Raw genomic sequence first — 56,756 nt, 5'->3', positions numbered from 1 at the left:
TCACGATGTACAGGACGGGGGCGACGAGCACGGCCAGCACGGCGACCGCGTTGACGCCGCCGCACAGCGCCACGGCCAGCGCCGACCTGATGGCCCCGCGGGCGCGCTGGCCGGTCTCCGAGGCGGTGAGCAGCGGGATGAGGATCCACGGCAGCATCGCGGCGGGCAGCCACTCGATCGAGATCTCGCCGAGGATCGACAGCGTGCGCGGAGCCAGCGCGTACGCCAGCGCGCCGGCGATCCTGGTGCCCGGCGTGCCGATGCCGAGCTGCCGGCTCAGCCGCTCCACGCCGAGGAAGGCCACGCACATCAGCAGCGTCAGCCAGAGCCGCTGCGTCACCCACGGCGCGACGCCGGCCAGGTCGCCGAGCGCGAAGAACGGGCCCATCGGGAAGACGTAGCCCGCGACCTGGTTCTGGAGCTGGCCGAAGTGTTGCAGGTCCCACAGGTGGGCGGCGCGTTCCAGCCAGCCGATCGGGTTGAGCGCCAGGTCCATCTTGGTGTCGGAGATGAGCTGGCCCGGCTTGGTGGTGAACGCGAGCAGGGCGAAGCCGAGGCAGCACAGCAGCAGCCACAGGCGGCGCCTGGCGGGCTCCCCCACCGGCCGGCCCGCGCCCGTGCGCCGCCCGGCCACCAGTTTGTCCGTCGGGAGGAGGGTCACCGCTCCTCCCAGCCGGGGCCGGGGTCGCGGCCGTGCAGGAGCGCGGTGAGGCGTTCGGCACTGCGGTCCCAGGAGAACCGCCCGGCCCATTCCCGACATTTCACGGTATAAGTGTGGTCCAGCTCGTCGAGTGCCGCGGCAAGGCCCTTGGCCAGCTCCGTGCCCTCGGGCAGCAGCCAGCCCGTCTCCCCATGGCGTACGGCGTCGCGCAGCCCGTCCACGTCGAAGGCCACCGTCGGCACGCCGAGGGCGGCGGCCTCCAGCACGCTCAGCCCCCACCCCTCGCCCTGCGAGGCGCTCACGTGCAGCCACGCCCGCGCGACGAGGCGCGCCTTGTCCTCCTCCGGCAGGTACCCGTGCAGGGTCACACCCTCGGGCAGCCGGGCCCGCAACGCCGCCTCCTCCGGCCCCCGGCCGACGATGTCCACGACCAGGCCGGGCCAGCGCCGGCGCAGCTCGGGAACGGCGTCGAGAAGCAGGTGCACCCGCTTGTGCGCGACGAGCCGCCCGAGACAGACGAGCCGCGGAACGGGACTCTTCGCGAAATCTCCGTCCTGAGCGACACCGACCCCGTTCGGCACGATGTGCACCGGGCCGCGCCAGGCGAGCCGCTCCCGCATGGCCCGCACCGTGGACGGCGAGACCGCCACGCTCGCGTGCCGCCGGTAGCTCCACCGCGACACGGGGCCCTCCAGGAACCGGCCGAACGCCGCCAGCCAGCCCGGCAGGTGCACGCCGAACTGCCGGTCGTGCACGTGGTGCACCACGCACAACACGCGGGTGCGCCGCCGCACCACCCAGGGGGTGAAGAACGGGATGCCGTTCTGGCAGTCGAGCACCGCCTCGAAGCGGCCCCCGTACAGCAGCAGCCAGCCCAGGACCAGCGGATAGACGGTGAAGACCCCGCCCATCCGCACGAAGCGGACCCCGTCCACGCTGTCGCGCCTGCTCTGCCCCGGCGCCCGTGCCGTGACGTAGCACACCTGGTGACCGGCCCGCGCGAAGCGGCGGGCCACCTCCCAGGCGAACGTCTCGGCACCGCCTGCCTGGGGGTGCCAGGGGTCACGCCAGTTGACGACAGCGATTCTCACGGATATCCGACGGGGTCGAGCGGCGGCTCCCAGGCCGGATGCGCGGCGGCGGGCCGCGGCCGGGCGTGCAGCCGCATCCAGATCCGGCCCAGCTCCAGCACGATGCCGAACGTGTGCCTGGCCGGGGAGAACCGCGAGCCGGGCATGTCGCGCCAGCGCACGGGGATCTCCCGCACCGTCGAGCCGCGCTCGACGCAGCGCGCGAGCAATTCGACGTCGAAGGCGAAGCCTGGGGTGCGCAGCCGCGCGGCGGTCTCGCGGGCCAGCACGCCGTCGAAGAACTTGAAGCCGCACTGGGTGTCGCTGACGCCGTGGACGAGCGCGCCCGCCAGCGCGCGGAAGCCGAACGCGCCCAGCTCGCGCACCTTGCTGTGCCGGTTCTCGACGTGCGAGCCGCCGTGCGCCCTGGAGCCGATCACCACGCGCTCACCGGACAGCAGCAGGCCGAGCGCCACGTCGATGGCGTCGAGGTCGGTGGCCATGTCGGCGTCGCAGAAGCCGACGAAGGGCGCGCTGGTGCCGAGCAGCCCGGCACGGACGGCGGCCCCCTTGCCGGGGATCGCGCACTGGACGAGGCGGACGGGCACGGGGCCGCGCGGCCAGTTCATCACGATCTCGGCCGTGCGGTCGGTGCTGTTGTTGTCCACGACGATGACTGAGGTGGGGAACGGCATTCGGGCAAGCTTCGCGCACAGCTGCAGGAGCCCCCCGGGAAGTCGGCGTTCCTCGTTGTGGGCCGGAACGACGATCTCAAGCAGTGGTGGCCGGCTCGCCCTCTCGTCCCCTTGCGGAGAGGGTGGCATGTTCGGCTCGGTCTTACCGGTCGCCGTAGTTGTAGAGCGGCTGGTTGACCGGCGTGGCGGTGGCGCCGGTGAAGGTGACGGTGGTGACCGTCATCACGAGTGCCGCAACGGCGACGCCGATCATCGCTGCTAAGAGGATCTTGATCACGGGGTTCCTCCCTGAGCGGACAGTGGTGCGGGCGTCCCTAAACCTAGAACCAATTCTTGCTACTCGGAAGTAGCTAGACGAAATCTTAACAAAGACGCTGATCAGCGTACCTATTCGGACGGAACCCGCGCGACCGGCCCGTCAAATCGATACAACCGCAGGTCACCGGTATCGACCAGGACCCTCGCACTCTGTAGCCACCTACCGAACCGCTGCCGCTCTTCACCTGTCCCCGCGTCGACTATCACGTAGCGAAATCCCGCTCCAGGCAGGTCAGGCGAGGGCCCTTCTAGTACCTGTTCTAGCGTCTGGACGCGCGGGTCCTCGCTCTCCACGACCAGGCCGCCCACCCGCACGGCGTCATTCGACACCACCCGCCGCCCCGGCGTCGCGAAGAAGCGCTGCGCCGGGTCCAGCACCGCCCGACCGCCGTTCCACGGGAACTGCCGGTACGCCTCGAACGGCAGCACCAGCACGTCGCCCGCCTCCCGATCGCGCCCGATGACCTCCCGCGCCGCCGTCCAGCTCGCCGGATAGGACACGGCCCCGAGCCGCCCCAGCGACCCCCACGCCATGGTCGGCAGCACCGCCACCGGGACCAGCACCAGCGCCGCCACCCAGGCCCGCTCGCGGGCGACCCGCTCGGCCAGCAGCCCCAGCCCCAGCGCCGCCACGAGCGCCAGCGGCGCCACGAACTGCTGGGCGTCCCTGAACACCGCGAACCCGCCCCACACCTCCACCACGACCCACCTGAACGCCGCCCGGCCCGGCTCGCTCACCCCCACGCAGGCCACGGCCAGCCCGATGCCCGCCGCCACGGCCAGCCGCCGCTTGTACGGCACCTCCGAGCGCAGGAAGACGACCACCCCGACGAGCACCAGCGCCAGCCTGGCCGCCGCCCCGGCGACGCTCTCGTACCCGGGCGGAACCGCGTACCTGTTCCAGATCCCGCCCAGCGACAGCAGGCTCCCGATCGCCCCGAAGGGCGTGTCGGCCCTGGCCGCGAACGCGTCCACCCCGGCCGGATCGCCGTCGATCCCCTCGGGCCGCAGCGCCGTCGGGATCAGCCACGGCAGGCTGAACACCGCCAGCACCGCCACCACCCGCACCACGACGGCCCGCACCACGACGGCTCGCCGCGCCACGGGAAGCGCCGTGGGAACGGCTCCCCGCGCCAGGGGGAGCGCCGTGAGAGCCGTAACTGTCATCGCCGCGAACCCGCCGACGGCCGCCGGCAACACGGCCAGCGCGATCCTGCGTCCCGACCACACCGCCCTGACCACCCACGGCAGCCCCGCGTAGCCCAGCAGCAGCGCCCACTGCCCGATCAGCAGCCGCTCCGCCACGTACGGGTTCCACACGTAGCACGCCCCCGCCACCAGCCTCGGCCCCAGCGACTCCGACGGCAGCAGCAGCGCCGCCCCCGAGCAGCCCAGGACGAAGATCCCCAGCAGGATCGCCTTCTGCACCAGCTCGGCGGGCAGCACCTGCGCCAGCGCGGTCACCACGGCGTCGCTCGGCACCACCCGCGCCGCCCCGCCCGCCAGCCCGAACGTGAACCGCGAGAACGCCGGATCGGGCACGAACACCATGTCCTGCAGCAGCGTGAAGCCCCATCCGAGGGCCGGCCCGAGCGCCAGGCAGCCGAGCGCCAGCCCGAGGAGGGCGGCGCAGAGCCCGGCTCGGGCGGTGTACGGCATCCCGCAATGACATCACAACCCTGACACGGCCATTCCACTGATCACCTTCCCGTGGTTACCCTTCGCCCGGGAGGCAGGGGGCATGTTCTCCACACAGGGGATGCGTTTCAGGGGCGGCGACGCGGTGCTCGCCGCCGGGCTCGTCATGATCACGGTACAGCTCGTCTGGAAGTACGGCCTGGTCAGCAGGACGTACTTCCGCCAGGACGACTTCATGTTCATCGCCAGGGGGCTGGAGAACCCGCTCTCCTGGGACTACCTCATGCGCATCGACTTCGGCCACCTGATGCCGGGGGCGTTCGCGATCCAGTGGGCGATGGGGCGGCTCGGCGTCTACAACGACGTGCTGGCGCACGCCGTCACGATCAGCCTCCAGGCGGCGGCCGGGCTGGCGCTGCTGCGGCTGCTGCGGGTGCTGTTCGGGACGCGCCCGGCCATCCTCATCCCGCTCGGCTTCGCGCTGCTGACGCCGATGACGGTGCCGGGGCTGTCGTGGTGGGCGGTGGTGGCCGAGACGCTGCCGTTCCAGATCGCGCTGCCGATGGCGCTGGCCTCGCACGTGCACTACGTCCGCACCGGGCGCTTCAGGCACGCGCTCGCGGCGGCGGCGTGGACCGTGCTCGGGATGGTGTTCTTCGTCAAGGCGCCGTTCATCCCGGTGCTGGCGCTCGTGCTGACGATCGGCTGGCTCGGCGGCGTGGGCGCGCTGCGGCGGCTGTGGCGGGGCTGGGTGCTGTACCTGGCCGTGCTGGTGCCGTACGCGGTGGTGTTCTTCCGCCAGCTCTTCACCTCCGTGCAGCTCACGAACGAGACCTTCAGCCCCGAGCTGCCCAGCGCCGGGGTGGCGCTGAAGTCGGCGTGGACGCTGCTGACCGGCTCGCTCATCCCCACGTCGCTGGGCGGCCCCTGGCGGTGGCAGCCGATCGGCGAGGACTACGCGCTGGCCGCCACCCCGCCCGCGCTCATGTGGGTGAGCGGGCTGGTCGCGGTGGCCGCCGTGGCCGTGTCCGTGTGGTGGCGGCGGCGGGCCTGGCTGGCGTGGGCGATGCTGCTGGGCTACTTCCTGCTGGCGGACGTGGTGCCGGTCATGCTGGGGCGCGTTGAGGTGCTCGGTCCGGATCTGAGCGGGTTCGAGCTGCGGTACGTATCGTCCACCGCCGTGCTCGTGGCCGTGGTGATCGGGCTGGCCTTCGTCCCGGTCGAGGGCGAGGAGCGTCCCTGGCTGCGGCCCGCGCCGCGGCTCACCTGGTTGTGGGTGCCGGTGGCGCTGGCGTTCGCGGCCAGTTCGGTGTGGTCGGTCGCCGCCTACGCCGACCGGCCGCTCGGGCGCAACGTCAAGAGCTACGTCACGACCGGCGCGCAGGCGCTCGCGCGCGTCCCGGCGGGCACGGTCGTGCTCGACACGCACGTGCCGGAGAAGGTGGCCTTCGCGGCGTTCTTCTACGGCTACGCCCGCCACTCCAAGGTGCTCGGCAACACCGCCCCGCACCTGATCACCTGGACCGAGCGGCTGGCAGGGCCGGTGCCCGATCCGCTGATCTTCGACCCGCAGGGACGGCTGCGGCCGGTGAGCATCGACGGCGTCACCATCCCGGCGAAGGCCTCCTGCACGCCGGTCGGCCGGCAGGAGGTGATCTTCCGGCTGCCCGCGCCGATCGCGCCCGGCGAGCACGTCGTCCAGGTCTCCTACCTGAACGGCGCCCCGACCGTGCTGAACGTGCGGCTCGGGCTCGCGCAGAGCACGGTGCCCGCGGGCAAGGACCTGGGCAGGACGTTCGCGCCGATCACCGGGGGCGGCACGGAGCTGGCCATCCGGGCGATCGGCGCGGGTTCCTGCGTCGGCGAGATCAGGATCGGGACCCCGGTCCCCGCCGACACCGGCGCCCCCGTCCCACCGCAACCACTGGCCGGTTAGGGACGGGGACGTACGGTCCTACTTGCCGGGCTCCGGGTCCCTGGGCAGCCCCAGCATGCGCTCGCCGATGATGTTGAGCTGCACCTCGGTCGTGCCGCCGTAAATGGTCATCGCCCGGGTGGCGAGCACCGCCCGGTTCCAGTAGCCGGCGTCGCCGAGCTTCATGTCGGCCGCCGTCACGGCAGCCGCGCCGAGCAGCTCCACCGCCATCTCGGACACGTGCTGGGCGTGCGAGGTGGACAGCAGCTTCCGCACGGACGCGTCCGCCCCCGGCTCGGAGCCGGCGAGCTGCTTGAGCGTCACCCGCAGCGACAGCGCGTTGATCGAGTGTCCCTCGCAGACCACCTCGGCCACCCGCTGCGCCTCGACCGGCGTCAGCTCCCGCCCCAGCCGCCCGACCAGCCCGAGCAGGTCCGGCACCGACGCGCCGGTGCCGCCCGAGCCGGACGACAGCGAGACGCGCTCGTTGGACAGCGTGTTGCGGGCCACCTTCCAGCCCTCGCCGACCTCGCCCACGACCAGGTCGTCCGGCACGAAGACGTCGTCCAGGAAGACCTCGTTGAACAGGTTCTCGCCGGTCATCTCGGTCAGCGGCCTGACGGTGACGCCGGGGGCCTTCATGTCGACCAGGAAGTACGTGATGCCCTCGTGCTTGGAGCCCTCGCTGGAGTTGCGGGCGATGCAGATGCCCCACTCGGCCACGTGGGCGACGGACGTCCAGATCTTCTGGCCGTTGAGCTTCCAGCCGCCCTCGACCTGCTCCGCCTTCATCTGCAGCGAGGCCAGGTCGGAGCCTGCGCCCGGCTCGGAGAAGAGCTGGCACCAGATCATCTCGCCGCTGAGCGTCTTGGGCAGGAAGCGCTGCTGCTGCTCCGGCGTCCCGTACGCGGCGATCGACGGCACCACCCAGGCGCCGATGATCATGGCGGGCAGGCGCACCCTGGCGGCCTTGAGCTCCTGCGCGATCAGCACCTGCTCCAGCGGCTTGGCGTCGCGGCCCCACGGCTTGGGCAGGTGCGACATCACGAACCCCTGGTTGGCCAGGGCCCGCTTCTGCTCCTTGCCCTCCAGCTTCGCGATCTCCGCGATCTCGCCGCGGATCGACTCGCGCAGCTCCTCCGCGCCCTCGGGCAGGTCGATCTCCATCTCGCGGGCGACGCCCTGCAGCGACAGCTCGGTCACCGTCGCGGCCCACTCGGCCGACGAGCCGAGCAGGGCGCGCAGGGTGAGCGCGCGGCGGTAGTACAGGTGCACGTCGTGCTCGAAGGTGTAGCCGATGCCGCCGAAGGTCTGGATGGCGTCCTTGGCGCACTGCACGGCGGCGTCCGGCGCCATCACCCCGGCGACGGCGGCGGCGAAGCGCAGCTCCTGGCCCTCGGCGCGGGTGGCGTCCCACACGGTGGCGCGGGCCTGCTCCAGCGCGACGAGCATCCGCGACAGCTTGTGCTTGATGCCCTGGAACTGGCCGATCGGGCGGCCGAACTGGACGCGTACCTTGGCGTACTCGGCGGCGGCCGTCACGCACCACGAGGCCAGGCCCGCCGCCTCGGCGCCGAGCAGGATCGCGGCCAGGTCGCGCACGTCGGAGGTCTCGACGCCCTCCAGGACGCCTTCGGCGGGGACGACCACCTCCGACAGCTCGACCTTGGCGGCCGGCCTGGTCAGGTCGAGCGACTTGATCTCGGTGACGGTGGCGGAGGAGGCGTCGACGAGCACCCACTCCTCACCCTCGGGGGTGGTGACCGGCAGCACCAGCGAGTCGGCCAGCGAGCCGCCGAGCACGGGCTCTGCCGTGCCGGAGACGACCAGCGAGCCGTCGTCGCGGCGGGTGGCGGTCAGCGAGCCGGTCAGCGCGACGGCGGCGGTCAGCGTGCCGTCCACGAACGACTCCAGGTGCTCGGGGCGCTTGGAGGCGTTGATCACCGCGCTGGCCAGCACCGTCGGCACGAACGGCCCCGGCGCCATGCGCTCGGCCAGCGCCTCGACGGCCACGGCCGCCTCCAGGAGGCCGTAGCCGGAGCCGCCGTACTCCTCGGGCACGTGCAGGCCGAGCAGCCCCTGCTCGGCGAGGCCGGGCCAGAACGCTGGACGGCCTTCCGTCCCGGCGCGCAGCAGCTCCGAGGGGATGTTCCGCTCGGCCCAGCCACTCACCGACTCGCGGAGCGCCTCGTGCTCCTCGCTCAACCCGATAGCCATTGCTCATCCTCCAGCCAGGTCCGAGTCATGCCCAGAATCATATTCTAGAGCATGCTTCTGGCATATCGCCCGCGAGCGCCGGTTTTCTGGCTTTCCTACAACGGACGAACCTGCTGCACCAGGGTGTTCAGGTCGCGCCACCGCGTCTTGTTCGTCTCGGGGATCGAGGCCATCAGCATCGCGGGCTTCGTCTTGCCCACTTCGATCACCGTCACCATGGCCTGAGCCTCCTGCTCCTTGCCGCCGAAGGTGTAGGAGACCTTGTAGCCGAGCGTCCATCCCTTGCCGACCGGGATCTTCTGCGAGGCGGTCCACTCGTCGAGCTTCGCGCCCGCCGGGTACTGCGTGCGGATCGTCCAGCGCGCCGCCTGCGTCGCGATCTCCCGGTAGTCGGCGTTCGAGGTGGGCTTCGTCTCCGGCGAATCGCCCGGGTACATCGCGGAGGCGATCACCGTGTGCGGCACCGCGACCTTGCCGATGCGCTGCGCGATCGAGAACGGCGGGAACGACTTCGCCTTCCACGGCGAGGCCAGCCTCGGATAGGTGATGCCGCTCGCCTTGTCGGTGATCGTGCCGGTGACCAGGGACGCCGTGCCGGACAGCGTCGCGTACTTCTTCGAGTCGGGCACCGGCGGCAGCACGATCGGGGTCTCGGTGGGGGTCGGGCTGGTGGACACCGTGGGGGTCACCGACACCGACGGCACCGGCGCGACCGGGACCACCTGCTCGGACGACTGCTGGTTCGTGGGGACGTCGCCGCGGAACACCACGAACACCAGCAGGACGGCCAGGACCGTGCCGAGGATGGCGCCCACCAGGTAGACGGCCTTGATCGGGATGTCGCCGAAACGGCGGGCCCTGGGGGGTGGGGGGAGGGCTGGGACGGAGGGGAGGGGCTGCATGGGCTGCTGCTGAGGCGGCTGCCCCAACCGCAACCCCGGCCCCTGCATCGGTCCCGGCCCAAACACGGGACCCGGCCCCTGCCCAGGCCCTTGCCCGACACCCGGGCCCGCCCCTTGCCCGACACCCGGGCCCGGCCCTTGCCCAACGCCCACGCCCGGCCCATGCGCAGAACCCACGCCCGGCCCTTGCCCCGAGTTCGCGCCCGGCCCATGTCCGGGGCGGCCCGTGCTGGGCCCTTGCCCAGGCCCCTGACCGGCCCCTTGACGCTGGCCTGGCGCACCCGTCGGGCCGGGGCTCGGCGGCGGCGCGGAGGGCCCGGTCGGCGGCTGCCGGGTCGGAGCCTGACTCGGCACCGGAGCGACCTTCTTGCCCGGCGACTTGTCGGGCACCTTGCCAGGCGACTTCTCCGGCGCCTTGCCGGACGACTTGCCGGGTGCCTTCTCCGGCGCCTTGCCGGACGACCCATCGGGTGTCTTCTCAGGCGCCTCGCCAGGCGACGCAGCGGGCGCCGCGGCGGACGACGGCGCGGGCGGCTTACCGGGCGGCGCAGTAGGCGACGGCGCTGGCCCCTTGCCAGACGTCTTGCCGGGCGACGGCGCGGGCGTCTTGCCGGGCGACGCAGCGGGGGACGGCGCGGGCGACTTGCCAGGCGACGCGGCGGGGGACGGCGCGGGCGACGAGGTGGGTGTCTGCCCCTCGGCCTCCCCAGGCGCCTTCACCGGCCCGGACGCCCCAGGAACCGCCGACCGCGAGATCCTGACCGTCTCTTCCGCGGGCAGGACGACCTTGCGGAACGGGGTGGTGGGTGAATCGTAGGTGCGCCTGCGCTCGCCGTCGTCCGCCATGGCCTTGAGGTTACGTCACGACGGAGCGGGATAATTCCTCTATTCCCCCAGCAGAATCTAATTCTGTAAGGTCTGCCAATATGAGGGGTTTCTACGAGATCGCCGCCAACGACCCTGAACGCCCCGCCCTCCTCGGCGACGAGGGCATCTCCTACGGACACTTGCTGGACCGCGTCAACCGCGCCTCCCACGGCCTGACCTCGCGCGGAGTCGCACCGGGCGACTGCGTGGTGACCGTGCTGAAGAACGGCGCCGACGCTCTGACCATGATGCTGGCCACGTACCAGATCGGCGCTTATCTCGTCCCTGTCAACTGGCACTTCACCGCGGAGGAGATCGACTACATCATCGCCGACTGCGGCGCCAAGGTGGTGGTCGCGCCCGACGCGCTCACGGTGGACGAGCTCGCGTCCGGCCGGCCCGGCACCCCGCCCGAGCACCGGCGGGCCGGCTCGATGATGCTCTACACCTCGGGCACCACCGGGCGGCCGAAGGGGGTGCGCCGGCGGCTGCTGGACCTGACGCCGGAGGAGCTGTACCCGATCCTGATGCGCAAGAGCTGGAAGCACTTCGGGCTGCCGATGGGCGGGGTGCATCTGGTGTGCTCGCAGCTCTACCACTCGGCGCCGTACGGGCAGGCGATGATGGCGCTGCAGTTCGGGCACTCGATCGTGGCGCCGGAGCGGTTCGAGGCCGCGGCGGCGCTGGAGCTGATCGAGCGGTATCGGGTGACGAACGCGTTCATGGTGCCCACGATGTTCCATCGGCTGCTGGCGGTGCCGGACCGGGAGTCGTACGACCTGTCGTCCCTCACGCACCTCTACCACGGGGCGGCGCCGTGCCCGCCGGCCACCAAGCAGGCCATGATCGACTGGCTCGGGCCGGTGATCTGGGAGTACTACGGCTCCACGGAGGCGGCCGTGGCCACCATGGTGTCCTCGCAGGAGTGGCTGGCCAGGCCGGGCACGGTGGGCAAGGCGCTGGAGGGCATGACGTTCACGATCGTGGACGAGGACGGCCGCGAGGTCCCGCCCGGCTCGCCGGGGCTGGTCTACATCGGCGGGATCAACCGCTTCGAGTACCACGGCGACCCGGACAAGACGGCCTCCGCGATGCGCGGGCGCGACTACACGCCGGGCGACATCGGCTACCTGGACGACGACGGCTACCTGTTCCTGCTGGACCGCCGGACCGACCTGATCATCTCCGGCGGGGTCAACATCTACCCGGCCGAGATCGAGGCGGCGCTGCTCGAACACCCCTCCGTGTCCGACGTGGCGGTGATCGGCGTGCCCGATGACGAGTGGGGACAGAAGGTGGTGGCGCTCGTCCAGCCGGCGGCGGGCGTGTCCGGCGGGGAGGAACTCACGGCGGAGCTGCTGCGGCACTGCGCGCCCCGGCTGGCCAGGCTCAAGCACCCCCGGCTGATCGAGTACAGGGAGTCGCTGCCGCGCACGCCGACGGGCAAGCTGAGCCGGAGGAATGTCCGGGAAACGTATCTTTCGAGCTGAGATGGGCAGGATCTCCCTATGAGGGAGATCGTCGCGGGACTGGCCGCCGCAGCCGTACTGGTCGCCGGCTGCGGGCCACCTCCCACGTCCACAGGCACCGTCAGCCCGTCCGCACCCTCCCCCACCACTTCGGCTCCGCATTCGCCCACGGCCTCGCCCACGATGACGCCGGAGTCGCTGGAAGCCGCGTACGAGAAGGTCATCTCGGATGTCCTGCCATCCATCGTGCAGATCACCACGAAGGCCGGGCTCGGGTCCGGCATCGTCCTCGACACCCAGGGCCACATCGTCACCAACGCGCACGTGGTGGGACAGGCCACGCAGATGACCGTCACCATCGCCACCGGCGGCGCGGCCCGATCGGCCAAACTGGTCAAGTCGTTCCCGGCCGGGGACCTGGCCGTGATCAAGGTGGACCGTCCCGACGGGCTCAACCCGGCCCGCTTCGGCGACTCCTCGAAGCTCCGGGTCGGGCAGATCGTGCTGGCCATGGGCAACCCGCTGGGGCTGTCCGGCAGCGTCACGAACGGCATCGTCTCCGCGCTCGGCCGTACGGTCACCGAACCGCAGAACCCCGACTCGCCCGGCGCCACCATCGCCGGCGCCATCCAGACCTCCGCCGCCATCAACCCGGGCAACAGCGGCGGCGCCCTCGTGGACCTGTCGGGCCAGGTGATCGGCATCCCGACGCTCGCGGCCACCGACCCCACCCTGGGCGGCGGCGCCGCGCCCGGCATCGGCTTCGCGATCCCGAGCAACACGGCCACGGACATCGCCCGCCAGATCGTCAAGTACGGCAAGGTCACCAACAGCCACCGGGCCGCCCTCGGCATCCGCGGCAGCACGGTCATCGGCTCCGACGGGCAGCCGAGCGGGGTGGGCGTGGCCGGCGTCGAGCAGGGCGGGGGCGCCGAGAAGGCCGGCATCCGCGCGGGCGACGTGATCGTGTCGATCAACGGCAAGGACACGCCGACGATGGCCAGCCTCGCCGAGGCCATCACCACCCTCAAGCCGGGCGACCGCGCCCGGGTGGAGATGATCCGCTCCACCGGCCGCACCGAGACCGTCACCGTGACGCTGGGACAGCTGGCAGGCGAGTAACCGGCGCACCAGCCGCGGGGGTCAGCCCTTCGCGGTGAAGACGATCTCGACGCGCCGGTTCTTCGCCCGGTTCTCCGCCACGGGCTTGCCGTCGATCACGTTGGGCACCTTGGGCCGGCTCTCCCCGTACCCATGGGCCTCCAGCGTCACCCCCGCCGGCAGCAGCCGCCGCACCTCCACCTCGACGGCCCGCGCCCGCCGCTGCGACAGCGTCACGTTGTACGCGTCCGTCCCCTGGTCGTCGGTGTGCCCCTCGACCTTGACCACCCCACCGGCCCCCTCGGCCGCCACCTTCGCGGCCACCTTGGCCAGCCGCTGCCGGGCCTTGGCGGTGAGCTGCCACTTGTCCACCGCGAACAGCACGTCGCTGGTCACCGCCACCGTCACCTGCTGCCCGACCTTGCTCTCGCTCTCGGCGCCGTCCATGGACTCGACCTCGCCGACGATGTCCTCGACGGGCAGCACGAGGTCCTCGACGGCGCCGGTGGCGTCCGCGGGCGGGCTGGGCACCGGGGTCGGCGACAGGCTCGGGACCAGGCCCGGGACCAGACTCGGGACCAGGCCCGGCGACAGGACGAGCGCCAGAGCGACGCTAAGAGATCGGAACATCGGTGAACACGCCGAACATCGGCATCTCAACGTTGATCTTCGTGACGTCCGCCGGCGGTGCCGCGAACACCGCGTACAGCGTGGACGCCTCCTCCGGCTCCATGAACAGCCCCTGAGTGTCGGAGCAGACACACTCCGCGTCCTGGCCTGTGCCGTTGCGCGCCACCCGGTACCGCTTGGCGTTGACTGGGTCGATCAGCGAGACGGTCGAGACCGTGAAGTCCAGCGGGCCAGCGCCCATGCCGTTGTGCACATTGACCTTGCCCTCCGTGGCGGTGACCGTCCAGTTGAGGCTCAGGACGCGGCCCTGGCGCTTGAGCGCGGTGATGTCCACCCGCGCCTTGCCGTACATGTCGCCCGCGCCGACCTTCACCTCGCGGCTGGCGATCACCCCGGCATCCTGCGGCGGCGCACTGCGCGCCGGCGTCTGCCCCTGTTCTTCCGAAGCCGATTGTGGAGCCGCGGAGGCGCTCTGGCCTTCCACCGCGGCCTGCGACTGGCGCTCCTCGCCGCCTCCGCCCTGCTGCCCCGGCATCATGCCGCAGCCCGCCAGCGCGAACGCCGCCACAGCCAGCGCGAACGTCTTCCGCATCACCTGGTCACCTTCGTACTCGGGGAACGTGGCCCTCACCCTAGGGAGGCGACCTTCAGGATCCGCATAGTGCGCTATATGCGCTGACCACGCCGCCTGCCGGCCTCCCGCGCGAGCCTGTCGGCCTCGGCCTTCACATCTTCCTCACCAAGGCCGTCAAACTCTTCCATACCACGCATAAGGGTCTCAACCGCCTCGTCGAGATCGCCCAGCTCCAGGCGCGCCCTCACCAGCGCCAACCGGGCCCGCGCCGCGCTCCTGCGGTCGCCGTACGCCGTGAACGTCTCCAGCGCCGCCCGCGCCGCCTCCGCCGCCCGCCCCGGCGCTCCCGCCGCCTCCTCGATCCCAGCCAGGACGAGCAAGGCCACCGCCTCCGGCAGCCGGTCACCAAGCCGGCGGTTGACACCCAGCCGCCGCCGCACGCAGTCCCGGGCCTGAGCGTGGCGTCCGGCGGCCAGGTGCAGCCGCGCCAGGTCGAGCAGCGCCTCCGCCTCACCGCGCAGGTCACCCAGCTCCTGGTACGCGGCCAGGCCCGCGTTCAGTGCGGCCTCGTCCTCGCGCAGGGATCCGAGCGCCCGCAACGCGTCGGCCCTGCCCCGGCGATCACCCGCCTCCTCGAACACCCGCAACGCCCGCACGAACGCCCGCTCCGCCTCCCTCACCCGCGCCACCCTCCTCGCCCCCACCACCCTCTCCGGCCCCTGAGACGCCCGGCTCGCCTCATCCGCCGCCGCCCGCGCCTGGACCAGGCCCAGGCGGAGGGTGATCCTGGCCAGCTCCAGCCCTTCCACCAGCGGCTGGGCCGCCCGCAGCGCCGCAGCCGCCGCGTCCGTGCGGCCCTCCGCCCGGTGCAGGTCGGCCAAACCGCGCAACAGGAGCGCCTCGCCGTGCCGGTGCCCCGCCGCCCTGGCCGCGTCCAGGCCGGTCGCCGTGGTCGCGTGCCAGTCGTCGTGGTGGGCGCCCAGCTCGAACAGCGGGGTGAGGTAGAAGGCCAGCCGCCACGCGGGCTCGTACAGACCGGCCCGGTAGAAATCCTCGACCACCGCCACCAGGAACCGCCGCTCGGCGCTCAGCCACCGCGCCTCCCGCCGCAACCACCCCGTCTCCAGACCGCTACCGGCACCCAGGGGAAGAAAAGCCTGGTTGCGGCTCGGGCCGGGCTCCCCAGGGAGGAGGGCCTGGGTGCGGCCGGTGCCGGGCTCCGCGGGCAGGAGGGCTTCGCGAGCGTGGCGGGTCCGTTCCAGGATCTCGCCCGCCACGGCCCCCAGCACACCCCGAGCCCCACCATCCTCCTCGGCCAGCCGTTCCGCGGCGTACAACCGGGTCAGGTCGTGCCACCCGTACCGTTCTTGCCCCGCCTCGTCCAGCCCGCGCGACTGCAGCAGCCCGGCCTCCACCAGCGGCTCCAGGTCCGCCCCGAGCACCCACGGCGCGAAGTCGGGCGCGGACAGCGCGCCGAGCCCGCGCAGCAGCCGCCGCTCGGGTTCCGGCAGCCCCCGGTACCCGAGGGCGAGGCTGCCCCGGACGGCGAGGTCGCCCGCGCTGAGCTCGTCGAGCCGCCGCCGCTCGTCGCCGAGCCGCCCCGCCAGGTGGCCGAGCGTCCAGCCCGGTTTTCTGGCCAGCCGGGACCCGGCGATCCGCAGGGCCAGGGGCAGGTGACCGCAGAGCCGGACGATGTTCAGGGCGGCCTCGGGCTCCGCGCGTACCCGGTCGGCTCCGGCGACGCCGCCGAGGAGCGCCACGGCCTCGTCCTCGCCGAGCAGACCCAGCTCGTACGCCCGCGCCGCCTCCAGCCCCGCCAGCGGCGACCTGCTGGTCACCAGGGTGAGGCTGCCGGGCCCGGTAGGGAGCAGGGGGCGCACCTGGGACTCGTCGGCGGCGTCGTCCAGCAGCACGAGCAGGCGCCTGCGGGCCGTCATGCTGCGGTACAGCCGCACCCGGTCGTCGAGCGCGGGCGGCACCGCGCCGTCGGGGCAGCCGAGGGAACGCAGCAGGTCCTCCAGCACGGCGCCGGGCGGACGGGTGCCGAGCGCGGCGTAGAGGCGGCCGTCGGGCAGGTCCAGCGCGGTGGCGGCGTGCACGGCGACGGCCGACTTTCCGCAGCCGGGCGGGCCGTGCAGCACCAGGTGGACGGGGGCTTGGGCCCGTTCGGCGGCGGTGCGGGCGATCCAGTCGAGCACCGACCGCCGCCCCGCGAAGTCCGAGATGTCGGGCGGCAGCTCGTTGACCGGCTCCACCACCGCACCGACACCAGAGTCGTTCAGCGTGTGCCGATGCGCGGCCCCAGACTGATCGTCGAGCACGTGCCGGTGGGCGGCCACCAGCTCGGCCCCCGGTTCCAGCCCCAGCTCCTCGACCAGCGTCCGCCGCACGTCCTGGTACGCGCCCAACGCCTCCGACCTGCGCCCCGCCTGGTGCAGCGCCTCGATGAGCCGCACCCACGCACGTTCACGCAGCGGATGCGCCCCGACGAGCGCCCGCAGCTCCCCCACCACCTCGGCGCCCCGCCCCAGCCGCAGGTCGAGCTCGATCCGCTCCTCCAGCGCGGTCAGCCGCAACTCCTCCAACGGCACCCCGTACGCCCGCCGCAGCACCGACGACTCGACGTCGGCCAGCGCGCCCGGCCCCCGCCACAGCCCCAGCGCCGCCCTGAACCCGTCGGCCGCCTCCGCCACCCGCCCGGCCTCCCTCACCCGCCTGGCCTGCGCGACCAGCCGTTCGAAGCGGTGGCAGTCCACGTCGTCGCGCTCCACGTCCAGCAGGTAACCGCCGGGCACGGTGCGGATGCCGCCGACGGCCTTGCGCAGGGCGCTGATGTACACGCGCAGCACCGACTCGGCGGAGGCGGGCGGGCGGTCGTCCCACACGGCGGACATCAGCCGCTCCACCGGCACCTGCTCACGGGCCGACAGGAGCAGCGCGGCCAGCAACGTCCGGTGCTTGGCCGGTCCCGGAGGCGGGCCGCCGTCGACGCGCAGCGGGCCGAGCACGCCGAACCGCACGCTCACCGGCTCCCCGATCTCACGTGCGGGCCGCCGGTCAGGCTGCGGCTCGTCGATCTCACGCGCAGGCCGCCGCTCGGACCGTAACTCCTCGGCTTCACGTGTAAGCCGCCGGTCGGGCCGTGGCTCGTCGATCCCACGTGCCTGCCGTGGCTTCTCGAGCCGTCGGTCGAGCGGCGAAGGACTCGAAGTGGACGCGGGCCTGCCGGGTGGCGCTCGACGCCGCGTGCACGCCCGCCTCGCCAGGTCCGTACGGGGCGTCGGCGTCGGACACCTCGGCGACCAGGCTCTCGTCCAGCCACATCCGCAGGGTCACCTTGCTCCCGCTCTGACCGCATTCCGCGACGACGCGCCGGGTGCCCTTGCCCGGTGCGTCCGCCGGGCCGTACAGGGTCCTGCCCCCGGTGCCGCGCTTGGTGATCGTGACCTTGCCCGCGCCGCTCACCGCGAACTCGTAGCGGTCTCCCGAGCTCGCCGAGCCGTGGCACCACACACCGTACTCTCCCTCGCCCTCCTCCAAGGTGGCCTTCGCGCTGACCACCACGCCGTTCCCCGGCTCCCGGACGGGCGCCGACTTCCACAGCCGCCAGCCGGGCTCGACGGTCAGCTCGTAGCCGGCGCCGTCCAGGCGGGCGCTTCCGGCGTTGGACGTGCCCACGGCCCACCCGTCCGCGAACCCGGCCTCGTACGGCCAGGTCTGGGACGTCAACCCGGGCAGGGTCGCGGCGGCGACGGCGAGAACCAGCGCGACGCTCCCGGCCGCCGCCACCCACGGCCACCACCTCCTCCCCCGACCCAACGCGGCGGGTGCGGGGGGCGCGGCGGGTGCTGGGGACGCTACGGGCGCAGCATGCGCGCCAGGCGCTGAGGACGCGGCGGCCGTGGGCATGGCAGGCGCGGCAAAGTCGGCGGGCGCGACGGGCGTGGGCGGGGCCAACCGGGCGGACCCGACAGGCGGGGCGGGCGCGGGCGACCCAGCGGGCCAGGCGGTACCACGCACGTCGGCCGTGACACTCTCCGTCCAAGCCCGCTCCACCACCTCAGTAGCCGCAGCCAGCCGAGTACCCCCAACCATCTCGGCCAGCAACCCCTCAGCCGTCGGCCGCAGCCGAGCATCCTTGGCCAATGCCCGCTCCACAACCCCCCGAATGCCCGGATCCAGCCCATCCAGCCGCGGCTCCTCGTGAAGAATCCGCCCCAACACGTCCCCACCCCCGAACGGCAACCGCCCCGTCCCCGCGAAGGCGATCACCCCGCCCCAGGCGAACACGTCGGCGGCAGGCGTCAGGGGCTCGCCGCGCGCCTGTTCGGGCGCCATGAAGGCGGGCGTCCCGAGGATCACCTGGCTGGACAGGGCGTCGTGGTCGACGAGCCGCGCGATCCCGAAGTCGATCACCCGCGGCCCCAGCGGCGACAGCAGCACGTTGGCGGGTTTGAGGTCGCGGTGGATCACCCCGGCCCCGTGGATGGCGCTCAGCGCGGTCGCGACGCCCACCGCGAGCGCCTCCAGGTTCCCGCCCGTCAGCGGCCCCTGCTCGTGGACGGCCCGCGCCAGGTCGGGGCCTTTGACGTACTCGGTGACGAGGTAGGCGACGCCGTCGTCGATCCCGGCGTCCAGGACGGGCGCGGTGCAGAATCTGGCGACCCGGCGGGCCGCCGCGACCTCCCGCTCGAAGCGGCGCAGGAACGCGGGGTCGCCGGCGAGGGCGGGGTGGATGAGCTTGACCGCGGCCAGGCCGCCCGTGGGCGTGGCGGCGAGGTGCACCTCGCCCATGCCGCCGCGCCCGAGCAGGCGCCGCAGCGTGTAGCCGCCTATGACCCGGTCACCGTTCATCGCAGACACATTAGCCAGAGCCGGGATCAACCCACCGCTTGCGCCAGCCGGTAGCGGGAGGGCGGGATGCCGTACCGGTCGATGAAGGCCTGCCGCAGCGTCTCGGCCGTGCCGAACCCGCAGCGGACGGCGACGGCCGCCATGGGGAGTGAGGTGGAGGCGAGCAGGTGGGCGGCGGCCTCGGTGCGGGCCTGCCTGACGTAGCGGCCGGGCGTCTGTCCGAGGTGCTTGAGGAAGAGCCTGGTGAGGTGCCGTTCGCTGACGCCCGCCTCGACGGCGAGCGTGGCGGTGCTCAGGTCGTCGCGCAGGTGGGCGGAGATGTGTTCGAGGGTCCGCTTGACCAGGCTGTTGGCGGGTGAGGGGGCGCTGACGAACATGCTCATCTGCGCCTGGTCGCCGGGGCGTTGCAGGTAGGTGACGAGATTCCTGGCGACGGTTCTGGCCAGCTCGGTGCCGTTGTCCTCCTCGACGAAGGCCAGCATGAGGTCCAGGGCGGCGGTGATGCCGGCGGAGGTGGCGACGTTGCCGTCCCTGATGAAGATGGGGTCGGGGTCCACGACGACGTCGGGGTAGAGGTCCGCCATGCGCTGCGCCTGGTGCCAGTGGGTGGTGGCGCGCCGCCCGTCGAGCAGGCCGGCGGCGGCCAGGATGAAGGCGCCGGTGCAGACGGAGGAGACGCGGCGGCTCTCCTTGGCGAGCCGGCGGACGTGGCTGACGATCAGCGGGTTCGCGGCGGCGTCCTCGTGGCCGATGCCGCCCGCGACCACCAGCGTGTCGAGCGGCCCGGTGACCCTTTCCAGGACGAGCTGGGCGTGCAGGGTCAGCGCGGTGGCCGTGGAGATGGGGTGGCCGCCGGGGGTGGCGACGCGGTACTCGTAGTACGGCAGCGCGCCGTGCCAGTTGGCGCTCTCCAGCGTCGAGGTGATGCTCGCGATCTCGAGCAGCTCCGAAGCCTCGTAGGCCACGATCACGACCCGTCGTCGGTCCATGGCCCCGACTGTAGGTGCGAAGGACGCAGAACCCAAGTTTCCGGACCTTCCCGGCCGTCTTCCTTGGCCGCCGCCACCCGTACCGGACACAGTCGGGGCATGACAACGACGACGCCCCCCAAGACCGGACGCCGCTGGGGCAGGTTCGCCCTCCACTACCTCGAAATGATCATCGCGATGTTCGTCGGGATGTTCGCGCTCGGCATGCTGCAGTCGGCCGTTGGCCTCGGCGTCTCCCACGCCGGGCAGCCGGAGCTCTGGTACCTGTCGATGGCGCTGAACATGTCGATCGGCATGGCCGCGTGGATGCGGTTCCGCGGCCACGGCTGGGCGCCGACGCTGGAGATGTGCGCGATCATGTTCGCGCCCGCCGTCCTGCTCTTCCCGCTGCTGTGGACGGGCGTCATGGACGCCGACGGGCTGATGCTGGTCTCGCACGTGGTGATGTTCCCGCTCATGCTGGTGGCGATGCTGCGCCGCCTCGACGAGTACGCCGGGTGCGCTCATTGAGCGCCTTGCGGTAGCCGTCGAGTACGTCCTGCCGCAGCAAGGAGCCGAACCCCGCCCGCTCCAGCCGCGCCGCGAGCTGGGGCACGTCGAGCCGGAGGGTGGCCGCGGTGGCGGCCATGCTCCAGCCGTGCGCGGCCAGCTCGCTCAGCAGGTGGCCGCGCCGGCACTGCGACTCCGACAGTCTGAACGTCTTCAGGTACGCCAGCCGCCCGTCCGCGCCGGTGATCGTCTCGCCGATGTGGTTCTCGCTCTTGCGCTCGAACGAGGGCAGGAACCGGCTCAGTGTGTACGGGCCCATCCGGTAGACCTGCTCCACCCGCTTGGGCGCGCCGAGCAGCCCGGCCGCCATGACCGAGTCGTGGAAGCCCGCCCACTCCCGCTCCTGCCGCTCGGCCTCGGCGCGCAGGTCGGCGAACGAGGTGACCGCGCTGTCGTCGATCACCGCGGGGAAGTCCCTGGCCGGGTAGAACAGGGCGTACTCGTGGATCAGCTCGCCGTACAGGTCGCGGACGAGGGTCGGGTGCAGCGCCCGGTAGTCCGCGGGGTGCGGCACCACGAAAGCACTGGCCAGCGTGTCCCCCGTGTACAACAGCAGCCCGCACTGCCCCGGGTGGATCTCGAAGACCTTGAGCGCGTCGTCCAGCCCGCGCACCTCGGCGCCCGTGTAGGCGTCCTCGGCGCGCGGGGACAGGCCGCGTGAGATCGCCGCGCGCGACCACTCCTCCCAGGCGATCTCGGGGCCGCCGAAGTGCAGCGCGAGATAGCCCTCCAGGGCCAGGTGCAGCGGCAGGAACCTGAGCCGGTTCGCCTCCACCCGGCGGGCCATCCTGCGCCGCGTCCTGACCGGGACGTGCCGCAGCGGCTGCCCGAGCTGCGTGCCGTACGCCGCCGCCGGGGTGCCGTCGGCGGTCCAGGACGCGACGAAGGCGTGCGGCACGTACGCCGTGTAGAACGTGTGGTCCGGCAGGGACACCACGCTGGCCTCGTCGCCGTACACCTTGGCGTGCAGCCGCAGGTCCACGATGGGCTCGCGGCGCACGAGCGGCACCAGCCGCATCGCACCCCAGGTCTGCGCGGGCCGCGTCTCCAGCCCCGTCAGGTCGATCACGACCGCACCACCCGATCCCGCAGAGCCGCCGCCCGATCCTCCAGTGCCGCCCGATCCAGCAGAGCCGCCCGATCCTCCAGGTACGCCCGCAGCTCCGCGAGCCCCGTCCGCCCCTCCGCGAACCTGGCCAGCTCCACCAGCGCCGGAAGATCCTCGGCGTCCCGGATGCCGGCGGTCGGCACCACCCTGGACAGCCGCCGCACCTCGAACTGCCCGGCGTCGTAGACCGGGTTCAGGTGCACGATCCCGACCTCGCCCGCCGGGTCGAGCTTGCGCCGCCAGACGCGCAGCACCTCGCCCGCCAGCCCGGGAGGCGCGTTGTCCCAGCCGTCGGAGACGATGACGAGCAGGTCGGGCCGCCCTTCGAGGCCGTCGAGGATCCGCCGGCCCAGCGGGGTGGGGCCGGTCGGGCGGGCCTGGAGCGGGTCGGAGCGGCCGGACAGCCACAGCGCGCGGTAGCCGCCCGCCAGCGCCTCCAGCAGGTAGTGGCAGGCCAGCGCGACGGCCAGCGGCCGGTGGCGCTTCGCCGGCGAGCCGAAGGCGGAGAAGCTGTCGTCCAGGACCGCCGTCACCAGCCCCCACGTGCCGGCCCGCGCGCCCGCCGCCCGCGCCGCCGACGCGCGCAGGGCGCCAACCAGCTCATCGCGCCGCCGCGCCCGCGCGTCGGCGCCCAGCGACAGCACGTACGAGGCCAGCCTGACCAGCGGCATCGCGGCCAGGTCCGCCTCGGTGCGTACGCCGTCACGCCCGGCCGACTCGCTCAGCCGCAGCCGCTCCAGCCGGGTCAGCCGGGGCGCGACCCGCTCCAGGAAGACGGCCCGGCTGATGCCGTGGCGGGCGGCGAAGCCCTCGGCGACCGTGTACGGCAGGTCGTACAGGGCGTTCTTGTCGTAGTGCGCCCGCCGCCACGCCTCCAGGACGGGCGTGTCGTACCGGGCGCGGCTGAACGGCGCGAACAGGAAGGCGCCCAGCTCGCCCTCGGGCCGCAGGTGCGCGTGCCGCACCGCCGACTTCACCGCCGTGCGGTACTTGACCGCGTCGAAGGCCAGGTCGGGCCGGGCGGCGAGCCAGTCGCGGATGAGCGCGCGGGTGCGCCGGTTGTTCACGCCCGCGCTGCGCAGCTCCTTGAACAGGCGGTAGACGCGGGGCGGGCTCATCCGGCTCAGCCGCCGGGCGATGAGCCGCGCGTCGCCCTGGTGGCCGCCCTTGCGCCTGAGCAGGTTGGCGATGATCAGGGCGGCGTTGTGGTCGTTGATGTCCAGCGCGAGCGTGGCGGCGTACAGGTCGGGATAGTTGCCGTGGATGTAGCTGTGCAGGAAGGCGAGGGAGAGCCGCTGCTCGCCGGCCGCGCTGTGGAACTCGCGCTGGCCGGTCGAGGTGATCGCCGCGTTCGCGAAGAGCAGCACGTCCTCGCACTCGATCAGGTCGGCGTAGGTCTCCATCGGCTCCCCCGGGGTGGTGGGGACTGGCCGGGGAATGGGGGCACGATCTGCGAAAGGTTCGCTGTACAGGCGGATTCCGGAAGTCGTACCGAAGTCCCGCGGCCAGTCTGATTCCGGACCTTACCGGCGGTTCCCGGCGAGCGCGATGGAATTTGCACCGCCTCACCGGGTCTGTGTCTTGATCTTCCCGAGCGTGGCCTGCCGATCGCGGATGTCCGAGATCAGCACGTGCGCGACCAGCAGCAGCCCGAGGCAGAGGACGTCGGCGGCCCACCACGGGATCTCGGCCAGCAGCAGGTACCCCTGGCCGTCGCTCAGCGACCTGATCACCACCGTGACGACCGCCACCACGAGCGTGACCAGCCCCCAGCTCCACAACGGCGGCAGGTTGCCCTTGTTCCACAGCCGCACCCGCCAGTTCATGAACACGGCCAGCACGCCGAGCAGCGCGCAGAAGCCGATCAGCCACCAGGGCAGGGCGAAGGCGGTCTGCTCGGAGATCTGCTCGCGCGTGGTGCGCAGCTCGGCCTCGGCCGCGCGCCTGGCCTGCTCGGCGGCGGCGAGCTGCCGTTCGAGCTGGGCCACGCTGCGCTGCTGACGGGCGGGCGGCGTGGCGTCGTCGGTCGGCAGCATGCGGGTCACGACGGTCAGCATGATCGCCACGAACGACAGCGCCAGCACGATGGCCATGAACAGGTCGATGAAGCGCAGGTCGAGCGGGGGCGCGAACGACCGGGGAGCCCGCCTCCTCACTGCTCCCTCACCAGCGAGTACCGCTGCGGCTTGGTCTCCGCCGCGGTCAGCCGCTCCACGGCGGTACGCAGCGCGTCCAGCCCCTTCACCAGCTCCTCGGTCCTGCCCCGCGTGTGGGCCAGCTCCTGCGTCAGGCCCTGCACCTGGGACAGCTCCTTGGTCAGCCCCTGGGCCAGCTCGCGGCTGAGCCCCGCCTGGGCGGGCGCCGCCTCCTTGCCGGGCAGCCGCGCCAGGTAGATCAGGAACACCTCGTCCGCCGCTCCGACGTTGGCCCGCTCACCCCGTTCGACCAGGGCCATCGCGCCGAACGCGAGCACGCTCAGGAACAGCGCGACCATCGTGACGCCGAACGCGGAGGCCAGCTCGGGCAGCACGTACTGCTTGAGCGCGGCGATCAGCACGCTGGGGTCGCCCTGCCCGTCCAGCGCGTTGCCGAACGAGCCGACCATCGCCGCCATGGTGAGCGCGGTGCCGATGAACCCGAAGACCGGCAGCGCCCAGATGAGCGCGTGGTCGAGGTGGTGCCTGTTGGCCAGCTCGCTCTCGTCCAGCGCGGAGCGGGCGCTCAGCACGCCCTCGCAGTCGCCGCCGGCCTCCGCGGCCTCCTTGAACAGCTTGAGCCGCCGCGCCACCAGCGTGTCCTCGCTGGGCCGCACCGACCCGATGTTCGCCACGGCCCGCTCCGTCGCGGCGCTCTCGCGCCGGATGTCGGGCACCGCCCTGACGATCCTCAGCACCGTGGTCAGGAAGACCGCGATGACGAGCGTGACCACGAGCTCGGCCGCCGCCGGAGCCGTCGCCGCGCCCACGAACCTCAGCAGGGCGCCCACCGCCCCCGCCATCAGCAGCACCCCCGACACCAGCAGCCCCACTATCGGCGCGAACGCCCAGTGGCGCCAGTCGTACCTTGACACGCTTCAACCCCACTTAACACACAGGAATGTCAAAGCAACACCTAAGCACACGTAGAGCTATATTTGGTGACAGAGTGGCAGAGTTGTAACTCATTGCTCGCGAACGATCGCTCAAAGCGGCGGCGGATCCGCCTCCGGCAGCAGGCCGAGCCACTGCGCGTGCCGGATCGCCGTGACCCGGTTGGTGGCCTCCAGCTTGCGGTAGAGGTTCTCCTGGTGCTTGCTGACCGTACGAGGTGAGATGCCCAGCCGCCGCGCGATCGTGCCCGCGGTCAGCCCCTCGGCCAGCAGCCCCAGCACCCCCAGCTCCCGTGGCGTGACCCCGAGCCCCGCCTGCCGGTCCGGGTCGTCCGCGAGGGCGAGCAGCGACTCCCGCCACCGGACCAGGTGGCGCAGCCGCTTCTCGGCGGTGACGAGCAGCGGCCGGATCCTGGCCCGCTCAGTGGTCTCCTCGCGCGGCGGGCGGCAGAGCGGGCAGCGCAGCCCATCCGCGGGCTCGGCCGCCGGTCGCGCCAGCTCGGGCTCCAGCTCCATGGCCACCCCGACCAGCAGCTCGACCACCAGGACGAGCACGCGCTCGTAGTCCCGCCGCGACACCTCCATAGCGGGGCATGCCAGCACACCGCGAGCCCGCCGTCCAGGTACTTCTGCACACTACGTACTTCTCCGTATGGCCCGCCCGCGCGGCCGGCCGCAACCCTGGGCCTTCAGGACAGAGCACAAGGGGGATCCATGGGCAAGTTATCGAGGCTGCTGGCCGGGCTGCTGCTCGGCCTGGCCGCGCTGCTGTCAGGGGCGGGGCCGGCGCAGGCTGCCGTTCCCGACGTGTGGGCCTTCGCCTACCTGGACAACGCCACCCCGCCACCGGGGTACATCATGAGCACCGCCCACCAGTCGGGCAGCTACAAGGCCGCCTGCCCGGCCGCCTGGGGGCAGGTGTCGAACCCGTCCGTCGGCTTCTACCAGGTAACCTTCCCGTGCACCGGCGGCTACGGCGCCGGCATCGTGCACGTGACCGCCGTGGACGCCACGGGCGGCTTCTGCCAGGCCGGCCGCTGGGGCCCCTCGGGCCGCAACGAGCTGGTCTACGTGTGGTGCTTCGACGCCGCCGGCGCCCTGGCTGACAGGCGCTTCACGGTGCTCTACACGGCCAGCACGGGCTCCTCGCCCGCCGGCAGCCACGCGTACGTGCACGCCAACGCCACCGGGACGCTCATCACCGGCTTCAACTCGACCGGCCTGGCCAACACGGTCGTCCAGCAGGCCCCCGGCCGCTACCGGGTCGAGCTGCCCGTCCCGAACCCGCGCGCCTACACGGGCGACTTCCAGGTGACGGCGGTCGCGGGGAGCGGCACGCCCCGCCACTGCCGGGTCGCCGACTGGTCGCTCGGCCAGAGCGGCTACCTCGTCTACCTGGCCTGCACCGACCGCTCGGGACGCGACGCCGACAGCGGCTTCACCCTGTCGCACCACCACAAGCGCACGGTCTACGGGGTGCCTGGCCCGCCGATCCACCTCGGCTACCTCCTGCACCCGGTGTCCGGCGCGCCGATGCCCGACACCAACTACAACTCGGTCGCCGGGCCCAACGTGGCCGCCCAGGTCGCCCCCGGCCAGTGGGACGTCGTCTATCCAGGGGTCGGCGTCCGCGAGACCCACATGCAGGTGACCGCCTACAGCGGCCGGCCGGTCTACTGCCAGCTCTCCGACCTGTGGACGATCAGCGGCACCGACGCCGTGGCCCGTACCGTGGCCTGCTTCGCCCCGGGCGGAGCCCCGGCGGACAGCGCCTTCTTCGCCACGTTCGCGTCCAGCGCCTGACGCCCGCCCGTCCCCCGCCTCGGGGCGGGGGACTCGGTGTCAGCGGGTGTAGTCGAGCGGGCCGTCGTTGAACAGCCTGAAGGGGCCGTTGGCGATGGCCCGCTTCAGCGCCTGCCGGTCTTCGTGGACGTAGTCCCCGCCGTCCACGCCGTACTCGGTGAAGTTGTTCTCACCGTAGGTCGCGCGGGCGTCCTGTTCGTAGCCGAGCTGCGTGCCGAAGCGGTACGCCGCCCGGTTGGCCGCCTGGTCCTCCTTGGCGCGCGCCTCGTAGTACTCCTGCGAGTCCATGCTGAGGGGGTTCGGGTCCCAGCGGCTCCTGGCGATCTCGACCTGCCGGACGAACTCGCCCGCCATGGCCTCGGAGGAGGACCAGCCGGCGCCGCCGATCCGGATGACGTTGAGGTTCCTGTCGTAGCCGGAGGCGTACTGGTTCCGCTCGTTCTGGTACAGGGTGGTGATGCCGTGCTCCTCGGCGTACGCGAGCGCCGCCCGCCCCTCAGGCGTCTCGTTCAGCACCCTCTCGGCGGCCTCGCGGGCGCTGGAGTTGTCGTCGAACGGGTTGAGCGTGAGCGTGTCGGCCACCACCAGGGCCGTCTGGAAGCCGGGCACGATCATGCCGCGGGCCAGCATGCGCTTGGCGAGGCGCAGGGCCTCGACCGCGTTCGAGCCGATGTTCCGCTCGATCTGGGCCAGGGTGGCCTGGAGCGCCTTGCGCGTCCCCATCGTCCGGATCCTGGTGAAGAGCGCGCCCAGCGCCGGGCCCAGCGCGAAGGCCCGGATGATCGACAGCAGCAGCGCGAGGAGGGCCAGCACGACGACGTACTTCCACACGGTGCGGAACACCACGACCGCGGTCGTCCCGGTGCCGACCAGGGCGTTGGCCAGCGCGCCGTCGCTCATCCGCTCCTCGGTGCCGCCCCAGGAGCTCTCGAAGACGGACACGTCGCCGCTGTAGTTGCCCGACGCCCGTACCTGGGAGACGGCCGAGGCCGACTCCGCCTGGCCGTCCTGCGTGGCGGAGGCGAGGTCCAGCCACGATCCGGCCCCGTCCATGCGCTGCGTCTCGTCGGCGCGCGGCCAGGGGGCGTCCGACGCGACGAGCCCGTGCACGGCCCGCAGGCCCGACGGCAGCTCCCAGCTCACAGCCCCTCCAGACGGGCTCGCAGCTCGCTCGCGGCCTCGATGCCGGTCTGCTCCGCGTGCGCGTAGTTCCGATCCGACGCCTCGGCCTTGGCGGCGTGGTCGCGCAGCGTCCGCGTCGTGGATCCGAAGGCGCCGCGCACCAGCTCGGTCAGCCCCGCGAACTCGACGTCGAACTGCGCCCCCGGCCGCTCGGGCGGCGCTCCCGCGCCTCCGGCGTACTCGGCCCTGCCGAGCGCGCCGCCCAGGGCCCGCTCCAGGTGGTCCGCCTGGTCCCTGAGCCGGCCCGCGGACACGACCCGGCTGCCGTGGACGACCTGGATGCCGTCACCGTTGCCGTTCATCGCCGCGTGCCCTGCCGCATCAGCCGGTCCAGCCGCGCGGTCAGCTCGTCGGCGGCCAGGAGGATCTCGTTCATGTTGCCGCGGGCGTCGGCCTCGATGCCCTTCAGCAGGGCGGTCAGCTCCGGCGTCTCCTGCCGCAGCGCCTCGGGGACGGCCTGCATGGCGCGCTCCTGCGCGACGGCGCGGGCCCGCCCGAACGCCTCCCTGATCGCGGCGGCCAGCTCTTCGGACGGCAGCCGCATCGCCCTGGGGTCGATCACCAGCCCCACCAGGTCGCTGGTGCCGTCGACCTCCACCTTGACCAGGCCGTTGGCCGCCGCCGCGACCTCCCGCAGCTCGGCGAACCTGTCCAGGAAGTCGGCCTCGTCCGAGGTCGCCATGGGCCCCTCACTTTCGGTCATGCTCGATGGCAAATTTCGGCCAAAGAGATCCAAGCAGAAGGGCGTGGCGTCCCACGTGGTTGATCTTGAAAGTTCGCCCGCGGTTCACCGGCGGTTCCACCGGCGACCGGGGCCAGAAAACACGAAAACCGCCCCTACCTGCGGCGTATCCGCAGGTCAGAGGCGGTCTGTGGTGGAGGTGGCGGGAATCGAACCCGCGTCCTTCAACCCCAAGTCAGGGCTTCTCCGGGCGCAGCCTGCTGTGCTTTTCTCAGCCCCGGCGATCACGCAGGCGAGTCGCCGACGGGCTCAGCCACTGTTTGGTTTCCCGATCGCCCCCGTGGCCGGGTTGATCGGTTGAGCCTTCTGATGATGCCAGACACCGGGCCGAAGGCACTCCCGGGCTGACAGTGGTTTCGCTACTTAGGCAGCGAGCGCCAGGGAGTCCCTGGCAGCCACAGTGCTCTTGGAATTGGCACTTGTTGGTTACGGTCACAGGATTAACGAGGTTATGTCCGCAGTCCTCGGCCCGCTTCACCTGGCTTGCAAGGTCAAAGTCGAAGCCAGTCACCCCCTGTGCAGTTATCAACACGCCCCCGCCTGGACGGGGTCGCGCATTGATGAATGTACATGGGACAACACCCTCAACGCCAACTTAATTCCGGGTGTACCCGGGGACGCCGAAACCCCCGGGAGCGCGGCGCTGAGGCACGCGCTCCCGGGGGCCGACCGGCAGGGTCGAGCCGGTCCGGACGGCAGGACTTCCCCCGAGATGAAGTCCTGTCTCATCACGGCGCCTGGGACCGCAACCCCCCGAGCGGGCCCAGACATTCAGTAAGACGCAACCCGCGGCCCGAATGGTTGCTCCGCGTCGCGACTATTTCACGGAGAGTTGCGCAGCCCTGCGAAGAAGCTGCCCGCGACGGCCGCCGCGTCGTAGTTCTTGGTCAGCACAGCGACGGCCACATCGCCCTGCCAGCCGACGAACCAGCCCTGCTGGCTGCCCGCCGACGCCCGCACACCGTAGACGCGGCCCTTGCCCGCCTGGGCGGGCGTGCCGGCCGCGCCGGCCCGCATCATGGTCATCAGCGCCGCGCGCACCTTCGGGTCCATCGCCACCGGAGCCGGCTGGACGGCCGGCGTCGTCTCCGCGGCCGGGTCGGGCGACTTCGGCGAGGTGACCAGCACCGGCGGCCGCCACGTGCCCGAGCCCACCGCCGCGGCCACCAGGGCCATGCTGAGCGGGCTCATCTCGACGTTCTGGCCCGCGATCGCCTTGGCCTTGTCGGCGTCGCTGGACAGCTCGGGCAGCGTCCCGCTGAACGACTTCAGCGGCAGCCGCCACGGCAGCCCCACCCCGAACGCCTTGGCGCTCCTGTCCAGCTCGTCGGCCGTGACGCGGCGGGCCAGCGAGGCCAGCGCCGTCACGCAGCCCTTGGCGAAGTTCTCCTGGAGGGTGGCCGACGTCGTGACGCCCGTGGACTGCCCCGCGTAGACGAACTTGGCCCCGCCCACCGTGCGCTCCTGCGGGCAGGCCAGCTTCTGCTTGGGGCTCACGCCCTTCTTCAGCAGCGCGTCGGCGGCCACGATCGAGAACGCCGTGCCGGCGGGGAACTTGCCGGCCAGCGCGTCGCGCTCCTGGTGCAGGCCCTTGGCGCTGACCGCGAGGATCTCGCCGGTGTCGCGCTGCACCGCCACCAGCGCGCTCGTCTCGGTGTCGGCCACCGCCTGCTCGGCCGCGGTCTGCGTGACCCGGTCGATGGTGGTCTTGACCGAAGCGTTCTGCCGGCCCGACCACTGCTTGAGCTCCGCGACCTGCTGGCCGGTCTTGAGGTCGAGGGTGATCACCGTGGTCTCGGTGGAGCCGGTCAGATAGTTCTGGTAGGCCTGCTGCAGGCCGTTCCTGCCCACCGAGTCGCCCGCCCGCTGCGGGCCGCCGAGCTTCTGCTCCGTCTCCGGCGTGAGCGCGCTGACGCTGCCCACGATCTGGCGCGGCGCGTCGGGCTCGACCGGCTGCTTCTGCGGGTTGACCTCCAGCCCGTCGATGGCCTCCAGCTTCGCCTGCATCGACAGGTACCGCGAGCGCCCGAACGTCACGAGCTGCACGAAGTCGTCGGGCGGCGAGGACCTGACCCGGCTCAGCAGCCGGTCCTGGGCGTAGCCGGTGACCTCGGAGAGCTGGGCCACGACGCTTTCGGCCTGGCCGCCGAGCTGGTTGGGGTAGACGCCCGCGACGTAGAGCACGGTGTCGCTCTGGAGCGGGTCGTCGTCCCTGTCGACCACCGGCTGGCGCGGGCGCGGCTCGGTCGCGACCGCGAACCGCTGACCCTCCTTGAGCTGCGGATGCAGCACCGAGGGCGACCAGCGCACCTTCCAGACGCCGTCGACCAGGTGCAGCGGCAGCACGCCTTCGTACTGCCACAGGGGGTTGTTCTCCCCCAGGTCGACCTCGGCGTGGAAGTCGGCCTTGGACTCCTCGCCGGTCACGCTGATGCTGGAGATCTTGAAGCGGAACGAGGCCGCGTCGAGCTCCAGCTTGGCGTCGGCCAGCGCCTGGCGCACCGTCGCCACGTCGCCGTCGGTGCGGCCTGCGGCCAGGTCGTAGTCCTCCGTCTGCCAGCCCACGAGGAAGTCGCGCACCGCGTCGTGCGGTGACGGCTCCTCGAAGCAGCCGGTCAGCGTGGTGCTCGCGACCGCCAGGGTGACGGTCGCGGCCAAGGTGCGGCGGGCGCGTCTCATCGGTTGCGGTGTCACACTCTCATCGGTTGCGGTGCCGCAGCGCCCGGGCCATCTCCCGCTTGGCCTGCTGCTCCGCCAGTGCCTGCCGCTTGTCCCAGTCTTTCTTGCCCCGGGCCACGGCGATCTCGACCTTGGCCCTGCCGTCCTTGAAGTAGAGCGTCAGCGGCACGATCGTCAGCCCGCCCTCCTTCGTCGCGGCGGCGAGCTTGTCGATCTCCTTGCGGTGCAGCAGCAGCTTGCGCTTGCGGCGCGCCGTGTGGTTGGTCCACGTGCCCTGCGAGTATTCGGGAATGTGCACGTTGAGCAGCCACGCTTCGTTGCCGTCGATGCTGGCGTAGCCGTCGACGAGCGAGGCGCGGCCCTCGCGCAGCGACTTCACCTCGGTGCCCTGCAGCACCAGACCCGCCTCGAACGTGTCCTCGACGTGGTAGTCGTGCCGAGCGCGCTTGTTCTGGGCGATGACCTTCCGCCCGGTCTCACGTGGCATGCTTCGACTTTACCGGCGACCGGGGCGGTCACGACCCAAGCGCACCCCTACACCCTGAGGTAGCGGCGCAGCGTCACGAACGAGGCCAGGATACAGATCACGACACCGATGATCATAGTGAGCGTGATCGTCTGCGCCAGGTCGTTCCAGCCGAGCCCGGTGCCGAAGAAGGTGACGACCTCGTCGAACAGGAACACCTTCGCCATGATCAGGATGACCGCGGCGAACACCCCGCCGACCAGGCCGGCGATGACGCCTTCCATGACGAACGGAAGCTGGATGTAGAGGTTGGAGGCGCCGACCAGCCGCATGATGCCCGTCTCCCTGCGCCGGTTGAACGCCGACAGCCGCACCGTGTTGCCGATCAGCAGGGCCGCCGCCAGCACCAGCACGATGGCCACCGAGAGGGCGGCGATCGCCAGCGTGTTGAGCAGGTTGAAGAACGGGGAGATCAGTTGCTTCTGGTCCATCACCTGCGCCACGCCGGGCTGGCCCTTCATGGCGTCGATGACGGGCTGGTAGTTGTCGGGGTCCTGGAGGCTGATCCTGAACGACTGGGGCAGATCCTCGACCTTGGTCGCGTCGACGAGGGCCTTGTTGGACGAGAACGACTGCTTGAAGTTCTCGTACGCGGCTGTCTCGTCCTCGAAGAGCACACCCTTCACCCCGGGGGTGTTCTTGATGTGCTCCTGGAGCGCCTTGGTCTGCGCGGGCGTGATCGCCTTGCCGTTGCAGGCCGGCATGGCCGTCCCCTTCTTACAGAGGAAGACCGAGACTTCGACCTTGTCGGCCCAGTAGCCGTTCATCAGCCCGACCTGGCTGTTGATCATCAGGCCGACGCCCAGGAGTGCCATGCTGACCGCCACGGTGATGACGACGGCGATCGTCATGGTCAGGTTGCGACGGAGGCCGATCCAGACCTCGGAGAAGATGAAATTCGCCCGCATGTCTTGTCTGCAGCTCCCTGTCAGTACGCCTGGCCGTACACGCCACGCGACTGGTCACGGACGATCTTGCCGTCCTCCAGCTCCACGACACGCTTACGCATGGAGTCGACGATGGCCGCGTCGTGCGTGGCCATGACGACCGTGGTGCCAGTCCTGTTGATGCGGTCGAGCACCTTCATGATGCCGATGCTCGTCGCGGGGTCGATGTTGCCCGTGGGCTCGTCGGCCAGCAGGATCATCGGCCTGTTGACGAACGCGCGGGCCATGGCGACGCGCTGCTGCTCGCCGCCGGACAGCTCGTCGGGCATGCGGTGGGCCTTGCCCTCCAGGCCGACCAGCTCGACGACCTCGGGCACCACCTTGCGGATGAACCGCCGTGGCTTGCCGATGACCTCGAGGGCGAACGCCACGTTCTCGTAGACGTTCTTGTTGGGGAGCAGCCTGAAGTCCTGGAAGACGCAGCCGATGCGGCGGCGCAGGTGCGGCACCTTGAAGTTGGAGAGGCGGGCCAGGTCCTTGCCGGCGACGTGGATCGCGCCGGAGTTGGGCCGCTCCTCCTTGAGGATCAGACGCAGGAACGTCGACTTGCCTGATCCCGAGGGACCGACGAGGAACACGAACTCGCCCTTGTCCACGTCAACGGATACGTGGTCGAGGGCGGGCCGGTTCTGGTTCGCGTAGACCTTGGTGACATTATCGAAATGGATCACGAGAGCATCACGGCATGCCAGTCTAGGGGTCAGGACGGAAGCGAGGGTGGCACATGCCCACTTCCCGCCACCGGCCGATCGGGGGCGTTGACTTTACTGATGATCGACGTTCCGATTGGCCAGACGACAGTCTAGGGGGAAGACTGGCATGGAACGTCCATAACGGAAACAAAACGATTGTGCGGCTAGACTTGGGGCTGTCATGAGTTGTGAACACCTCGTATGCGCGCAGTGCGCTCACCCCGTGGTCGAGGGGCGCTGCCCCGTCTGCCGCGCCAACCGGGAGCGGATGCACAACCACGGCTTCGCCGGGCTGTCACCCGCCCTCATCGCCCTGCTCCTCGTCGTCCTGCTGCTGCTGAGCCTCGCGGCCCAGCACCTGCTCGGCGCCTGACCCACTTCCGCCCGCCGGGCCTTCCACGCCCGCCCGGCCCTTGACGCCCGCGGGCCTTCCCACGCCCGCCCGGCCTTCCAGCCCTGCGCGGCTCCGCACTTCAGCCCACACTCGCCACCCTGCACGGTTGCCCGCGCCTGCGCAGTTTCGTGCTTCGGGCCGCGCGCTTCCAAGCGGTGGCCCGTGTCTCCATGCCTCAACCCGCGCCTCCATGGGGCGGCGTCGAACAGCGGGCCGTCGCACAACCGGCCCATCCCGCCGCGCATGGGCCCAGCCGTCCGACCTTTGCCCGGCCGGATCGCCCTATTCGGCGCCCGACTCCTGGCGTCGCATCCACCGGATCTCCGACTCGATGAACTCGTCGAGATCGCCGTCGAGCACCGCCGTCGGGTTGCCCGCCTCCGTGCCCGTGCGCAGGTCCTTCACGATCTGGTACGGGTGCAGCACGTAGTTGCGGATCTGCGTGCCCCACGAGGTGGTGGTGGCGCCACGCAGCTCCGACATCTTCTCGGCCTCCTCCTGCCGCTTGCGCTCCAGCAGCTTGGCCTGAAGGACGTTCATGGCCGTCGCGCGGTTCTGCAGCTGGGAGCGCTCGTTCTGGCAGGAGACCACGATGCCGCTCGGCAGGTGCGTGATGCGCACGGCCGAGTCGGTGGTGTTGACGCCCTGGCCGCCGGGGCCGCTGGAGCGGTAGACGTCGACGCGGATCTCGTCCTCGTTGATGTCGATGTGGTCGGTCTGCTCGACGACCGGCACGATGTCGACGCCCGCGAACGAGGTCTGCCGCCGCCCCTGGTTGTCGAACGGGCTGATGCGGACCAGCCGGTGGGTGCCGTGCTCGCCGCGCAGCGTGCCGTACGCGTAGGGCGCCTTGATCGTGAAGGTGGCCGACTTGATGCCGGCCTCCTCCGCGTAGGAGGTGTCGTAGACCTCGGTGGAGTAGCCCTTGCGCTCGGCGTAGCGCAGGTACATGCGCAGCAGCATCTCCGCCCAGTCGGCCGCGTCGACGCCGCCCGCCTGGGAGTTGATCGTGACGAGCGCCTCTCGGGCGTCGTACTCGCCCGAGAGCAGCGTGCGGACCTCCAGAGCTCCGATGTCGGACTTCAGTCCTTCGAGCTCCTTGTCGGCCTCGGCGCGCGTGTCGTCGTCGGCTTCCTCGGCCGCCAGCTCGTACAGGACCGTGAGGTCTTCCAGGCGCCGCGCGACGCCCTCCACACGGTTGAGCTCGCCCTGGAGGTGGGAGAGCTTGCTGGTGACCTTCTGGGCCTGCTCAGGGTCGTCCCAGAGGTCGGGCGCGGCAACCTGCTGCTCCAGCTCCGCGATCTGCTTGCGCATCGCGTCGAGGTCGAGCACGTCCTGGATGCTGCGGAGCGTGCCCCGGAGCTCGTTGATCTCTTCTGCCGGATCGATGCCTGCCACGTCTCCCAAGGGTACGCGACCCTCGCGGGCCCGAATAACATGGCGAGGTGCGTGCATACGGTCGGCGTAGGATGCTGGCGCTCGCCGCCGGCCTGCTCGCCGCGGTGACCGCCTGCTCGGGCGATGCCCGGCCGCCCGCCACCACGCCCGCGGCGGCCGTCTCCACCAGCGCGTCGCCGCCCGCCGACGAGCCCGAGGTGACGCTGGAGGAGGCGGCGGAGGAGTTCACCGCCTTCACGCTCACCGACAACGCGCTGCGCGGCGAGAGCCCCTACGAGGGGCGGCTCAGGGAGGTCCAGGACATCACGACCGGCGGGCAGTGGCCGCTCACCCAGGCCGCCTACCTGTCCACCGGCTCCGCGCCGCCGCGCCGCAGGTGGGGCTCGCCCACGCTGTACGTGCCCAGGTTCCGCCAGGGCGAGGCCACGCCGTGGTTCAGCGTGCTGGCGCCGCGCGACGGCCGTCCCACACTGCTGATCTTCGCCAAGTCCGATCGCTGGCGGATCAGCTCGGCGGCCGAGCTGGTGCCGGGCCAGGAGCTCCCCAAGATCAAGCTGGACGCCGACGGCTACGCCTCGGTGGTGGCCGCCGACGACAAGACGGTGACGATCAGCCCGCAGTTCATCGGCCCCGTGCACGCCAGCGTGGCCGAGACGGGCACGGCCGGGGTCACGGCGGGCCTGCTCGCGACCGGCCCCCTCACCTCGGACGTGGCCGAGCAGATCGCGGACAACCGGGAGAAGGCCAAGAACGAGGGCTTCAGCTACGACTCGATCTTCAGCGCCGACAACTTCCCCGTCTACGCCCTGCGCACCGACGACGGCGGCGCGCTGGTGCAGTACTCACTGTCCCGCACCACCTCCACGACGACGAAGACGGCCGAGGACGACTACATCCCGGTGCCCGACCAGGCCCGGTGGGCGATCAGCTCGTCGGTGCTGCGGCGCTCGCTCAAGCTGATCGAGACGCACCAGTACGCCGCCGCCGTCCCTCCCCTCACCACCCCGTCGGCGGCCCCCGTGATCGCCCACGACGGCGCGCTGACCCGGGCCTCGGGCGAGTAACCTTTGACCCTCCGACATTAGTCAACTACGGTTGCTTACATGCCGGACGTTCCCGCTCCCCAGGACCCCGCCGACGCGCTCGCGGCCGTGCTGGCCCTGCGACGCCTGGCCGACCAGCTCGAAGACGCCGCCGTCGAGCAGGCCATGCGGGCCGGATGGGGCTGGCCGCAGGTCGCCGAGGCGCTCGGCATCACCCGCCAGGCCGTCCACAAGAAGCACGCCAAGCGGCTCATCGCGGCCGGGGTCACGCTGAGGAGGCGCACGTGAGCGCGATCGACCACTACATCGACGAGATCCTGAGGCACGGCCTGGAGGAGGCGCGCGAGGACGGGTCGGCGGCGATCGAGGCCCACCACGTCCTGCTGGGGATCGCCGCGGGACAGGACACGGTGGCCCGCGCCGTCCTGGTGGCGGCCGGGCTCGATCGCGCCGCTCTCCGGGCGGCGCTGGACCGGGAGTTCGAGCACAGCCTGAGCACGGTCGGGGTCTCCGCCGCCGCCTTCGAGCTGCCCCGGCCCAGCCCTGATCCCGACCGCAAGGTGGGCATGGGGGCTTCGGCGCGGCTCGCCCTCGAACGCGGCTTCGCCCACGCCGCCCGCAAGCGTGATCTGCGGCCCGTTCACCTGCTACTCGGGCTCCTGGAGGCCGAGGTGGGCACCGTCCCCCGCGCCCTGGGCCTGGCGGGCGTGGACCGTGCGGACCTGACGCGCCGGGCGCGGGAGGCGGCGGCGGACGAGGGCTGGTGAGCACCCCACCACGCACGCACCCCGCCCCACCACGCATCCCGCCCCGCCGCCCGTGACGGACCCAGGCCCAGCAGGCCGATCGAGCGTGAGCAGCCCGATGCCTCACGACGGCCACAGCACGCGAGCCGACCGCACGCGGGCCGGGCGCACAAAGGGGCGCGCGCCCGGGCGGGCCGGGCGCGCGTAAGGAATCAGGCCTCCGTGTGTGGCAGGTTGCTGGCCGCGACCAGCGTCCGGATGGCCCGCAACGCCACCGACAACGTGGCCAGATCGAAGTTGTCACTCTCCCAGATCTCGGAAAGCGTCTGCCGAGCCCGCGAAACGGCCGCAGAGTTCGCCTCGGACCACCGCGCCAGCCGCTCCTCCGGCGGCAGCCCCGGCTTGCTGTGGGCCAGCACGTCCCGGGTGAGCGACGCGTGCGCCGCGTACAGGTCGTCGCGCAGCGCGGACCGGGCGATGGAGTTCCACCGGTTGTCGCGGGGCAGCGCGATGACGCGTTCCCGCAGCCGGGCGAGCTGGAGCCGGTCGGCGAGGTCGAAGTAGACCTCGGCGACCTCGTTGACGGGCCGCCCCGTCAGTGACGAGATCTCGACCAGGTCGAGCGTCGAGTAGGCGGGCACCATCCCGGCCACCCGCTCGGCCAGCTCCAGCGGCACCCCGCGGGCCACGAACGAGTCGCGCCGCTCCTCGTAGGCCGCGAGGTCGGGCCCGGTCAGCAGCTTGGGGATGTGCCCGAGCAGCCCGTTGACGCCCTTGACGAAGAAGCTGACGGACCCGGCCAGGTCGAGCGGCGGCCGGCGGTTGACCAGCAGCCACCGGGCGCCGCGCTCGACCAGCTTGCGGGCCTCCAGCAGCATGGCGATCTGGGTGCTGGTGTCGACCTTGTTGTCCAGCTCCTCGACGGCCCGGTAGTAGGCGGGCAGCTCGAAGACCTCCCGCGCCACCAGGTACGCCCTGACGATGTCGGGCGTCGAGGCGCCGGTCTCCTCGCCGAAGCGGAACATGAAGGTGGTGCCGGCGGAGTTGACCAGCTCGTTCACCACGCAGGTGGTGATGATCTCGCGCCGCAGCGGGTGCTCGTCCATGTACGTCCGGAACCGCTCGCGCAGCGCCGACGGGAAGTAGGAGACCAGCCACGAGGCGAGGTACGGGTCGTCGGGCAGGTCGGAGCCGAGCAGCTCGGCGTCAGCGACCAGCTTGGTGTAGGCGAGCAGCACGGCGAACTCGGGCGAGGTGAGCCCGAGCCTGGCCTGGCGCCGCTCGGCCAGCGTCTTGTCCGAGGGCAGGAACTCCAGCTCCCGGTTGACGAGCCCGTCGCGCTCCAGCTTCCGCAGGTAGCGGGCGTGGATGTGGAGCATCTCGACGGCCTGGGTGCGGGCGGCGTCGAGGACCACGTTCTGCGCGTGGTTGTCGCGCAGCACGAGGTCGGCCACCTCGTCGGTCATCGAGGTGAAGACCTGGTTGCGCTGCTTGTCGGTCAGCTCGCCGTCGCGGACGACCTGGTCGAGCAGGATCTTGATGTTCACCTCGTGGTCGGAGGTGTCGACCCCGGCCGAGTTGTCGATGAAGTCGGTGTTGACCAGCCCGCCGTTGAGCGCGAACTCGATCCGGGCGAGCTGGGTGAAGCCCAGGTTGCCGCCCTCGCCGATGACCTTGCAGCGCAGGTCGGCGGCGTTCACCCGGAGCGCGTCGTTGGCCTTGTCGCCCACGTCGGTGTGGGATTCGCCGCTCGACTTGACGTAGGTGCCGATGCCGCCGTTCCAGAGCAGGTCGACCGGGGCCCGCAGGATGGCGCTGATGAGGTCGTTCGGCGCCATGGACGCGACGCCGGACGGGATGCCGAGCGCCTCGCGCATCTGGGGGGTGATCTGGATGGACTTGGCGGCGCGCGGGAAGACGCCGCCGCCGGCGGAGATCAGCTTGGCGTCGTAGTCCTCCCACGAGCTGCGCGGCAGCTCGAAGAGCCGCTGCCGCTCGGCGTAGGAGCGGGCCGCGTCGGGGGCGGGGTCCACGAAGATGTGCCGGTGGTCGAACGCGGCGATCAGCCGGATGTGCTGGGACAGCAGCATGCCGTTGCCGAACACGTCGCCGGACATGTCGCCGATGCCGGCCACGGTGAAGTCGGTGGTCTGGACGTCCACGCCGATGGTGCGGAAGTGGTACTTGACCGACTCCCAGGCGCCGCGGGCGGTGATGCCCATGGCCTTGTGGTCGTAGCCGATGGAGCCGCCGGAGGCGAAGGCGTCGCCGAGCCAGAAGCCGTACTCCTTGGCCACGCTGTTGGCGATGTCGGAGAAGGTGGCGGTGCCCTTGTCGGCGGCGACGACGAGGTAGGTGTCGTCGCCGTCGTGCCTGACGACGTCGGGCGGGGGCACGACCTTGCCGTCCACGAGGTTGTCGGTGACGTCGAGCAGGCCGGAGATGAACATCCGGTAGCAGGCGACGCCCTCGGCGAGCAGATCCTCCCGCGAGCCGGACTTCGGCGGACGCTTAACGACAAATCCGCCCTTAGACCCAGTCGGCACAATAACGGTATTTTTCACCATCTGTGCTTTGACCAGGCCGAGAATCTCCGTGCGGAAGTCCTCCATCCGGTCCGACCACCGCAACCCGCCGCGCGCCACTTTCCCGAAGCGCAGATGCACGCCCTCGACGCGAGGCGAGTACACGAATATCTCGAACTTCGGCCGCGGCAACGGCAGCACGCTGATGGCCTGCGGATCGACTTTGAGAGAAATGTACGGTTTGCGCTCTCCATCCACTGTCTGGAAGTAGTTGGTGCGCAATGTCGCTTGAATCATCTCCAGGTACGCCCGGAGAATGCGGTCCTCGTCCAGCGAGACCACCTCGTCCAGCGACCGCAGGATCTCCTCGTTGAGCGCCTCCACGAGGTCCACCCGCACGTCCTCGCCCCGCCGCGGGTCGAGCTTGGCCTCGAACAGCCGCACCAGCAGCCGCGCCACCCGCACGTTGTCGCGCAGCACCCGCTCCATGTAGGGCTGGGAGAACGTGCTGCCGGCCTGCCGCAGGTACTTGGCGTAGACCCGGAGAATCTCCACCTGCTCCCAGGTCAGCCCGGCCCGCAGGATCAGCGCGTTGAAGTCGTCGTCCTGCACCCGCCCCTTCCACAGGGCGGCCAGGCCGTCCTGGAAGAGCCGCTTGAAGTCGTTCCTGTCGACCTCTTCCGAGGGCGTGTAGCGCAGGCCGAAGTCGTAGATCCAGGCGTTCTTGGTGCCGGGGTCGTTGTCGCGGTCCACCTCGTACGGACGCTCGTCCACGACCTCCACGCCGAGCCGCTGGATCAGCGGCAGCGCCTGGGACAGCGAGATGGGCGAGCCGACCTTGTAGATCTTCAGCCGCCGCTCGCCCTCCGCCGCGTCGTACGGCTCGTAGAGGTTGATGCCGACCTGCTCGCCGTCGCCCGCCTCGACGAGCTGCTCCAGCCGCCGCAGGTCGACCACGGCCACCTTGGGCGGGAAGTCGGCCTTGTAGCCCTCGGGGAAGGCGGAGGCGTAGCGCCTGATGAGCGTGGGGGCCTCCTCCTCGGAGGTCATCTCGGTCAGCGCGGTGGCCAGGTCGTCCTCCCAGGAGCGGGTGAGGGCGGCCAGCCGCGCCTCCAGCTCCTCCACGTCCACGCTGGGCGGCGGCAGCGGCCTGCCCCGCTCGCCCCTGACGACGACGTGCAGCCGGGCCAGCACCGACTCGCCGATCATCGCGCTGTAGTCGAGCGACCGGCCGCCGAGCGCCTTGAGCAGGACCTCCTGCATCTTCAGCCGCACCTTGGTGGTGTAGCGGTCGCGCGGCAGGTAGATCAGGCAGGAGATGTAGCGGCCGTAGTCGTCGCGCCGCAGGAACAGCTTGACCTGCTTGCGCTCGCGCAGCCGCAGCACGCCCATGGCGATCGGCATGAGCTGCTCGACCGAGGTCTGGAACAGCTCGTCGCGCGGGAACGTCTCCAGGATCTCGATGAGGTCCTTGCCGTCGTGGCTGTCGGGCGCCAGCCCGGCCTCGTTCAGCACCCCGGCCAGCTTGCGCCGCAGCACGGGGATGCGGGAGATCGACTCGTTGTAGGCCACGTGGGTGAACAGGCCGAGGAAGCGCCGCTCGCCGATGACCTCGCCCTCCGGCGAGAACAGCTTGACCCCGATGTAGTCGAGGTAGGTGGCGCGGTGCACGGTGGCCCGGGAGTTGGCCTTGGTGATGATCATGAGCTGCTTCTCGCGTGCCTTGGCCCGCACCTCGGCGGGCAGCGCCGCGAAGCTCCCCGAGCCCACCTTGTCGTCGCGCAGGATGCCCAGCGCGGCCCCGGGCAGCGCGCGCAGCGTCTCGCCCTCGTCGGTGTCCTCCAGGCGGTACTCGCGGTAGCCGAGGAAGGTGAAGTGCCCGTCGGCGAGCCAGCGCAGCAGGTCGATGCTGTCCTCGACCTCGGCAGGCTCCAGCGGCGGCGGGTTCATGCTCAGGTCTTCCGCGGTCTGCACGGCCAACGCCCGCATCTTCCTGAAGTCCTCGACCGAGTGGCGCACGTCGGTCAGCACGCGTTGCAGGTCGGCCTCGATCGCCTTGAGCGCCTCGGGGTCGGACTGGCGGTCGATCTCGATGTGGATCCACGACTCCACCAGCATCTGGCCGGTGACGTCCTCCTGGCCGCGGCCGAGCATCCGGCCCGTCATGTCGCGGCGCACCCGCATCTGCGGGTGGACCACCAGGTGCACGCCGAGGTCGTGCCGGTCGAGCTCCATCGTGACCGAGTCGACCAGGAACGGCATGTCGTCGGTGACCACCTCGACCACCGAGTGGCCGGGGTCCCAGCCGTTCTCGTCCAGCGTCGGGGTGTAGGCCCTGACCACGGCCCTGCCCTGGGGGCGCACCTCGGCCAGCCGCCGCTGTGACATGGCGGGGCCGTAGACGTCAACGGGGTTGCGGTCGAGCAGGTCTTCCGGTGCGACATGCCGGTAGTAGAAGCGTAGGAAGGACAGGGCCTCCTCGGGGCTCACATGGTCACTGCCCACCGCGCAACTCTCGGCGGCTCGCTGGAGCAGCTCATCCTTGGCCTCGTCGAGCGGCATATCGCTCTCACTCCTTTGTGAGGGTTCGCCAACGTGTTCATAGCCAGGCCCTAAGTTCCCACAGCAGCGGGAAGTAGTGCAGGCGGGTCCTACCGCGCAGGTAGGGGGCGCCGGTCGAGCCGCCTGTGCCCGACTTGGTGCCGATCTGGCGTTCGACCATCTGGACATGACGCATCCGCCACAACGCGGCGGTCTCGTCGTGCGTCAGCAGGTCTTCGGCCAGTTGCCACAGGTCGTCGTAGGACCCGCGGTTTCTCGCCACGGCCAGCAGCGAGGTCATGATCTCTTCGTCGGAGATCGGCAGGCCACGCCGGGAGAGGGCTGTCAGATAAGCATCCCACAGCGTGGGCTCGGCCAGCCTGCGGCGCAGCCGGGCCAGCTCCTCCTCCGAGGCGTGCCGGAACGAGCCGAGATACCGCTCGTCCCGCAGCCCTGACAGGAACTCCAGCTCGCGGAACTGCACCGACTGGAACCCGCTGGCGGGCGCCAGCTTGGCGCGGAACTCCATGAAGTCCTGAGGCGTCATCGTCTCCAGGACCTCGACCTGCTCGATCAGCACCCGCTCGACCGCGTGCACCCGCTTGAACAGGTGCCTGGCCTTCCACAGCTCGCCCGCGAACATCGCCTCGCGCGCGTTCTCCAGCTCGTGGAGCAGCAGCTTGAACCACAGCTCGTAGACCTGGTGAATGGTGATGAAGAGCAGCTCGTCAGGGGCCTGCGACTGCGGCTGCTGCTGGGCGAGCAGCTCGGGCAGGCAGAGGTAGCCGCCGTACGACAGCCGACCGCCTTCCTCGCCGAACTGCCGGCGCGGGGGACCGGAAGCATCACCGTCGATGCCCACCGAACACCTCCCCCTGACCGCCCGGTCACGCGGGACCGGGCGCAACGCCTTGCCTTATCGATACCACCCGAAAAGGGCATAGACGTCAACGTGACATCGACATAGGGGGATCGTCGCCGGAGGTCGAGGAGCGGTCGTTCTTGAGCTCGTCGAGCTGGTCGGGCAGCTCGGCAAGCTCAATCAGCTCCGCCTGGCACTGCTCACACGTGTCGAGGTGGCGTTCGAAGGCCTCGTGCTCCTCTTCATCGAGGACGCCGAGGACGTAGGCGGCCACCCCGTCGTGCATCAGCCGGCTACCCCCTTGTCCCGCAGCAGTTCGCGGAGAGCCCGGATCCCGTAGTAGAGCCGGGACTTGACCGTGCCCGGTGGGATCCCCAGAATCTCCGCCGCTTCACTTATCGTACGGTCTCGGAGGTAGGTCTGCTCAATGACTTCGCGGTGTTCTTCGGACAGGGACCGCAGCGCGTCAGCGACGACCATCGCCGATAACGCTCGCTCCGATCCATCGGGCACCGACATCATGTCGACTTCGGGTGGCTCGACCTCCTGCGGCCGGACACTCTTCCGCCGACGACCATCAATGACTATGCGACGGGCCACTGTCAGCAGCCACGCCCATATGAGGCTCGGTTCCCATTGCAGTCTTGCCGAGTTCCGCCAGGCCCTGACGATCGTCTCCTGCACGACGTCTTCAGCCCACTGAAGGTCGTTACCTGTTGATTTGCGTACGTGGCGCAGCAGAGGGCCGCCGAACTCCTGGTAAAGCACCGCGATGCGATGCTCCGCCTCGGCATCCGCACTCTCGAACCTGCCGTCGAGGTGACCTAGCACGGGGCACATCTTTACACCTTCGTTATCCAAGCGGTAGCCACTCCGATAACTCCAGTCATTTCTAACTATTCCCGGCCATGCGTGAACCTGGACCGAGACGGCCGCGTACCTCCGACCATGCACAGGCTTTTGCGCGGCGAGTTGTTCATGCTCGGCGGCTTCGTGGTAGCCGCCGCCGTGACGATCGCGCTGGTCATGCCGCCGGCGATCGATCCCGCGGCCGCCCAGTGGACGCAGACCTCATCAGGGCCGCTCACGGCCGCTGACCGCGATCTGCTGGTCAAGGTACGCCAGGCGGGCCTCTGGGAGATGCCCGTCGGCGAGTACGCCCAGACGCGCGCCGAGTCCCAGCGTGTGAAGGAAGTCGGCAAGTTGATCATGGAAGAGCACATGGACCTCGACCTGATCACGCGTCAGACCGCGAAGAAGCTCGGCGTGGCCCTGCCCGACGAGCCCAACGCCGACCAGCAGAGCTGGATGGCCCAGCTAGCGGCCGAAAGCGGGCCGGCCTTCGACAAGGACTTCGCGAACCTGCTGCGTGCCGCGCACGGCAAGGTCTTCACCGTCGTGGCGGGCGTACGGGCCGGGACACGCAACTCCGAGATCAGGAAGTTCGCCCAGGAAGGCATCAACTACGTGATGCGCCACATGGGTTACCTCGAGTCCACCGGGCTGGTCGATCACAGCCAGCTGCCCGAACCCCCGACGCCCTCACCCGCTCCACCCGTCGCACTGGCGGTTGAAAAGAGGAGACACACATCATGAGTTCCAGACGCATGGCCGCGGCCGTGACCACCCTCGCGGTGGTGGCGGGTGGCCTGGTGTCCGCGGCCGTCATCGGCGTCGGCCCTGTTCTGGCCGACCACTGCGACCCGGCGGAGGCCACCCGGTCACCCTCGGCGTCACCTTCGGCCAGCCAGACCCAGCAGGGCCGGAACCAGAACCAGGACCAGGATCAGAACCAGGACCAGCAACAGGACCAGAACCAGGATCAGGACCAGGGCCAGCAACAGGATCAGAACCAGCAGGGACAGCAACAGGACCAGCAACAGGATCAACAGGGCACCGGGCAGAACGACGACCAGCAGGCGCCCCAGGGCGGCGGCATCGCGCTGCTCGACCCCGCGCAGTCCCCCGAGGCGGACGCCGGCGACGGCACCGGCAACGGCACGGGCGCTGACAACGGCACGGGGGCCGACAACCCCGAGGCCGCGCCGGAGGAGACCGCGAACACGTTCGGGCGCCGCCGCGGCGGCGGCAACCAGTCCACCCGCACGCCCACGCCGAGCCCCAGCCAGACCCAGAGCCCCACCGCCTCGCCCACCGGCTCGGCCTCGCCCTCGCCCACCGCGACAGGCGGCGGCGAGGAGGAGCAGTGCGCCGACCTGGGCCCGTTCCCCGAGGACTTCGTCGACATCCGGCAGGTCGGGCGGGTCAACAACAACGTGCGCTTCAACAGGAACGGCTCGCGCGGCACGTTCGTCTCCCGCTGCGGCACCAACCAGAACGGCCACAACAACCCGGACAACTTCATCGTCGCCCCGGGTGTGAGCAACGGTGCGCACCACCTGCACGACTACGTGGGCAACCTGTCGACGGACGGATTCTCCACCGACGAGAGCCTGGCGGCGGCGGGCACGACCTGCCAGCGGGGCGACCTGTCCACGTACTTCTGGCCGGTCCTGCGGGACCGCAGGTCGGACGCGAACGCCAACGACCCGGACGGCAACGTCGGCCAGGTGCTGCGGGCCCGCTCGGTGTCCCTTGAGTTCCGCGGCAACGCCTCCTCCAGGGTCGTGGCCATGCCGAGGTTCCTCAGGCTGATCACCGGCGACGCGAAGGCCGCGACGAACGGCACCGCCAACGCCAAGGCGGCCTGGACCTGCACGGGATTCCAAAACCGCATAACTTCCGATAAATATCCGCTTTGCCCGCGCGGCAGCCAGGTCGTTCGTATATTGGACTTCCCCAGCTGCTGGGACGGTCAGAACACCGACAGCGCCAATCACCGCACGCACGTGGTCTTCCCCGGCCAGGGCGGCGCCTGTCCGCAGGGCACCAGGGCGATTCCGCAGCTTCGCATGACCCTCACGTACTCCGTGCCGCAGGGTCCGTCCTTCGCCTTGGACGCCTTCCCGGAACAGAAGCACAACCCGGTCACCGACCACGCGGACTTCGCCAACGTGATGCCCGACCGGCTGATGCAGTTCGTCGTCTCATGCATCAACCGCGGTCGCCGTTGCTGACCTGATCGTCGCCCTCTTGGGCAACGCAGCTCTCCGAGTCGCACCCTCACCCGACCTTGGAGGGAAATAGATGCTCCACAGACGACACCCCAGGCACGCCCCCACTCTGCTGGACACCAGGAACGTCCGGCTGGGGGCGAGCGCCTCCATCGCGGCCCTCGTGCTGACAGTGTTCGCGCTGACCAGGACGGAACGCGGGATCGCGCTGCTCGGCCGAGGGGTCGGCTTCCTCGAGTTCTACGCGGGCGTGTTCGCCCTGGTGCTGCTGACCGCGACCGTCGCGCTCGGCCTGCTCACCACGGAACGCGTCTTCCTGTCACCGGCCAACCGGGTCAGGGCCCAGCTCGCCCACCGGGCCACCGCGCTCATCGGGCTGGCTTACCTGATCACGCACATCACCCTCATGATCAGCCTCGGGCACGTGCCGCCGGGGGCGGCGGTCGTGCCGGTCGCCGGGATCGCCGTGGGGCTCGGCACCCTGGCCTTCGACCTGATGGTCGTGGCCGTGGTGACGGGGATGCTCAGGGGGCGGTTCGCGACGCGGACCAGGCCGTGGATGTGGCGGATCCTCCATTCCGCCGCGTACCTGGCCTGGCCGGTCGGGATCATGCACGGACTGACGGCCGGCCGCCCGCCGGCCGGCTGGGTGGCCTGGTCGTACGTGGCCAGCATGGCGGCGGTCGGCGGCGCGCTGATCGTCCGCGTGCTGGCGACGGTCCGCAGGCCGCCGGTCGTGCCCGAGAAGGTCGACACACCCGCCGTGACCGCGCCGGCCGCCATGGGCGTCCCGGCCGAGCGGCCCCAGAAGGCACCGCAGAAGGCTCCCCAGCAGGCCCCCCAGCGGGCCCCGCAGAAGGTGGCGGCCGCAGCCGCCGCCGGGATGCCGAGACCCGTGAGCCTCGCCGAGGCCCGCCGCAGATACCGGGAGGCAGGATGAGCCCGATGGTTGCCCGACCGGTTCCCGCACCTCGCAAGGAGCGCATGTGATTCCGGCCAGAGTGCCACGGGTGTTACGCATGGGTCCGGCCCGGCTGACCGCCGGGCTGGACCACTGCCGTCGCCTCGACCTGCCCGCCCACCGCACCCTCCACGGCGTCGTGGAGCCCAGGGAGCTGGGTGAGCTCATCTCGTACGCCAACGAGGTGGACATGCGCGGCAGGGGCGGCGCGGCCTTCCCGTTCGCCCGCAAGCTGCGGGCCGTGGCCGACGCGGCCCGGTCGGCCGGCGAGTGCGTCGTGCTGGTCAACGGCGCCGAGGGCGAGCCCGCCAGTTCCAAGGACGCCATGCTGCTCACCCGCAACCCGCACCTCGTGCTGGACGGCGCCGTGCTGGCGGCCGAGGCGCTGGGCGCCCGCGAGGTGGTCGTGGCCACGGCGGGCGGCGAGGTGGCCGAGGCGTCCGTCACCGCCGCCGTGAACGAGCGCCGCGCCGCCAACGTGTCCGGCGGAGCCGAGAGCCGGGTCCCGATCAGAGTGGTCGGGATCAAGGAGCGGTTCATCTCCGGCGAGGGCGGCGCGCTGGTCAAGGCCGTGAACGGAGAGGAGGGCATCCCGCCGGGCAGGAAGAAGCGCGCCGCGACGAGCGGCGTGGACGGGCTGCCGACGCTGCTGTCCAACACGGAGACGTACGCGCAGTTCGCGCTGCTGGCCGAGTACGGGCCGGAGAAGTACGCCGAGGTGGGCACCGCCAAGGAGCCCGGCACGATCCTGCTCACGGTCAGCGGCGGAGCGGCCCACGGCGCCGTCATCGAGGCGCCGGCGGGAACGTACCTGTCGGACGTGCTCGGACTGTGCGAGGCGGAGATCGGCGACGGCGTGCTCATCGGCGGCTACCACGGCGCGTGGCTGTCGGCGGACGTCGTCGAGACCGCCGTGCTCTCGCGCGAGGGCATGAAGCAGGCCGGCGCCACGCTGGGCGCCGGGATCATCGTCCCGCTCGGCGAGTCCACCTGCGCACTGGGCGAGGCCGCCAGGGTCGCCGCCTACCTCGCGGCCGAGTCCGCGGGACAGTGCGGGCCGTGCCGGCTCGGCCTGCCCGACATCGCCAAGGCCATGTACGCGCTCGTCGAGGGCACCGGCTCGATCGACGCCGTACGGCGGTGCGTGCGCGGCGTCGAGCGGCGCGGCGCGTGCTTCCACCCGGACGGCACGGCCAAGTTCGTGCTGTCGGCGCTGGACGCGTTCGAGGTCGAGATCGCCACGCACCTGGAGCAGGGCTCCTGCGGCCGTCCCGTGCGCGGGGTGCTGCCGATGCCGGAGCGCGAGGCCGAGGCGCAGTACCGGCTGGAGGTCGACTGGTCCCGCTGCCAGGGTCACGGGCTGTGCGCGCACCTGCTGCCGGAGTTCGTGGACCTGGACGACTACGGGTTCCCGTCGTTCCGCCAGATCCCCGCGTTCATGGCCAAGGACGCGCGGCGGGCGGTCGACATGTGCCCGGCGCTGGCGTTGCGGCTGGCGCAGACCGGCGGCGGCGACCACGGCGGCACCCCGAAACCGGCGGGCAAGCCGCTGCGGCTGGTCAAGGACGGAGTGATGAAGAAGGCGGGAGAAAGCGTGCCGCGGCTTTCCCGTGTCGGCATCGCGCGCGCGTGAATGGACGACGAAGAATGGCGCCTGTTCCGGTTGAGGCGGGTCACATAATGGAGCCTCGTACATAAACGGGCTCGCCGATCCGCACCATCTGGAACAGGCGCTTGGACGCCGTCAGCGGCACGCGCACGCAGCCGTGGGAGGCGGGGCGCAGCGGCACCTTGGTCGAGCCGTGCATGGCGATGCCGCCGACGAAGTACAGCGAGTTGAACATGGAGCCGAGCCGCCCCGTCGTCCAGCCCGGCGCCCGCCGCGAGACGCGGAAGTCGCCGACCGGGGTGATGGCGTTGCCGCAGCGGCCGTCCTCGCAGTAGCGCACCTCGGCGCCGGACGAGATGTGCGTGATCAGCGCGGGCCTGCGGTCGCGGTAGACGGTCAGGAGCTGGTCGCGCAGGTTGATCTCCACCCGGTCCGCGCCGCCGTTCGGCACCAGCGGGCGCCGCCGCGACGGCCGCTCCAGCGCCGTCCACACCCGCGACCCGACCTCGGCCTGCGGCATCAATCTGCGGTGCTTCTGCAGCGCCCAGACCGCCATCTTGGTCTGGTCGTCGTAGACGCCGTTGATCTTCCCGAAGTAGTAGTGGCCGCGGTGCAGCCGCTCCTGCAGCAGCTTGACGGCCTCCCCGCGGGCTCCCGGCCGCAGCACGACGCCTTCCACCTGTCCGGTCGAGTCCGTGTGGTCGGCGGACGCGGGAGCCGGCAGCCCGCAGACAACGGCGGCGCTGACACCAAGGGCGGCTATTGTTTGAAGCTTTATCCTCATAAATCAACGCCTACCCGCACCGCTGAGAATTCATGGCTTTTGTCAAGCAAAGCCCCGGCTAATAACCGGATCCCGCCAATATCGGTTATTTCGTATTTAGGCGTCTCGAATGCGGAGCAACCATCCGCCGCACGCCAGCGCCGCCACGGCCCACGCCGCCGCCACGCCGAGCCCCGCCCACGCGCCGATGGGCATGGCGGGCAGGCTCGTGGTGGCCTGCACGGCCAGCCCCGCGTTCATCGGCGACAGCCGCCAGAGCACGAGCTGCACGTCCTCGTCCTGGATCATCAGGGCGAGCACCGGGAAGAGATAGATCAGCCCCAGCACGGCGCCCGCCGACACCGCCGAGTCCCGCACGGCCGTCGCCACGCCCGCGCTCAGCACCGCGATCAGCGCCAGATACAGCACGGACCCGGCCGCCGCCCGCACCGTGGGCCCGTCGGAGAGCGACAGCGGCGGATAGCCGTGCTCCGGCGTGAAGCCGTTGCCCGGCAGCAGCAGCCGCGCCGCCAGCAGGGAGCCCAGCACACCGAGCGTCCCCGCGGCCAGCGTCAGCCCGGCCAGCAGGCCCGTCCTGGCGGCCAGGGCGGACATCCTGCGCGGCATCGCCGTCAGGCTGGTGCGGATCATCCCCGTGCTGTACTCGCCGCAGACCGCCACCACGGCCAGCAGCGCCACCAGCCCCTGGCCGAGCTGCACCCCGAACAGGCCGATCCGGGTGGCGTCCTGGCCGCAGCCCGCCGACGGGCAGGTCATCGCGCCGGAGGCGGCGGCGCTGCCCGCCACCGTCAGCACCACGATGCCGAGCAGCAGCCGGCCCGGCCCCGCCACCGTGCGCAGCTTCGTCCACTCGGCGTGCAGTTCGCGCCTCACGCGTCCCTCCCGTTCAGCCGGCGCACGGCCAGGCCGAGCGCGACGGCCGCCCACGCGCACAGCACCGCGAACCCGCCCCACGGCGGCAGCGGGAAGTACCCCATCGCGGGCACGTAGTGCGAGATCACCTGCTCGTACTCCGGCACGCTCTGCTGGATCGCGAACCCGGCCGCCGGGGTGAGCCGCAGCAGCCACCGCGAGACCTCGTCGGGCAGGATGGACGCGGTGCCCAGCACGTACGGGACGACCAGCACCACGATCGCCGCGATGACCGCCGGCGCGCTGCGGCGGAACAGGGCGCCCAGCGCGAGGGCGAGCACGGCCGACACCGCCAGCACCCCCGCCGCGCCCGCGATCACCCGCAGCTCCGTGAGCGTGCTCACCGGCAGCGTGAAGATCCCGTTGCCGCGCAGGATCCGCACCGCCAGCGGCACCGTAACGCCCGCCCCCACCAAACCGGCCGCGAACGTGGCCGCGCCCACCACCGCGGCCTTGGCCACCAGCACCCGGCCGCGCCGCGGGCTCGCCAGCAGCGTCGTGCGGATCAGCCCGCGCCGGTACTCGGCGGTCACGAACAGCACCGCCACCACGATCGCCACGACGAGCGCGATCAGCGAGCCGGTCAGCGTGCGCTCGACGGTGCCCTCGGCCGTGTTGGGGGCGATGTCGCCGGTCCCCGTGACGGCGAACGTGCCGCCGTTCCTGGCGAGCCCGCCAGGGTGGTGCGGGGTGCCGTCCGCGTCGTACTCCACGCCGATGTCGTTCTGCTGCCACTTGCCGGACGTCGCGCCGCCCACGGTGACCTGGTCCATCAGCGCGGCGACCTCGCTGAATCGCCCCGCCGTGGCCGTGCCGCCGAGCGGGTTGGTCTCCACCCGCACGTCGGGGGGCGAGGCGGCGAACAGGCCGACCCGCACCGTGGCGGGCAGCCCCGCCAGCCGGGCGGTGCCGACCCTGGTCCACCGCTTGCCGTCGGACGACTCCTCGCCGACGATCGTGTCCCGTTCGCGGCTCAGTCGCAGCCAGCGCGGCGACTCCGCCGACACCTTCCCCGGGCTGCCCGCCACGTCCTGCGTGAAGTCGTGCTGCATGCGCACGCCGTGCGCGCCGGTGACCATCACCGCCGCGTACGAGGCCCCCTGCTCGGTGCTCGCCTTGACCATGAGCCCGGCCTTGGCCCAGGGCACCACGCCGGAGACGACGTTCCGCACGCCGAGGGTCGCGTCGGGCAGGCGGATCCGGCCGGTCATGGAGCCGACCCGGGCGGTGATCACGCCGTTGCCGTTCAGCGGCATGCTGACGAAGTAGAAGCGGTCGTCGACCGCCGTGCCGTCCGGGCCCGTCGGCGGCTCCGGGCAGGGCACCTCCACCGGGCCCCTGCTGCACGAGGAGTGGCTGCCGGTGGCGAACAGCAGGCCCAGCCCGACGACGGCGAAGCAGACCACCGCCATGCCCGCCACCCAGCCGCGCACCGTCCGCAGCTTCGTCCACTCCGCGAGCAGCACGTGCCGGAAGCTCATCGAGCCGCCCCCTTGTACTCCACCGCGTCCCTCGTCAGCTCCAGGTACGCCTCCTCCAGCGTCGCCCGGTGCGCGCTCACCTCGGAGAACGGCACCTGGTGCGCGCCCAGCAGCCGCACCACGCCCTCGGCGGGCAGCCCCGACACGACCAGCGTGTCCCGCTCGCCGGCCGCCGCCGTCGCCCCGGCCCCGGCCAGCGCCGCCATCGCCGCCGACCTCTCCGTCGTGCGCAGCGTCACCCGGTCACGCGACGCCGAGGCGATCAGCTCCGACACCGCCAGGTCCGCGACCACCCGGCCGCGCCCCGCCACCACGAGCTGGCCCGCCGTGTCCTCCAGCTCGCTCATCAGATGGCTGGACACCAGCACCGCCCGCCCCTCCCCCGCCAGCGACCGCAGGAACGCGCGGATCCACACGATGCCCTCCGGGTCCAGCCCGTTGAACGGCTCGTCCAGCATGAGCACCGGCGGGTCGCCGAGCAGGGCCGCGGCGATCCCCAGCCGCTGCCGCATGCCCAGCGAGAACCCGCCCGCCCTGCGCCTGGCCGCCCCGGCCAGCCCCACCTGGTCGAGCACCTCGTCCACGCGCCGCACGCCCAGCCCCTGCGAGTGCGCCAGCCACAGCAGGTGGTTGCGCGCCGTGCGGCCCGGCTGCAGCGCGCCGGCGTCCAGCAGCGCGCCGACGTGACTCAGCGGGCGCGACAGGCTCCGGTACGGCCTGCCGCCCACCAGCGCGCTGCCCTCGTCGGGGGCGTCGAGGCCCAGCACCACGCGCATCGTCGTGGACTTGCCCGCGCCGTTCGGCCCGACGAAACCGGTCACCTGGCCCGGCAGGACCGTGAACGTCATCCCGTCCAGCGCCCGCGTCCGGCCGAACCGCTTGCGCAGGCCGGTGACTTCGATGGTTGCTTCCATGAGCAGGCACACTAGGCAGCGGGGGCCCGCCGGTCGTCACGCCTGGGAGCGATTGTTCGGATCACTCCCGCCCGCGAGCGGCCGTCCCTCCTGGGAGGGATGCCGTGCCGGGGGATGGCGGGAAACAATGAGGGTCGTGGAGCGAGCGTACGGGCGGGCGGTCGGGGCGGGGTTCGTCCGGCGGCTCGCCGGCGCCCGGTACGTGCCTGTCGTGCTCCTCGCGTTGCTGGCGCTGGCCGGGGTGGCGCAGGCGATCGCGCAGGCCGGGCCCGGCAGCTTCGCCCTGTCCCAGACCGAGGTCGTGCCCGTGATGGACGGCTCGGCGAGCGCGCCGATCCAGACGAGCAGGCCCCTGCCTGCGGACGTCGCCGATGAGAACCCGCGGGTGCGCGCCGTGGCCCTCCCGCTGCTCGCGCTCGCCACCACTCTCCCCCTCGCCCTCCTGTGGACCCAGCCCGTCACCGCCGGCCTGCTGGTCACGGGCGCGAGCCTGCTGTCGATCACCGCCTTCCACACCTTCACCCCCGCCGGCCTGATCGCCCAGCTCATCGCCGCCTACCGCTTCAACGGCCCGCCCTGGCGCGCGGTAGCGCTCACCGTGCCGTTCCCCGTCCTCACGGTGCTGCTGGAGGCGTCCGGCCGGTCCGACGGCTCGATCCGCCTGCTCGTCCTGCTGCTCGGCTGCCTCGCCCCGGCCGCCGCGCTGGCCGGGATCGCCCGCCGCGCCCGCCACCAGGCCAGAGCCGACACGGCCGCCCGCCAGGTCATCGCCGACAGCCTGCTGGAGCACACCGCCCGCGGCGAGCGCGCCCGCATCGCCAGGGAGCTGCACGACGTGGTCGCCCACCACATCTCCATGGTCGCCGTCCAGGCCGAGACCGCCCGGCTGGCCGTTCCCGGCATGCCCGCGGCGGGGGCGGAGCGGCTGCTGGCGATCGGCGACACCGCCAGGTCGGCGCTGACGGAGATGCGCAGGCTGCTCGGCGTGCTGCGTGAGGACGCGCAGGCCGAGACGACCTGGCATCCGCAGCCCGGCCTGCGCCTGGACGAGCTGAACGAGCTGCTCGACGAGGCCAGGGACGCCTCGGGGAGCAGCACCCGGCTGATCCTGCGGGGTGCGCCGGTGGAGCTGGATCCGGGGGTGGAGCTGGCCGCGTACCGGATCGTGCAGGAGGCGCTCACCAACGCCCGCCGCCACGCGCCGGGGGCCGCGGTGGACGTGGAGCTCGACTACACGGGCGAGATCTTGCGAGTGCTCATCCGCGACAACGGCCCCGGCCCCCGCGACGCGGCCGACGCCGCCGCCGCGCCCGGCGATGCGGGGCGCGGGCGGGGCGGTGGACAGCGCGGCAGGCAGCGCGGCGGCGAGGACGGCGGCCAGATCGGCGGCCAGTGCAGCGGACAGACCGCCGGACAGACCGCCAGGCATGGTGGCGGGCGGGGCAGCGGCCAAGGCAGCGGGCCGGGCGGCGGGCCGGATGGCGGGCCGGATGGCGGGCCGGATGGCGGGCCGGATGGCGGGCCGGATGGCGGGCCGGATGGCGGGCCGGATGGCGGGCCGGATGGCGGGCCGGATGGCGGGCCGGATGGCGGGCATGGCTTGCCTGGCATGCGGGAGCGGGCGGCGGCGGTCGGTGGGGAGCTGCGCGTCGGGCCCGCGCCCGGCGGCGGGTTCCTGGTCGAGGCGCGCCTGCCGGGCAGGGACGCCGCGTGATCCGCGTCGTCATCGCCGACGATCACCTGGTCGTCCGTACGGGGTTCGCCGAGCTGCTCGACACCCAAGCGGACTTCGAGGTCGTCGGCACCGCCCCCGACGGGGCGGAGGCGGTGCGGGTGTGCCGCGAGCTGTCCCCCGACGTGGTGCTCATGGACGTGCGCATGCCGGGCATGGGCGGCATCGAGGCCACCCGCCTGCTGGCGGGCCCCGGCGGGCCGCGGGTGCTCATCCTGACGACGTTCGACCTGGACGAGTACGTCTACGACGCGCTGCGCGCCGGCGCCAGCGGCTTCCTGCTCAAGGACGTCACGGCCGAGCGGCTCTTCGAGGCGGTCCGCGTGATCGCCGGCGGTGAGGCGCTGCTGGCTCCGGCCGTCACCCGCCGCCTGATCAGCGAGTTCGCCCGCCTGACACCCCGCCCTGCCGGTCCTGGCGCAGCCCTGTCGGCGCTGACGCCGCGCGAGACGCAGGTGCTGCGACTGGTGGCCGAGGGGCTGTCCAACCTGGAGATCGCCGACCGGCTGGTGGTGACGGAGGAGACGGTCAAGACCCACGTCAGCCGCGTGCTGAACAAGCTGGGCCTGCGTGACAGGACCCAGGCCGTGGTGACGGCGTACGAGTCGGGGCTGGTCGTCCCTGGAGAACGCGGCTGACCACCCCCCGGCTCAAGGCGTGAGCGCGGCCTCCGTCTGGGAGGACTGGCAGGCCGTGCGGCGGTACCGGCCGGGGGCGACGCCGTACTCGCGCTTGAAGGCGTTGGCGAACGCGAACTCCGACGCGTAACCCACCTGGGCGGCGATCTCGCTCAGCGGCGCGTCGCTCTCGCGCAGCAGCCGCCCGGCGCTGGACAGCCGCCACCACGTCAGGTACGCCAGCGGCGGCTGCCCCACCAGCACCCCGAACCGCCGCGCGAACGCCGCCCGCGACAGCCCGGCCCGCGCGCCCAGCTCGGCCACGGTCCACGGCCGGGCCGGGTCGCGGTGCATGGCGTCGAGCGCGGCGCTGACGGCGGGGTCGGCCAGCGCCGCCGACCAGCCGGTGACCTCGCAGTTCCCGTGCTCGGCCACGAACCAGGTGCGCAGGATGTACAGCAGCAGCATGTCGAGCAGGGACGAGACGATCGTGTCGGCGCCCAGCCCGGGGCGGTTCATCTCGGCGCCCAGCAGCTCGACGGCGGCGCGCACCTCGGCGTGCAGCCCTGGCCCCGCCGGCAGGTGGATCAGCTCGGGCAGCTCGCGCAGCAGCGGGTGGGCGCGGCTCGGGTCGAGCCGGTAGCCGCCGCACAGCAGCACCGTGGCCGCTCCGGGCCCCTCGTTCGTGGCCGTGGCGAACAGGCCGGCCTCGTCGGTGTACGGGTCACACTGCGGGTCGGCGACCGGCGTGGACGGGCTGTCGGCGATGGCGTAGCCGTGGCCGTGCGGGAAGAACAGGACGTCGCCCGTGGACAGCGCGATCGGCGGCTTGTCCGGGGGCAGCAGCCAGCCCGACCCCCGCAGGACCACCTGGAAGCCCGCCGACCCCGGCGCGGCGGGGAACCGCTGGCCCCAGGGGGCGCGCCACTCGACGCGGGCCGATCGGGGCCGCCCGGTCCGCATGACGGAGATCACGTCGCTCAGCACGTCCATGTCGAGGACTCTAACGTGCGAGACGCTGACGTATGAATGGAAGACCTGAACGCATTGGCCATCTTCCGCGTCCTCTCTAGGGTGGCCAAGGTGAAACGAATTCTGGTGACCGGGGCGACCGGCACGGTGGGGCGGCACGCGGTGGCGCTGCTGCGGGAGGCCGGGGCTGAGGTCGTGGCGCTGAGCAGGCGTACCGGCGATCTGCGTGACCTCGCGGCGATGCCGTCGCTGGACGGGGTGACGGCGGCGCTGCTGGTGTGGCCGTTCGACACGGCCGAGGGCGCACGGGAGGTGCTGCGGGAGAGGCTGGCGGGGCGGCGGGTGGTCTACCTGTCGTCCGCCGCGCGGCGCGGGGCCGAGCGCGAAGTCGAGCGGCTGGTCGAGGAGACGGCCGGCGAGTGGACGTTCCTGCGACCGCACGCGTTCGCGGCCAACGCGCTGCGGTGGGCGCGGCAGGTGCGGGCGGGCGTGGTGCGGGGCGCTCACGGGGCGGCGGGCATGCCGGTGGTGCACGAGCGGGACGTCGCGGCCGTCGCCGTACGGGCGTTGCTGGATCCGGGGCATCACGGGGCCGCCTACGAGCTGACCGGGCCCGAGACGATCTCCCAGGCGGATCAGGTGCGGATCGTCTCCGAGGTCACCGGGATCCCGGTGCGGTGGGAGGATCTCGCGCCCGAGCAGGCCAGGATCGGGCTCCTGGCCGAGGGCTGGCCGTCCGGCGTGGTGGAGGAGGTCCTGCGGGCGCAGGCGGCGCTGGTGAGCAGGCCCGCGTTGGTGACGCCGGTGGTGGAGGAGGTCACGAAGGCGCCGCCGCGTTCGTTCCGGGAGTGGGCGGAGCAGCACGCCGGCACGTTCCGCACCGTGGGAAGTGCCGCCGCGCGCCCGGCGCAGGTGGGCAGTGCCGCCGCGCGCCCGGCGCAGGTGGGAAGTGCCGCCGCGCGCCCGGCGCAGGTG

51 protein-coding genes and 1 other RNA gene (1 of these 52 running past the window's edge) are annotated in these 56,756 nt (G+C 71.7%); 17 read left to right on the top strand and 35 right to left on the bottom strand.

The genetic code is table 11. The features are described from left to right. From ABD331_RS50315 to ABD331_RS50295, 5 genes are all read right to left on the bottom strand, one after another. On the bottom strand, positions 1–661 hold the 5' portion of the coding sequence (locus tag ABD331_RS50315; RefSeq protein WP_344492765.1) for an alpha-(1->3)-arabinofuranosyltransferase domain-containing protein. 3,440 nt of this gene lie to the left of the window's left edge; the window shows 661 of its 4,101 coding nt (coding positions 1–661); its start codon is at positions 659–661; its stop codon lies off the left edge, out of view. Continuing rightward, positions 658–1,752, bottom strand: coding sequence for a glycosyltransferase family 4 protein (locus ABD331_RS50310; RefSeq protein ID WP_344492762.1), 1,095 nt, complete (start codon positions 1,750–1,752; stop codon positions 658–660). The genes ABD331_RS50315 and ABD331_RS50310 overlap by 4 nt, the downstream gene beginning before the upstream one ends. Continuing rightward, positions 1,749–2,555 (bottom strand): glycosyltransferase, encoded by an 807-nt coding sequence (locus ABD331_RS50305; RefSeq protein WP_344492758.1) that lies wholly within the window; start codon positions 2,553–2,555, stop codon positions 1,749–1,751. Before ABD331_RS50305 ends, ABD331_RS50310 begins: the two co-directional genes overlap by 4 nt. Before the next feature lie 13 nt (positions 2,556–2,568). After that, positions 2,569–2,703: a hypothetical protein gene (locus ABD331_RS50300; protein ID WP_262380496.1), complete on the bottom strand. Its 135-nt coding sequence runs from the start codon at positions 2,701–2,703 to the stop codon at positions 2,569–2,571. A 110-nt stretch (positions 2,704–2,813) separates the two neighbouring features. Beyond that, on the bottom strand, positions 2,814–4,403 hold the full coding sequence (locus ABD331_RS50295; protein WP_344492753.1) for an MmpA family trehalose lipid delivery protein: 1,590 nt from the start codon (positions 4,401–4,403) through the stop codon (positions 2,814–2,816). An 82-nt stretch (positions 4,404–4,485) separates the two neighbouring features. Here ABD331_RS50295 and ABD331_RS50290 point away from each other — a divergent pair, with 82 nt between their 5' ends. Further along, entirely contained in the window at positions 4,486–6,318 is a 1,833-nt protein-coding gene (locus ABD331_RS50290; protein ID WP_344492751.1) for a hypothetical protein, read from the top strand. Between the two features lie 18 nt (positions 6,319–6,336). Here ABD331_RS50290 and ABD331_RS50285 read toward each other — a convergent pair whose 3' ends face one another. After that, positions 6,337–8,514, bottom strand: coding sequence for an acyl-CoA dehydrogenase family protein (locus tag ABD331_RS50285; RefSeq protein WP_344492749.1), 2,178 nt, complete (start codon positions 8,512–8,514; stop codon positions 6,337–6,339). A gap of 95 nt (positions 8,515–8,609) precedes the next feature. After that, on the bottom strand, positions 8,610–9,416 hold the full coding sequence (locus ABD331_RS50280) for a hypothetical protein (protein ID WP_344492747.1): 807 nt from the start codon (positions 9,414–9,416) through the stop codon (positions 8,610–8,612). A gap of 571 nt (positions 9,417–9,987) precedes the next feature. On the opposite strand from ABD331_RS50280, the gene ABD331_RS50275 reads away from it, so the two are divergent. The 3 genes from ABD331_RS50275 (at position 9,988) to ABD331_RS50265 (ending at position 12,874) form a co-directional block, all read left to right on the top strand. Then, a complete protein-coding gene (locus tag ABD331_RS50275; protein WP_344492745.1) occupies positions 9,988–10,233 on the top strand; it encodes a hypothetical protein in 246 nt (81 codons plus the stop codon). Between the two features lie 109 nt (positions 10,234–10,342). After that, on the top strand, positions 10,343–11,773 hold the full coding sequence (locus ABD331_RS50270; RefSeq protein WP_344492742.1) for an AMP-binding protein: 1,431 nt from the start codon (positions 10,343–10,345) through the stop codon (positions 11,771–11,773). 18 nt (positions 11,774–11,791) lie between these two features. Next, positions 11,792–12,874, top strand: a complete 1,083-nt coding sequence (locus ABD331_RS50265) for a S1C family serine protease (RefSeq protein ID WP_344492739.1) — start codon at positions 11,792–11,794, stop codon at positions 12,872–12,874. A 21-nt stretch (positions 12,875–12,895) separates the two neighbouring features. Here the strand turns inward: ABD331_RS50265 and ABD331_RS50260 are convergent, their stop codons facing one another. From ABD331_RS50260 to ABD331_RS50240, 5 genes are all read right to left on the bottom strand, one after another. Next, entirely contained in the window at positions 12,896–13,483 is a 588-nt protein-coding gene (locus ABD331_RS50260; protein ID WP_344492736.1) for an OmpA family protein, read from the bottom strand. Next, a complete protein-coding gene (locus tag ABD331_RS50255) occupies positions 13,467–14,075 on the bottom strand; it encodes a hypothetical protein (RefSeq protein ID WP_344492733.1) in 609 nt (202 codons plus the stop codon). The genes ABD331_RS50260 and ABD331_RS50255 overlap by 17 nt, the downstream gene beginning before the upstream one ends. A gap of 74 nt (positions 14,076–14,149) precedes the next feature. After that, on the bottom strand, positions 14,150–17,083 hold the full coding sequence (locus ABD331_RS50250; protein ID WP_344492730.1) for an AfsR/SARP family transcriptional regulator: 2,934 nt from the start codon (positions 17,081–17,083) through the stop codon (positions 14,150–14,152). A gap of 91 nt (positions 17,084–17,174) precedes the next feature. Beyond that, the gene (locus tag ABD331_RS50245; RefSeq protein WP_344492727.1) at positions 17,175–18,911 is read right to left on the bottom strand and encodes a serine/threonine-protein kinase; all 1,737 of its coding nucleotides are present in this window, start codon (positions 18,909–18,911) and stop codon (positions 17,175–17,177) included. A 26-nt stretch (positions 18,912–18,937) separates the two neighbouring features. Further along, entirely contained in the window at positions 18,938–19,900 is a 963-nt protein-coding gene (locus ABD331_RS50240) for a GlxA family transcriptional regulator (protein ID WP_344492724.1), read from the bottom strand. Positions 19,901–19,999: 99 nt separating this feature from the next. Here ABD331_RS50240 and ABD331_RS50235 point away from each other — a divergent pair, with 99 nt between their 5' ends. Beyond that, on the top strand, positions 20,000–20,410 hold the full coding sequence (locus tag ABD331_RS50235; RefSeq protein WP_344492721.1) for a hypothetical protein: 411 nt from the start codon (positions 20,000–20,002) through the stop codon (positions 20,408–20,410). Here the strand turns inward: ABD331_RS50235 and ABD331_RS50230 are convergent. From ABD331_RS50230 to ABD331_RS50210, 5 genes are all read right to left on the bottom strand, one after another. After that, complete coding sequence (locus ABD331_RS50230; RefSeq protein ID WP_344492718.1) at positions 20,355–21,518, bottom strand: ARPP-2 domain-containing protein; 1,164 nt, start codon at positions 21,516–21,518, stop codon at positions 20,355–20,357. The two genes, ABD331_RS50235 and ABD331_RS50230, sit on opposite strands and share 56 nt — an antisense overlap. Continuing rightward, a complete protein-coding gene (locus ABD331_RS50225) occupies positions 21,515–22,960 on the bottom strand; it encodes a hypothetical protein (protein ID WP_344492715.1) in 1,446 nt (481 codons plus the stop codon). Before ABD331_RS50225 ends, ABD331_RS50230 begins: the two co-directional genes overlap by 4 nt. A gap of 162 nt (positions 22,961–23,122) precedes the next feature. Further along, complete coding sequence (locus tag ABD331_RS50220) at positions 23,123–23,713, bottom strand: hypothetical protein (protein WP_344492712.1); 591 nt, start codon at positions 23,711–23,713, stop codon at positions 23,123–23,125. Beyond that, positions 23,710–24,627: a hypothetical protein gene (locus ABD331_RS50215; RefSeq protein WP_344492709.1), complete on the bottom strand. Its 918-nt coding sequence runs from the start codon at positions 24,625–24,627 to the stop codon at positions 23,710–23,712. Before ABD331_RS50215 ends, ABD331_RS50220 begins: the two co-directional genes overlap by 4 nt. Positions 24,628–24,738: 111 nt before the next feature. Then, positions 24,739–25,230, bottom strand: coding sequence for a helix-turn-helix transcriptional regulator (locus ABD331_RS50210; RefSeq protein ID WP_344492706.1), 492 nt, complete (start codon positions 25,228–25,230; stop codon positions 24,739–24,741). Positions 25,231–25,359: 129 nt separating this feature from the next. On the opposite strand from ABD331_RS50210, the gene ABD331_RS50205 reads away from it, so the two are divergent. Further along, a complete protein-coding gene (locus ABD331_RS50205; protein ID WP_344492703.1) occupies positions 25,360–26,448 on the top strand; it encodes a hypothetical protein in 1,089 nt (362 codons plus the stop codon). Between the two features lie 39 nt (positions 26,449–26,487). Here ABD331_RS50205 and ABD331_RS50200 read toward each other — a convergent pair whose 3' ends face one another. The 8 genes from ABD331_RS50200 to ftsE form a co-directional block, all read right to left on the bottom strand. After that, positions 26,488–27,591 carry a hypothetical protein gene (locus tag ABD331_RS50200; protein ID WP_344492700.1) on the bottom strand — a complete coding sequence of 368 codons (1,104 nt, stop codon included), beginning with the start codon at positions 27,589–27,591 and terminating at the stop codon, positions 26,488–26,490. Continuing rightward, the gene (locus ABD331_RS50195; protein ID WP_344492697.1) at positions 27,588–27,932 is read right to left on the bottom strand and encodes a hypothetical protein; all 345 of its coding nucleotides are present in this window, start codon (positions 27,930–27,932) and stop codon (positions 27,588–27,590) included. The genes ABD331_RS50200 and ABD331_RS50195 overlap by 4 nt, the downstream gene beginning before the upstream one ends. Next, positions 27,929–28,312, bottom strand: a complete 384-nt coding sequence (locus ABD331_RS50190; protein WP_344492694.1) for a YbaB/EbfC family nucleoid-associated protein — start codon at positions 28,310–28,312, stop codon at positions 27,929–27,931. Before ABD331_RS50190 ends, ABD331_RS50195 begins: the two co-directional genes overlap by 4 nt. Before the next feature lie 191 nt (positions 28,313–28,503). Further along, positions 28,504–28,887: a transfer-messenger RNA gene (ssrA, locus tag ABD331_RS50185) on the bottom strand. A gap of 307 nt (positions 28,888–29,194) precedes the next feature. Continuing rightward, positions 29,195–31,051: a penicillin-binding transpeptidase domain-containing protein gene (locus ABD331_RS50180; RefSeq protein WP_344492691.1), complete on the bottom strand. Its 1,857-nt coding sequence runs from the start codon at positions 31,049–31,051 to the stop codon at positions 29,195–29,197. Between the two features lie 19 nt (positions 31,052–31,070). Then, the gene (gene smpB / locus ABD331_RS50175) at positions 31,071–31,538 is read right to left on the bottom strand and encodes an SsrA-binding protein SmpB (protein ID WP_148439387.1); all 468 of its coding nucleotides are present in this window, start codon (positions 31,536–31,538) and stop codon (positions 31,071–31,073) included. Between the two features lie 47 nt (positions 31,539–31,585). Beyond that, the gene (gene ftsX, locus ABD331_RS50170; RefSeq protein WP_344492686.1) at positions 31,586–32,485 is read right to left on the bottom strand and encodes a permease-like cell division protein FtsX; all 900 of its coding nucleotides are present in this window, start codon (positions 32,483–32,485) and stop codon (positions 31,586–31,588) included. A gap of 20 nt (positions 32,486–32,505) precedes the next feature. After that, on the bottom strand, positions 32,506–33,195 hold the full coding sequence (ftsE, locus tag ABD331_RS50165; protein ID WP_043620538.1) for a cell division ATP-binding protein FtsE: 690 nt from the start codon (positions 33,193–33,195) through the stop codon (positions 32,506–32,508). A gap of 202 nt (positions 33,196–33,397) precedes the next feature. On the opposite strand from ftsE, the gene ABD331_RS50160 reads away from it, so the two are divergent. After that, positions 33,398–33,589, top strand: coding sequence for a hypothetical protein (locus tag ABD331_RS50160; protein WP_148439389.1), 192 nt, complete (start codon positions 33,398–33,400; stop codon positions 33,587–33,589). A gap of 303 nt (positions 33,590–33,892) precedes the next feature. Here the strand turns inward: ABD331_RS50160 and prfB are convergent, their stop codons facing one another. Next, positions 33,893–35,008, bottom strand: a complete 1,116-nt coding sequence (gene prfB, locus ABD331_RS50155) for a peptide chain release factor 2 (protein ID WP_148439390.1) — start codon at positions 35,006–35,008, stop codon at positions 33,893–33,895. A gap of 47 nt (positions 35,009–35,055) precedes the next feature. Here prfB and ABD331_RS50150 point away from each other — a divergent pair, with 47 nt between their 5' ends. From ABD331_RS50150 to ABD331_RS50140, 3 genes are read left to right on the top strand one after another with little or no spacing between them, the layout of a single operon-like run. Then, a complete protein-coding gene (locus tag ABD331_RS50150; protein ID WP_344492675.1) occupies positions 35,056–36,072 on the top strand; it encodes a DUF8094 domain-containing protein in 1,017 nt (338 codons plus the stop codon). A gap of 39 nt (positions 36,073–36,111) precedes the next feature. Next, a complete protein-coding gene (locus tag ABD331_RS50145) occupies positions 36,112–36,339 on the top strand; it encodes a hypothetical protein (protein ID WP_344492672.1) in 228 nt (75 codons plus the stop codon). Next, complete coding sequence (locus ABD331_RS50140; protein WP_344492669.1) at positions 36,336–36,818, top strand: Clp protease N-terminal domain-containing protein; 483 nt, start codon at positions 36,336–36,338, stop codon at positions 36,816–36,818. The genes ABD331_RS50145 and ABD331_RS50140 overlap by 4 nt, the downstream gene beginning before the upstream one ends. A gap of 191 nt (positions 36,819–37,009) precedes the next feature. Here the strand turns inward: ABD331_RS50140 and ABD331_RS50135 are convergent, their stop codons facing one another. The 4 genes from ABD331_RS50135 to ABD331_RS50120 form a co-directional block, all read right to left on the bottom strand. Next, entirely contained in the window at positions 37,010–41,884 is a 4,875-nt protein-coding gene (locus tag ABD331_RS50135) for an NAD-glutamate dehydrogenase (RefSeq protein ID WP_344492667.1), read from the bottom strand. Between the two features lie 37 nt (positions 41,885–41,921). Then, a complete protein-coding gene (locus ABD331_RS50130) occupies positions 41,922–42,725 on the bottom strand; it encodes a tryptophan 2,3-dioxygenase (protein WP_344492664.1) in 804 nt (267 codons plus the stop codon). Positions 42,726–42,810: 85 nt separating this feature from the next. After that, a complete protein-coding gene (locus tag ABD331_RS50125) occupies positions 42,811–43,011 on the bottom strand; it encodes a zf-HC2 domain-containing protein (RefSeq protein WP_344492661.1) in 201 nt (66 codons plus the stop codon). Next, a complete protein-coding gene (locus tag ABD331_RS50120; RefSeq protein ID WP_206067967.1) occupies positions 43,011–43,565 on the bottom strand; it encodes a sigma-70 family RNA polymerase sigma factor in 555 nt (184 codons plus the stop codon). Before ABD331_RS50120 ends, ABD331_RS50125 begins: the two co-directional genes overlap by 1 nt. A gap of 120 nt (positions 43,566–43,685) precedes the next feature. On the opposite strand from ABD331_RS50120, the gene ABD331_RS50115 reads away from it, so the two are divergent. The 4 genes from ABD331_RS50115 to ABD331_RS50100 all read left to right on the top strand — a co-directional run bounded on the left by ABD331_RS50115 (position 43,686) and on the right by ABD331_RS50100 (position 48,393). Next, the gene (locus tag ABD331_RS50115; protein WP_344492651.1) at positions 43,686–44,321 is read left to right on the top strand and encodes a DUF4142 domain-containing protein; all 636 of its coding nucleotides are present in this window, start codon (positions 43,686–43,688) and stop codon (positions 44,319–44,321) included. Continuing rightward, positions 44,318–45,802, top strand: coding sequence for a DUF1996 domain-containing protein (locus ABD331_RS50110; protein WP_344492648.1), 1,485 nt, complete (start codon positions 44,318–44,320; stop codon positions 45,800–45,802). The genes ABD331_RS50115 and ABD331_RS50110 overlap by 4 nt, the downstream gene beginning before the upstream one ends. Positions 45,803–45,872: 70 nt before the next feature. Next, on the top strand, positions 45,873–46,739 hold the full coding sequence (locus tag ABD331_RS50105; RefSeq protein WP_344492645.1) for a ferric reductase-like transmembrane domain-containing protein: 867 nt from the start codon (positions 45,873–45,875) through the stop codon (positions 46,737–46,739). Between the two features lie 79 nt (positions 46,740–46,818). Beyond that, the gene (locus tag ABD331_RS50100) at positions 46,819–48,393 is read left to right on the top strand and encodes an NADH-ubiquinone oxidoreductase-F iron-sulfur binding region domain-containing protein (RefSeq protein WP_344492909.1); all 1,575 of its coding nucleotides are present in this window, start codon (positions 46,819–46,821) and stop codon (positions 48,391–48,393) included. Positions 48,394–48,433: 40 nt separating this feature from the next. Here ABD331_RS50100 and ABD331_RS50095 read toward each other — a convergent pair whose 3' ends face one another. The 4 genes from ABD331_RS50095 to ABD331_RS50080 all read right to left on the bottom strand — a co-directional run bounded on the left by ABD331_RS50095 (position 48,434) and on the right by ABD331_RS50080 (position 52,460). Continuing rightward, a complete protein-coding gene (locus ABD331_RS50095) occupies positions 48,434–49,036 on the bottom strand; it encodes a L,D-transpeptidase family protein (protein ID WP_344492642.1) in 603 nt (200 codons plus the stop codon). Positions 49,037–49,249: 213 nt separating this feature from the next. Continuing rightward, positions 49,250–50,026 carry an ABC transporter permease gene (locus ABD331_RS50090; RefSeq protein ID WP_344492639.1) on the bottom strand — a complete coding sequence of 259 codons (777 nt, stop codon included), beginning with the start codon at positions 50,024–50,026 and terminating at the stop codon, positions 49,250–49,252. Then, positions 50,023–51,546, bottom strand: coding sequence for an ABC transporter permease subunit (locus ABD331_RS50085; RefSeq protein ID WP_344492636.1), 1,524 nt, complete (start codon positions 51,544–51,546; stop codon positions 50,023–50,025). Before ABD331_RS50085 ends, ABD331_RS50090 begins: the two co-directional genes overlap by 4 nt. Beyond that, positions 51,543–52,460 carry an ABC transporter ATP-binding protein gene (locus ABD331_RS50080; protein WP_344492633.1) on the bottom strand — a complete coding sequence of 306 codons (918 nt, stop codon included), beginning with the start codon at positions 52,458–52,460 and terminating at the stop codon, positions 51,543–51,545. The genes ABD331_RS50085 and ABD331_RS50080 overlap by 4 nt, the downstream gene beginning before the upstream one ends. A 136-nt stretch (positions 52,461–52,596) precedes the next feature. Here ABD331_RS50080 and ABD331_RS50075 point away from each other — a divergent pair, with 136 nt between their 5' ends. Further along, positions 52,597–54,174 carry an ATP-binding protein gene (locus ABD331_RS50075; protein ID WP_344492630.1) on the top strand — a complete coding sequence of 526 codons (1,578 nt, stop codon included), beginning with the start codon at positions 52,597–52,599 and terminating at the stop codon, positions 54,172–54,174. Continuing rightward, the gene (locus ABD331_RS50070) at positions 54,171–54,830 is read left to right on the top strand and encodes a response regulator (RefSeq protein WP_344492627.1); all 660 of its coding nucleotides are present in this window, start codon (positions 54,171–54,173) and stop codon (positions 54,828–54,830) included. The genes ABD331_RS50075 and ABD331_RS50070 overlap by 4 nt, the downstream gene beginning before the upstream one ends. 12 nt (positions 54,831–54,842) lie before the next feature. On the opposite strand, the gene ABD331_RS50065 is transcribed toward ABD331_RS50070, so the two are convergent. Then, entirely contained in the window at positions 54,843–55,802 is a 960-nt protein-coding gene (locus ABD331_RS50065; protein ID WP_344492624.1) for an AraC family transcriptional regulator, read from the bottom strand. A 90-nt stretch (positions 55,803–55,892) separates the two neighbouring features. Between ABD331_RS50065 and ABD331_RS50060 the strand changes: the two genes are divergently transcribed. Continuing rightward, on the top strand, positions 55,893–56,756 hold an 864-nt coding region (locus tag ABD331_RS50060), incomplete at its 3' end, for an NAD-dependent epimerase/dehydratase family protein (protein ID WP_344492621.1).

Source organism: Nonomuraea monospora (assembly GCF_039531895.1).
In the GTDB taxonomy this organism is placed as follows: Bacteria; Actinomycetota; Actinomycetes; order Streptosporangiales; family Streptosporangiaceae; genus Nonomuraea; species Nonomuraea monospora.
Note: the sequence above shows the minus strand (reverse complement) of the source record. Positions and strands in the feature narration are given on the sequence as shown.

What these genes read in the sequence shown, in the direction of transcription:
- ABD331_RS50305 (WP_344492758.1), bottom strand. Translation starts at nt 2,555, where the DNA reads ATGCCACCCTCTCCGCAAGGGGACGAGAGGGCGAGCCGGCCACCACTG.
- ABD331_RS50110 (WP_344492648.1), top strand. Translation starts at nt 44,318, where the DNA reads ATGAGTTCCAGACGCATGGCCGCGGCCGTGACCACCCTCGCGGTGGTG.
- ABD331_RS50125 (WP_344492661.1), bottom strand. Translation starts at nt 43,011, where the DNA reads ATGCACGACGGGGTGGCCGCCTACGTCCTCGGCGTCCTCGATGAAGAG.
- smpB (WP_148439387.1), bottom strand. Translation starts at nt 31,538, where the DNA reads ATGCCACGTGAGACCGGGCGGAAGGTCATCGCCCAGAACAAGCGCGCT.
- ABD331_RS50285 (WP_344492749.1), bottom strand. Translation starts at nt 8,514, where the DNA reads ATGGCTATCGGGTTGAGCGAGGAGCACGAGGCGCTCCGCGAGTCGGTG.
- ABD331_RS50245 (WP_344492727.1), bottom strand. Translation starts at nt 18,911, where the DNA reads ATGAACGGTGACCGGGTCATAGGCGGCTACACGCTGCGGCGCCTGCTC.
- ABD331_RS50235 (WP_344492721.1), top strand. Translation starts at nt 20,000, where the DNA reads ATGACAACGACGACGCCCCCCAAGACCGGACGCCGCTGGGGCAGGTTC.
- ABD331_RS50205 (WP_344492703.1), top strand. Translation starts at nt 25,360, where the DNA reads ATGGGCAAGTTATCGAGGCTGCTGGCCGGGCTGCTGCTCGGCCTGGCC.
- ftsX (WP_344492686.1), bottom strand. Translation starts at nt 32,485, where the DNA reads ATGCGGGCGAATTTCATCTTCTCCGAGGTCTGGATCGGCCTCCGTCGC.
- ABD331_RS50240 (WP_344492724.1), bottom strand. Translation starts at nt 19,900, where the DNA reads ATGGACCGACGACGGGTCGTGATCGTGGCCTACGAGGCTTCGGAGCTG.
- ABD331_RS50255 (WP_344492733.1), bottom strand. Translation starts at nt 14,075, where the DNA reads ATGCGGAAGACGTTCGCGCTGGCTGTGGCGGCGTTCGCGCTGGCGGGC.
- ABD331_RS50195 (WP_344492697.1), bottom strand. Translation starts at nt 27,932, where the DNA reads ATGAACGGCAACGGTGACGGCATCCAGGTCGTCCACGGCAGCCGGGTC.
- ABD331_RS50260 (WP_344492736.1), bottom strand. Translation starts at nt 13,483, where the DNA reads ATGTTCCGATCTCTTAGCGTCGCTCTGGCGCTCGTCCTGTCGCCGGGC.
- ABD331_RS50135 (WP_344492667.1), bottom strand. Translation starts at nt 41,884, where the DNA reads ATGCCGCTCGACGAGGCCAAGGATGAGCTGCTCCAGCGAGCCGCCGAG.
- ABD331_RS50270 (WP_344492742.1), top strand. Translation starts at nt 10,343, where the DNA reads ATGAGGGGTTTCTACGAGATCGCCGCCAACGACCCTGAACGCCCCGCC.
- ABD331_RS50280 (WP_344492747.1), bottom strand. Translation starts at nt 9,416, where the DNA reads ATGCAGCCCCTCCCCTCCGTCCCAGCCCTCCCCCCACCCCCCAGGGCC.
- ABD331_RS50180 (WP_344492691.1), bottom strand. Translation starts at nt 31,051, where the DNA reads ATGAGACGCGCCCGCCGCACCTTGGCCGCGACCGTCACCCTGGCGGTC.
- ABD331_RS50290 (WP_344492751.1), top strand. Translation starts at nt 4,486, where the DNA reads ATGTTCTCCACACAGGGGATGCGTTTCAGGGGCGGCGACGCGGTGCTC.
- ABD331_RS50160 (WP_148439389.1), top strand. Translation starts at nt 33,398, where the DNA reads ATGAGTTGTGAACACCTCGTATGCGCGCAGTGCGCTCACCCCGTGGTC.
- ABD331_RS50100 (WP_344492909.1), top strand. Translation starts at nt 46,819, where the DNA reads ATGGGTCCGGCCCGGCTGACCGCCGGGCTGGACCACTGCCGTCGCCTC.
- ABD331_RS50225 (WP_344492715.1), bottom strand. Translation starts at nt 22,960, where the DNA reads ATGGAGACCTACGCCGACCTGATCGAGTGCGAGGACGTGCTGCTCTTC.
- ABD331_RS50265 (WP_344492739.1), top strand. Translation starts at nt 11,792, where the DNA reads ATGAGGGAGATCGTCGCGGGACTGGCCGCCGCAGCCGTACTGGTCGCC.
- ABD331_RS50105 (WP_344492645.1), top strand. Translation starts at nt 45,873, where the DNA reads ATGCTCCACAGACGACACCCCAGGCACGCCCCCACTCTGCTGGACACC.
- ABD331_RS50210 (WP_344492706.1), bottom strand. Translation starts at nt 25,230, where the DNA reads ATGGAGGTGTCGCGGCGGGACTACGAGCGCGTGCTCGTCCTGGTGGTC.
- ABD331_RS50085 (WP_344492636.1), bottom strand. Translation starts at nt 51,546, where the DNA reads ATGAGCTTCCGGCACGTGCTGCTCGCGGAGTGGACGAAGCTGCGGACG.
- ABD331_RS50120 (WP_206067967.1), bottom strand. Translation starts at nt 43,565, where the DNA reads ATGTGCCCCGTGCTAGGTCACCTCGACGGCAGGTTCGAGAGTGCGGAT.
- ABD331_RS50065 (WP_344492624.1), bottom strand. Translation starts at nt 55,802, where the DNA reads ATGGACGTGCTGAGCGACGTGATCTCCGTCATGCGGACCGGGCGGCCC.
- ABD331_RS50190 (WP_344492694.1), bottom strand. Translation starts at nt 28,312, where the DNA reads ATGGCGACCTCGGACGAGGCCGACTTCCTGGACAGGTTCGCCGAGCTG.
- ABD331_RS50145 (WP_344492672.1), top strand. Translation starts at nt 36,112, where the DNA reads ATGCCGGACGTTCCCGCTCCCCAGGACCCCGCCGACGCGCTCGCGGCC.
- ABD331_RS50295 (WP_344492753.1), bottom strand. Translation starts at nt 4,403, where the DNA reads ATGCCGTACACCGCCCGAGCCGGGCTCTGCGCCGCCCTCCTCGGGCTG.
- ABD331_RS50080 (WP_344492633.1), bottom strand. Translation starts at nt 52,460, where the DNA reads ATGGAAGCAACCATCGAAGTCACCGGCCTGCGCAAGCGGTTCGGCCGG.